Raw genomic sequence first — 57671 nt, 5'->3', positions numbered from 1 at the left:
CTACAAGAATTTAGCGGTGAACTGACTGGCGTGAAGGATGCGACAGAGCATCAGGCTGGGGAACACTCTTACTACTAACTTCGTTAGTCAGGGGCGGGGACGCTACGCTGCGAGGTTCGGGTAAGCTGCGCTTCGAGGGGTGCACGCTGTTAGCTCGATAGAAGCATAAGCAAATGCACTCGCTTCCCGTATTAAGAAAAGCACACTATTTACTAGAGTCGAGCAAAGCTCGACTCTTTTGCTTTTGGCTTTTACTCGCTCCTCGTAGGACGAAGTCCGCACCCGAACCCCGCCCCTGATCATTCCCTGACCTAAAGTTTTCACCTATAGTAGACCTATCCACCGCAATAACAGCGCCCACCGCGCGTGAAAAAAGGGGTTTCTTTTGAAAAAACGCACCCAACCTAAGATTCTTGACACTCGAGTGGCTGCTCAGTCGCGCCTGTTTACGATTGAGGCGCAGGATTTGGAGTTCAGTAATGGCACTCGACGCACCTATGAGCGCATGAAGCCGAGCGGGCGCAATGCGGTAATGATGGTGCCGGTGACCGACAGTGGTGATCTTTTATTGGTGCGAGAGTATGCGGCGGGGACTGAGCGTTATGAGCTCGGGTTTCCTAAGGGATTGATCGATGTGGGGGAAACCCCGGCGCAGGCGGCAAACCGTGAGCTGAAGGAAGAAATTGGTCTTGGTGCGCATCAAATGGTAGCACTCAAAGAGGTGGTACTTGCACCATCGTACTTCTCTAGTAAGATGACCTTGTTTGTCGTCAAAGACTTATACCCAGAAACACTCGAGGGTGACGAGCCAGAGCCGCTAGAGATTGTTCGCTGGCCACTGGCGCAAGCAGAAGAGTTGCTCACCCATCTCGATTTTTGTGAGGCGCGCAGTATTACCGCATTGTTATTAGCGCTGCGTTATCTACACGCCCAATAACCCATACCTACTTATGGATAGGCTAGGTAAGACTGATAGGATTTTGCATGACCACGCCCAGTGATTTGTCTCCTCTGATCCCCAATGTTATCGAGATTGCCCGCTCGGCCGGTCAATTGATCTTGGATATCTACCAAAAAAAGCAGTACGAGGAGTACACCAAATCGGATGAGACCCCAGTAACCAGCGCAGATATCGCGGCCCATAAGCTGATCACCAAACACCTCTCCGAGCTGACACCGGATATCCCAGTGCTCTCAGAAGAGGCCGCCGACATTAGCTTAGAGCAGCGTTCACAATGGAGTCGTTACTGGTTGGTTGACCCCCTTGATGGCACCCAAGAGTTTATCGCTCGCAGCGGTGATTTTGCCACCATCATTGCCCTAGTGGATAATCATCGCCCGGTAATGGGTGTGGTGTACGCGCCAGTGTCTGGCGTGACCTATTATGCCTACCACGGCAAGGGCGCTTGGAAGATCCCTGAGATGGATGAGAGCGTGCGGATCAAATCGCACCTTCACCCGGGCCCAAGCCAGTCAATCGCCATCGCCATCAGTCGCCGCCAAGACATCAACAGCATCACCAACCGCCTTAGCTCGGCCTGGAACTATGAGCTTGTCCCACTAGGCTCAGCCGCACTCAAGGCCTGTCTCGTCGCCGAGGGTGCCGTCGATTGCTACCTACGCCTTGGCCCAACCGGCGAATGGGACACCGCCGCCACCCAATGCATCGTCGAAGAAGCCGGCGGCCGCATCCTCAACACCCACCTAGAGCCCCTATCCTACAACCAACGCGAAACGCTAGAGAACCCGAACTTTATTGTGCTGGGGGACGAATCGTTGGACTGGGAAAGTATTATTATCCACAAGGGATAATAGAGGCGAGAATCGAGAGGCGAGAGGCGAGAAAGTTCTTCGCTCGCTTCTAGACACTGGAAAACTTCATTTCTGGCACGTGTTGGAAAGATGTGCTTTGAGTACACAGATACAAATAACCCTATCATTCAAGATAGGGTTATCTTCCAAAGGCTAAACCGCTAGCCAATATAAACGGAAAAGTCACAACAACCTCCCCCTCGAGCGCAGCGTACTCGCAGTGAAACGATCTCGCCTCTCGATTCTCGGCTCCTTAGAGCCGCCCGCTTTGTCTCAACTGATACCGCCCTTGCCCATCCGGCTGGCCCAAAAAGCTCAGCTGATTAGCCAGAATCGATGGGAATTCCTCTTCTGGTTTGAACCAGGCTTCTGACTGGTATTGATTGTTTGCTTGCAGTTGGGCGCTGAACTCGCCGCTGACTTGGGCACTTTGCAGTGTGCCTTGGACTTGCCATTGGCTGTCTTGGCAGCTGATGTCAGCAATCACAGGGCCAAGCACTAGCGGACCAATTGGGGTGCTTAGCTCGCCCGTCGACCAAGCCAGCGTGCCCTCGGCTGCGGCGCAATAGGGCTGATCGAACTGATAATCGCGCATGGTCAGCTCAACTTGACCGAGCGCGTTAATCGGCACTGGGGTTGGCATCTGACTCATCACAAAATCGGCTGGGATTGAGGCGACGAACTGCTCGGCGTAAGGGCCTGAGAGGCCAACACCCACTGTGCCACGACCACGCAAGTCAATCGGGCTACCGCGACCAAAGCGGATATCGGCTTCAATTCGAGCGGTGAACATCGACCATGGCTTTACCTGCCACTGCAGCTCACCTAACTGCTGGCCCTGCGCGCTAACGCGCTGCACTTGACCATTCCAGATAGTGCCCGATACGCCCTCAACCTGCGCGATCTGATTCGGCAGATAGTTAAGCGCGAAGCTGGCTGGGAGATGCGCGATCACACTGACGACAAACACACTCAGACACAGCAGTGAAATCAGAATAACTCGACGCATTAATTGGCTCCCTTTTGAAATTGCAGGCGCTTGACATCGACAAGCCCCGCGCGCTCGGTGCGGTCTACATCAAGGAATGCCACCTCAACACCTTGTTGCTCTTTTAAATAAGTGATCCAGTTGAGTAACTGAGTAAAGGCAATCGGCTGAATCCAAACCTGCATCATGTCATCACGCGGGGTCATACGAATGATCTCCACACTGTAGCGACTGGCAGAAGAGTAGATCAGTTGGTTAAGCGGCTGATCGCTTAAGACAATCCCGCCCTGCGCGCGCAGCTCAACCAGCTCATCGGCCTTGCTCGATACCCAGCCAAGTAGCTGTCTCTCTGAGTCGATGCGCGTGCGCGCGGCCTCTGCGCGCGACTGCAGCGGCTTGATAAGCCCAAGATACAGCAGACTTATCGCCAGCAAGACACCGCACACGGATACCAAGCGCTGCTCACGTACCGACAGGCTGTACCACCAGCTTTTTACGTTGGTCAATAGCTCCATGATACTCCCCTATTGCGCCTTAATGGTGAACGTGCCAGACACCACTTCATTGTTACGGTTGAGTGGCCCCTGTTCGACCTCAAATCGCTCAGAGAGTGCCAGACGTGCCTGCTCGAAGACCTGGAAATCACTCCCCTCAGCCACTAGACGCAGCTCTTGACGGTTCCCATCAAAGCGCACGCTTTGCAGCTGGATTGCAGGCGATGGGCCGAGTGAATTGGAGAGCTCAACGAACCAGTTAAGCAATGAGCTGTCACCAGCACCACCAGACAGACGAGTGATCTCACTGTCAAGCTCACGCCTTAGATAGCCTGTGGTAGGAATACGACTTTTGCCGGTAATATCACGGAAGATACGCTCACTTTCAGCGCGATACACCGAGGCCTGCGCCTCAAAACGATAGGTTTCCAGTGCATACTGACCCATCATCACGGTCAAAAGTACCCCTGCAGCAATCGCCACTTTTTGCCACACACGCCAGTACTTACTGATCGGTGAGCTCTGCTTAAACGCGCCCGTTAGCAAGGTTATCTTGCCAACAATCGCCTCTTTGGTCAGTAACTGCATCGCAAGCTCTGCTGGCATAGACTGCCAGTCTTGCTCTTCGGCAAGCTCAAGCTCTGGCAACGGGCTGTAGGCCTTCAGTGGTAAGTAGTTCTCTTGCTCTTGTACCCAAGGCGATTGCGCCGTCATACCCAGCCAAGCATCCGGCACCACCGCGCCCTGATACTCGCCTTTTTTCAGTAGCCACTCCGAGCCGAGTTGAACCGCACTCAGTCCCTCTTCGTTGGTCGGTAGGGCAAGTGCGTCAGGCACCACCTTTTTCACCTCAAAGCCGAGCGCTTTGCATTGCTCGAGGCACTGCTCCAGCCAAGAGCGATCAACAGCTGCTACCAGCGCCTGATCACCTTTCTTCTTCAAGATGGTAAAGTGCAGGTCATCGACGTCTTGCGCCAGCTCATCTTCAAGCAAAAACGGCAGCATCGACTCAAACTGACGACTGGCCCCTGCTGGGATCGTCACCTCACTTAGCACCACATCACTGGCAGACAGCAGCAGGATCACACCGCGATGATCGGCATAATCTTGCAAAGTCTCCAGCTCAGCGCTGCTTGCCAACTCACCGCTGGCAATAATTTCATTGTCTTGTGTAGACCACACCAACCAAGGCACCGCGGCCTCAGGTTGACTAGTTAGTCGAACGGTCAGAAACTCGCTCACTGATCCCTCCAAAACGTCGGCGTACGACCGACGCTGTTTCTCTATTGTCACTGTACAATAGACTTCTAATTCTTACTCTAGACTGCTCAACCCAAACTTGAGCGTCTAGCTCGAAATATTGACTATCGACACCGATAAACGGCTTCGCTTCGTCACGAACGGCGGCCTCAACCCCGCCCATCTCTGACTCAGCCAGAAAGTCATCAACTGAGTCCCAGCCGTCATAAGGGCGGCTCTCAATCAAATTCTTGGCGTCACTCTGTGATAGGTGTGGATAGAACATCGCTTCTAAGAGCGGAGCTTGCTCCGGCTCAATCGTGTTGACATTCAAGATCCACTCATCGGTCGGCAGTGCGCACACCATAGGGTCAATCTTTTGCATCACCTCACCGGTCACGCCATTGATCGCGCGCAGCTCGCTGCTGTCTGCCAACCATCCGTTGGCCGCCAAATACGCAGGCTGAACACTCTCATAATAACTGTCACCCACCCCATTGGAGGTCTGGGTGCTAAATTCCGGGTTAATAAACTCATACGTCGAGTCACTGATGGTCTCCGCCGCATAACTATCGACCTCGGTGGCTTCAAGCAGTTGCTGCCATACGCGCATCACATACGGCCTTTGATTGGAGTTGCTTGAGATCACGGCTGAGCCAATCGCATTGAGGTTCAGACATGCCTGGCGATCACGAATCCGCCCCTGCGCCGTACCATAGTCAAGCGGGTAGACTTGCTCTTCGAGCGCCCACGCCTGCGAGGTGTTGATCGTATCGCTGTCTTTATAGCTCTGCTCGATGCCGACGATAGCCAGAGCCTCAACCCCAAGGCTGTACCAATACGCCTGCTGATAGTTTATCTGGTTATTGGCGCGCTTAAATTGAGTAAACAGGCGACCTGACATGCTGGCCGCCAATGCCGCCATCACCGCAAGTACCATGAGTACGACGATAATTGCCACGCCGCGCTGACGTGATGGAGACTTACTCATCATTGCCCCCTGCTAAATCATTGAGCTGACCACCAGAGGTGAGGTAAATACGCTCAATCTCGCCGTAATCTTCCAGCTCTAAACGCACCGACACCGCCTCTGGCAGTTGCCCGTTGGTCGACCATTCAGTGACCCACTCCGAGCCGTTGTAAAACCGAATATCAAAACTCTCTACCTGAGTCAGCAGTGGTGCGCTGATCGGCTCTTGGCCAACCGGCGTATCTGGATAGCGCCACCAAACCCGCTCCAGCACTTGCTCTTGGGTGCGGTAGCCAACCTTGGTCACCTCACCGCGCGGAAATTGCTGCTCTGGGTTATGCCACCCAAGGCGGGTAAACACCAGCCCTTTGGTGTCCGAGTCGAGCAGGTAGTCCTGCCAGTAGAGCAGTTGCCCAGCTGGCGCCTCACCATTGGTGCGCATACGGCGCGTTGCCATCTGGCGAAAGTCATTATCCATCAACACCATTGCGCGCTGGATCTCTTTCAAGCGCTCACTTTTTTGCAGCGATTGGGCATTGCTCTCTTGCACTTGAAACAGCACTTGGTAAGCGCCAACACTCAAGCTGGCAAAGATGGCCATCGCCACCAACACCTCAATTAGGGTAAAGCCCTTGTGGGCTTTAATCTTCGGGACTGATCGCTTCGATAATGGGCGCTTAAGGTACATAGCTTCTTACCGTTACAAGAGTTGAACCACCTTCCTCGGCAGACACGCTCACATCAAAGGCGCGCAAGAGGTTGTCGGAAGTGCTGACTGGCGTCACCTGCCAATACCAGGTTCGCCCTGCCAACTCCTCGGTGCCTTTTTTCGCGCTCAGTTTACTCGGGTCAAGCATCACCGCCGCCATTTGATTGTCCACCACCATCGCGGCGAAGGTCTTCTCTTCAAGGTAGCTCAAGGTATTGATGTGTTGACTTACCGAGCGGATCACCGCGATGGCCGCGGTAGAGAAAATCGCCAGCGCCACCAGCACCTCAATCAGGGTCATGCCGGCTGATTTAGACTTACTCTTCATACTCATCCCCCGGCTCAAGGCGATGGATGACGCCATTTTCGCCGACAATCACCCGCCAGTTATCATCGTTGACCTGATCGTTGTTGCCGAGAATATGCAGCGTAAAGGGAGTGATTTCACCACTCGATAGGATAAAAATCTGTGGTGGCTGAGGGGGAGCGTCTGACTCAACCTCGGCAAACATCTCCTCGTCGAACAGCGAGCCTGGCAGAAACAAGCTGTCGTTGTTCTTCCAGATATCACCGCCTAAGGTCATGCTCATCATCAGATCTTCCGGCAGGGTGATCTCATTTGCCATGCCGTCAATATCCATTGGCTCCCAGCCATCTTCACCCAGGGCCATCAAAAGAATACGATTCTGTTTTTCATCTATGCGCAATCCATAGTTCTGACCACTCAACAGCGCTTCGTCGTTGAGCAGTTGCAACTGCAGAAACACACGCTGGGTCTCATCCTTGGCCTGATCTTGGGTCGAACTGACGACCGTCGAGATCGCCGCTACCGCACCGACGGCGATCACCACTAATACCAGCAAAAGTTCGAGTAGGGTAAAGCCACGTGAAGAGGGAATGGAACGCGATGTAGAAGTAAAAAACACAAGCATACTCTCAATTGGGGTAAGTCTTCACTTACCCCAATTTCATTGATTTATTGGAAATCGGTTAGATTCCAGTTACCGATATCGGCATTAACGCCCTCACCGCCTTCTTGGCCGTCAGCACCAAGGGTAAAGATATCAATGGTGCCGTTGTCGCCTGGGCTTAGGTATTGGTATTCATTACCCCATGGGTCGTTTGGCAGACGACGAATGTAGCCACCCTCGCGGTAGTTGCGCGGCTCTGGGTTGTTTGGCTTAGTCACCAATGCCTCAAGGCCTTGGTCTGTGGTTGGATAAACACTGTTATCTAAGCGGTACATATCCAATGCGTTCTCTAGCGCAACAATATCACTTACCGCTTTTTTCTGGTTCGCCGTATCTTGGCTACCCACCAGGTTAGGAACCACAACCGCAGCGAGCACACCCAAGATGACCACTACTACCATAATCTCTAACAGGGTAAAACCAGCCTGTTTGCTACGTCTGTTTTTCATTACAATCTCCAAAAACAATTGTTCTCGTGCCAACTTCGGTCGAGAAATTCAATACTATCAATTAATTGACAATAAATATCAGTCACTTGATTAACCAATTAGGTTGTTCATCTCAAGAATCGGCATCATGGTCGCCATCACGATAAACAGCACCATGCCTGCCATCAGTGCAATCAGCACCGGGGTAAAGATGCCCAGCGCAATATTCACCGTCGATTCAAAGTTCGCGTCCTGGTTGTCTGCTGCGCGTGTCAGCATCGACTCAAGCTCACCACTCTGCTCACCACTGGCAATCATGTGCAGCATCATTGGCGGGAACAACTGGGTTTGATCGAGTGCCTTGCGCAGGCTCGCGCCCTCACGCACATTATCCGCGGCCATATTCACCTGCTGCTTGATGAACTTATTGGTCATCACATCCACTGCGACCTTCATCCCTTCCAAGATAGGGATCGCACTGGAGGTACAGATAGACAGGGTGCGCGCAAAGCGGGCGGTGTTCAAACCGCGGCTGATCTTACCCAGCATTGGCATACGCACAATACGGCGATCCCAGTTAAGGCGAATCGAGGGCTTGGATAAAGCAAAGCGTGCTAGGTACACCAGCACCACAAACACCCCAAGCAAGATCAATCCCCACTCTTGAATAAAATCACTCATTGCGAGCAAGATTTCGGTCTGCCAAGGCAAGTCTTGCCCCATGGTCAAAAACTGGCCAACAATCTCCGGCACCACTGCCGCAAGCAAGAAGGCCACGATACCGATGGCAAACACCACCAGCACCACCGGATAAATCAACGCCTGCTGCAGCTTAGAGCGCATCTTCTGCCGATTCTCAGCGTAATCCGCCAAGCGCTCGAGCACCGCATCCAAATGACCTGACTTTTCACCCGCCGCCACCATTGAGCGGAACAACTCATCAAAGATGTGCGGGTAATCCGCTAGGCTATCTGCGAGGGTGTAACCCTCGGTGACCTTTGAGCGCACCGCGGCCAGCATGGTGCGGATACGTGGCTTCTCCGACTGCTCAGAGACAGCCTTAAGACACTCCTCCAGCGGCATCCCCGATTGCACCAAGGTCGACAACTGACGAGTGATCAACGCCAAATCTGGCGTGCTGATCCCGCGCTGAAACGCGGGCTTTTTAGCCGATGATGACTTGCGCGCCTTGGCGCGCGTCTCGGTGATCTCAACTGGGATTAATCCCTGCTCTTTTAACCGTGATCGGACCTGGCGGGCATTATCGCCCTCGATCACACCCTTTTTCTGCTTACCCTTGGCATCCAGTGCCTTATATTCAAACGCCGCCATTAGCCATCCCCACCCCGTTAACCATCTTTAGTAACGCGCAGGACTTCTTCCAGCGTAGTGACGCCCGCAAGCACCTTATTCAAGCCATCTTGACGAATACTTGGTGTGCGCTCACGCACGCAGCGCTCAATCGCCTGCTCACCCGCTTCACTGTGGATCAGCTCTTGCACCTGATCGTCGACCAACAGCAGCTCGTGAATACCGGTACGACCGCGATAACCCTTCTGATTACACTGCTCACAACCACTTGGGCGATACAAGGTCAGTTCATCGGCTGGCGTCAAGCCAAACCATTTCTTCTGCTCGTTATCCGCCTGATACGGCGTTTTACAGTCGTTACACAAGGTGCGCACCAATCGCTGAGCCAGAACCCCAAGCAGCGATGACGAGATCAAGAAGGGCTCGATACCCATATCGCGCAGACGAGTAATCGCGCCGACAGCGGTGTTGGTGTGCAAGGTTGACATCACTAAGTGACCGGTTAATGACGCTTGGACACCAATTTGCGCTGTTTCTAGGTCACGGATCTCACCCACCATCACCACATCTGGGTCTTGACGCAAAATCGCGCGCAGACCGCGAGCAAAGGTCATGTCGACTTTTGGGTTCACCTGAGTCTGACCGATGCCATCGATATCAAATTCAATCGGATCTTCAACCGTGAGGATATTACTCTCACTGCTATCGAGCTCTTGCAGACCGGCGTACAAGGTGGTGGATTTACCCGAACCGGTTGGGCCGGTCACCAGAATAATGCCGTGCGGACGGGCGATAATATGACGGAAGTTATCATGGGTTGATGGCGTCATGCCCAGGCTATGCAGATCAAGACGAGTGGCGTTCTTGTCCAGAAGACGCATTACCACGCGCTCGCCGTGCGACGATGGCATGGTTGAAACACGCACATCCACGGCGCGACCACCGATACGCAGCGAGATACGACCATCTTGCGGCACACGCTTCTCGGCGATATCCAGCTTGGCCATAACCTTAACACGCGAGACCAACAAAGGCGCAAGCTTGCGGCTTGGCGCCAGCACATCACGCAGCACACCATCGACACGGAAACGGATCGACAGCGACTTTTCAAACGTCTCGATATGGATATCCGAGGCGCCCTCTTTGATCGCCTCACCGAGCATGGCGTTGATCAGCTTGATGATGGGTGCATCGTCTTCCGACTCAAGCAAGTCCTCATCCTGCGGCAGCTCTTCTGCCAATGAGAAGAAGTCATCGCTATCAGCGCCAATGTCTTCCATCAGCTGACGCGCTTCACTTGAGTCGCGCTGATACGCCTCGGTCAACTTAGCATCAAACGCCTCGCTGCTGAGCGCCTGTAAGGTAAACACGCGCGGTGACACGCGCTGCACTTCCAGCAGCGCGCTCATGGTCATCGGCTCTTGATAATAAAGGACACTGCCTTGCTCTTCATGCTCCAGCACCATCTTAAAGCGATTGGCGAAGCTGAATGGCAGACGATGATGAATAGCCTCGGCTTGCATTACTTCGCTTCCATTTGTTCAATCAAGACCTGCAGCTCAGGCGCAAACTCAACCGACTTCCCGTACTCTGGTAGTACAGGAACGTTTTCGTCATCCATTAGCTTCAGGCCTTGCTCTGCCTTCAATAGCTGCTCTGCACGAATATAGTTGTACTTACGCTGGGTGATACCGTCCGCAGACATACCATCACGGATAATGGTTGGCTTGATGAATACCATCAAGTTGCGTTTTTCGGTTTGGGTGCTGGTTGACTTAAACAGCTGACCCAAGAACGGGATATCACCAAGGAGCGGTACTTTAGACTCACTCTCAAGCGCACGCTCATCAATCAGGCCGCCCAATACAATCATTTGGCCGTCTTCCACCATCACAGAAGTGTTTAGCTGACGCTTGGCAAAACGTACGTCTACTGCGCCGTTGGCACCCAATACATTCGATACCTCTTGCTCGATATTCATTTGTACCGAGTTACCTTCGTTGATCTGAGGTACAACCTTAAGCTTGATACCGACCTCTTTACGATCAACCGTTTGGAATGGGTTATCGTTGTTAGAGCCAGCCGTTGAACCAGTAATAACCGGCACCTCTTCACCCACAATAAAGGTCGCTTCGCCGTTATCCATCACGGTAATACTCGGCGAAGACAGGATGTTGGAGTTGGAGTCCGAGGACACCGCGCTGATCAATGCCGTCCAGTCGCCCATGACCAGGCTCATTGCCGCACCATTTACGCCAGATAGGGCTGCTGCGAGTGTTGAGTAGTCTCCTGACTCAGTCACCTCGAAAGGAACTCGGTTTCCATCACTATTGGTGAAATACTCCGTACGAGTCTGATCTTTAGCCTCTTCCAGACCGACCATGACACTACCAATCGACGTACCCGTGTTGTTATATTGAATGACCGCACCTGTCTCAAGGTTACCCCACTGAACGCCGAGGTTGATACCATCATTCTCAGACATCTCAACAATCAGTGCTTCAATCAGAACCTGTGCACGACGGATATCCAGTTGAGTCACGATATCTTGTAGGGCATTCATGATATCTGGCGGCGCGGTCATTACCAAAGCGTTGGTGTGCGCGTGCGCTGCGATAGTGACCTCACCACGTGCGCTTGGCGCTGTAGCGCTGCCACTTTGACCAGCCGCTTTTTCTGCCTGTAGGTTGTCAGACACACCACGCAGTACATCGACTAGGTCTTCCGCTTTTGCGTACTTGAGGTAAACCACCTGGTTGTTACCCTTGCTTGCCATCTCGATATCCAACTGTTTAATCAAGCGCTTAAGCTGAGCACGAACTTTAGGGTCACCTGAGAGAAGAATCGAGTTTGTACGATCGTCGGCGACCAGCGTTGGTTGCAAATTCGGCGGGGTATTCTTAGCATCGGTGGTCTTATTTAGCGCTTCAACGATACGCACCATTTCTGCCGCCGAGGCGTTTTTCAGGTCGACGACTTCAATTTCTTTATCACCCGCTTGGTCAACACGCTTGATGATCTCAGCCAAGCGGTTAACGACTGCCGCGCGGCCTGTGATCAAGATGATGTTCGCCGGGTCGTAGTGCACAACGTTACCTGCACCTGCGTTATCATTGAGCTGACGTAGCAATGGTGACAGCTCACGCACTGAGACGTTACGCACCGCCACCACGCGGGTTACTACGCTATCACCTGTCGCGCCATCATCACCGACAACGGGGATCGCTGAGGTTTTGGCGTCTTTGGCCTTAATCACCTTAAGGATGCCGTTATCCATCTCAACCACGGCAAATCCGTACACTTCCAATACGTTGAGGAAGAAGCTGTAGTACTGCTCCTCTGTCAGCGTATCGTAGCTGCGCACGTCCACCTTGCCTCGAACAGTGGGATCAACAATGATGGTTTTCTCGAGGTTACGGCCAACAATATTGATGAACTCTTGTATGTCTGTGCCTTTAAAACTTGCACTAAAATCGTTAGCTAGCACAGGTGCTGTAGTTAATAAGCTTCCTGCCAATAACCAAGCACTTTTCTTGAACCAATGCTTCACGCGGTACTCCTAAAGCTGAGTTTCGTTGTTACTCAGGGTGTTAAAACTGGATGTAGACATCATACGGCTGACCGTCACGCTCGACGGTAAGGCTCAGCTCGGTAAGGTTGCTGATGTCTTGAAAAATTTGACCCATTGCCGCTGGATCCGTTAGGTCTTGTCCATTGAGTTGAGTCGCAATATCGCCATTTTGCAGGCCGATCGACTCAAATAATTCTCTATCGCGCCCCGGACTTAAGCGGTATCCCACCACGTCACCATCACGTTTCACCTGTGACATACGCACATACTGGAAAAGCTTTTGTGGATCTGAGGAGATTTCCTCTTGGATCGCTGCTAGGCGGTCAGTGTCTGGACTGGCCGTTGCAGGCTCTGAGCGAGACGGCGCCGTGCTCTGGGTTGGCGTTTGTGAGCGCTGGTTGTAGTCGATACCATCGAGCATCAGGGTCTCGTCACGGCCCGCGTTTTCGATGATCACGCGATCCACTAATACCGCTTTCAACTTCGCACGCGTGCCTTCAACGGTTTCGTCGATGCCATAGGTCGCCTGCTGGCCACGATTGGCAATCACGGCTAAGCTCTTGCGAACATTGTCACTCGACACCACGCCAACTAGAGTCAGATTTAGACGAGTCTTAGGCGCATCCTGAACTACAGGCTGCTTGCGCTCGACCGGCTGTGCATCCTCTTGGAAGCGGCCAAACCAGTGCCCATCATGCACCTTAGACAGATCAATTGTCGAAGAGTTCGCGTTGGCATTGCCTGATGTCTGTGTGGCGCGCCACGGGGTAACCTCGGTTTCAGGCTCCACCAGCATCCAGACCATCTTACCCAACATCCAAGCGGACGCTGCGAGCAACACGATCACCAGCACGCCGCTGATACGCTGCTGGTGCTGCTTAAAGAAATTGATCAGTGCCTGTCCGTCAAAGCGGGCCATATTAAAGGCGGTAGTTGCCAAACCTATGTCCTTACTGAAATAAATTGGTGCGTTAGTATAGATGAGAAATATTTCACTATATCATACGCGGTTTAAGCAAATGGTTTTTTGTGCTTTACACACCCTTACACCTTGAAAAAGTGCGATCGCGCTACCATTGTGAGGTTGATTCAATATTAATGGTAGGAGATATAGCGCACAAATGGGTTCCAACAAATCACACAATGACCAAAACGAACAAGCCGTTCGTCTCGATAAATGGCTGTGGGCCGCACGTTTTTATAAAACCCGTTCCATCGCACGCAACATGATCGATGGCGGCAAAGTGCATTATAATGGCCAGCGCAGCAAACCGAGTAAGGTTGTTGAAGTCGGAGCCACGGTTGCACTACGCCAGGGCCACGAAGAGAAAACCGTGGTCATCGAGCGGATCTCTGATCAACGTCGCGGCGCGCCAGAGGCGCAAACGCTCTACCGCGAAACCTCGGAAAGTGTTGAAAAACGCGAAAGTAACGCCATGCAGCGCAAGTTGCACGCACACAACCCGAGCCCGGACCGACGCCCCGATAAAAAGCAGCGTCGTGACATCATTAAGTTCAAACATCAATAAGCTGGAGCTTCCTTCTATGGCAAACAATGTTTTAAATCGCTACCTTTTTGAAGATTTATCTGTACGTGGCGAGTTGGTACAACTGGATGACGCATACCAACAGATTATTACCAGCAAGGAATACCCAGCGGCGCTGCAAAAGCTTTTGGGTGAGCTACTCGTCTCCACCACACTGCTAACCGCCACCCTAAAGTTTGAAGGCTCGATCACCATCCAGCTTCAAGGTGACGGCCCAGTATCACTAGCAGTGATCAACGGCGACCATGACCAAAAAGTGCGCGGCGTGGCACGCTGGGAAGGCGATATCGCCCCAGACGCAACGCTGCACGAGATGATGGGTAAAGGCTACCTAGTGATCACGATTGACCCGAAACAGGGTGAGCGCTACCAGGGCGTGGTTGGCCTTGAGGGTGACAACCTGACGCAAGTGATCGAGAACTACTTCGCCAACTCAGAGCAGCTGAAAACTCGCCTGTGGATCCGCACCGGTGAGATGGACGGCAAGCCACACGCAGCGGGTATGCTGATCCAGGTCATGCCAGATGGCACCGGCACACCGGATGACTTCGAGCACCTAGAGCAGCTGACCGACACCATCAAAGACGAAGAGCTGTTCTCGCTTGAAGCGCAAGAGCTGCTATACCGCCTTTACAACCAAGAGCAAGTACGCCTATTTGAACCACAACCGGTTGAGTTCTTCTGCGGCTGCTCACGCGAGCGCAGCGGCGCAGCTATCGTGACCCTAGACCGCGCAGAAGTCGACGACATCCTAGCCACCGAAGGCAGCATCGCCCTACACTGCGACTACTGCGGCACAAACTACGCGTTTGACTCTGCCCAGGTGGCAGAACTGTTTGCTCAAGCATCGGCACCTGCTTCGGGTAGCGACACAATCCACTAAATAAAAGGTGCGAGGTGCGGGTTTCACTTCGTTCCGAGGCGCGAGGAGTTATCAACGTGTGTTGAGCTCCTCGCTCTCATTTTTAAGATATAAATAAAATGTCGAGTGTACCAATCTCCTCGAACCCCGGAGGGCGCTAGCCCGAAACCCGCTCTTCGCCCCCCTTTATCTAAAAGCGAATTACTTATCACGCGCACCAAACTCCCCGCTCCTCGGAGGGCACCAGCCCGAAACCCGCACCTCGCCCCTAGTTTAATTTCCTAAACTTTCGACTACGCTTACATTCACCCCAACCCACTAATGACAAAAGGATTGTTCTGTGTGGGTTAGCGCTTACCAAATAATATTTCAAACTAGCTTGTGATATAGGCAGATAATGTACGAAAAAAATGCGGATATTTTTTGAACTACCTCCCTGTTTTAAGTCATTTGCGTTGTTAGCATGGAGGCAGACTCAAAAAATTATTACAACAGGATTACTTTATTTAAAAAATTTCAAATCCCTACATTTCTTATAAAGGAGCACCTATGACTGTTATGGAACATACAAAGGCTGCAACACTTGATCTTTCTCAATACGGTATTGTTGGCGTAAGGGAGATTGTACGCAATCCGAGCTACGAGCAACTATTCGAAGAAGAAACACGTCCTGAATTAGAAGGTTATGAAAAAGGAACTGTGACTGAGCTAGGAGCGATCGCCGTTGATACCGGCATCTTTACTGGCCGCTCGCCGAAAGATAAGTACATCGTAAAAGATGACTCGACGCGAGACACCATGTGGTGGTCAGATCAAGGTAAGAATGACAACAAACCCATCTCGACCGAGGTGTGGCGCGATCTTAAGCAACTAGTAACCGAAGAGTTATCCGCTAAGCGCCTATTCGTGATTGATGGTTTCTGTGGTGCCAACCCCGACACTCGCCTGAGTGTACGAATCATCACAGAAGTCGCGTGGCAAGCGCACTTCGTTAAAAACATGTTCATCCGTCCAACTGCGGCTGAGCTGGAAACCTTCAAACCTGATTTTGTCGTAATGAACGGGGCGAAAACCAGCAACCCGAAATGGCAAGAACACGGTCTTAACTCCGAGAACTTTATCGCCTTTAACCTCACTGAGCGGATGCAGATCATCGGCGGTACTTGGTATGGCGGTGAGATGAAAAAGGGTATGTTCGCGATGATGAACTACCTACTGCCACTAAAGGGCATCGCCTCTATGCACTGCTCGGCCAACGTCGGCGAAGAAGGCGATGTGGCGGTGTTCTTCGGTCTATCCGGCACAGGTAAAACCACGCTATCGACTGACCCTAAACGTCAATTAATTGGTGATGACGAGCACGGCTGGGATGACGACGGCATCTTTAATTTCGAGGGTGGCTGCTACGCCAAGACTATCCGTCTGTCGAAAGAAGCTGAGCCAGACATCTACAACGCGATTCGCCGCGATGCGCTGCTTGAGAACGTCACCGTGCGCAACGATGGCTCGATCAACTTCGATGATGGCTCCAAAACCGAGAACACACGCGTCTCTTACCCAATCCATCACATTGATAACATTGTGAAACCTGTGTCTAAAGCTGGTCATGCGCAGAAAGTGATCTTCTTGACAGCCGATGCGTTCGGCGTGTTACCACCCGTGGCGAAGTTGACGCCTGAGCAAACCAAGTACCACTTCCTGTCTGGCTTTACCGCGAAATTGGCCGGTACTGAGCGCGGCATTACTGAGCCAACGCCGACCTTCTCGGCTGCCTTTGGCGCTGCGTTCCTGACTCTGCACCCAACTCAGTATGCCGAAGTCTTGGTGAAACGCATGCAAGCGGCTGGCGCAGAGGCTTACTTGGTCAACACTGGCTGGAATGGCACAGGCAAGCGGATCTCGATTCAAGATACGCGCGGCATCATCGATGCGATCTTAGATGGCTCTTTTGATAATGCCGAAACCAAGCAGTTGCCGGTGTTCAATCTAGAGGTGCCGCTTGACTTGCCAGGCGTGGATAAAGAGATCCTCGACCCACGTGAAACCTACGTCGACCCACTACAGTGGGAAAGTAAAGCCGAAGACTTGGCTGAGCGCTTTATCAAGAACTTTGCCCAATATACTGATAATGATGAAGGTAAGGCACTGGTTGCTGCAGGGCCACAGCTGGACTAGAAAATTGATAACCTGATTACAAGCCCTTCTTTTGAAGGGCTTTTTTTGTTGCCGTGCGCTCAAATCTGTTCCAATCTATACAGCATAGGAACCCAATAAGAACCCACACAAGGATGCGCTGGAAATGAAGAAATGGCTTGTCATCGTTGTGATTGCCCTGGTTGTGCTGATTAGCGCGGCGGTCACAACCTTGTGGCTGTTACCGGTCAAGCACAAAACCACCTTGGTCAATCACCTGCTTGAGCCCTACCAACTGAGTGTTGAGCGCGTCGATTATACCCCGCCGTATCAGCTTCAGGTTGAGGGGCTGCGTAGCATTGAATACGACTTGTATCTGCCCTCTGCCACGGTATGGCTCAACCCTTCGTTGGTGCATAACCGACAGATCATCATCGATAGCGTGCTGATTGAGGGCATTCAGCTCAATGATCGCCAGCAGCTGCGCTCACTGCCGGTGTTTAACCCAAAATTCCTTGAGCAGGTCAAGTTTCATCAACTGGCTCTTAAGCACGTCGATATCGATTTTGCCGGTTGGATCTTACGCGATGCCAGTCTGCAGATCGCCCAGCCAACCTGGCAAAATCAACACCAGTGGCTGCCTTATGGTGATATCCAGTTTCAGGCCGATCAGGTCTACGTCGAGGGTGAAGCCTTAAATAACGCCCTACTGCATGTCGTCCATCAACCCGAGAAAAGCACTATTTACGGCGCGTCGTTTGAGTGGAATAAGGCCAGGTTCAGCGGTCAGGCAGAGCGACTTGACGGTCAGTGGTCCCTGGCCAATGTCACCATCAATCAGCTTAACCTCAACCTCAGCGAAGAGGCTACGATGTCGCGCTTTTCCCAGTTGATTGATGGTTTAGACATCAACTATATCAATAGTTTAGATCTAATTAATAGCCAAATAACCACTAAGATCGCCCAAGCGGAAAACCTTAACCTTTCGATCGAATCGATCCAATTGGATCAACCCCTCACCAATCAGCAGCAAGGCTATTTATCCTTTGATGCCGATCTGTTGGTGATTGACGATTTGAGCTTTATCAGCCCGCGCAGCCGGGTTAATTTTTCCCCGCAACGGGTAGAGATTGAAGAGTGGGACAGCGATCTCTGGCAAGGGCGTGTACAGGTCTCGGGGCTTTGGTCACCGGTAGACCTAAAGCTCAATAAGCTGCACATCTCGGGAATTAAACTGTTAGAGCAAACCGAGCAAACGGCAAGTGATCTAATTGGCAAGCTCAATAAAGTCAGTGACTTAAGCGTAAAAGATCTCGCTATTTCCCGCTCACAGCTGGTCCAAGTCGAGCAAGCACCGTTCTGGCAATTATCTGGACTTAACATCAGAGGCAGCGATATGGTGCTCAAGCAAGATGGCGCTTGGGGGCTGTGGCAAGGACAAACGGAGCTGTCGGTCAATAGCGCCAGCTTTGACACGATTATTGCCACCCAAGGCATTGTCGAGCTGGCGACCATCGACCAACAAATGGAGCTCAAGCGGCTGTTTATTCCACTCGAGCAAGGCTATCTCGATGCCTCGGGCACGCGTCACCTCACCAAGCGCAATCAGCCTTGGCAGCTTGATTTCACCATCGATGGCTTGCCCTTTTCTGCCCTAGCGCCCTTTACCAAGCTGCCGTTCGACGTTGAAGGACTGCTGGATATTCAGGGTGACCTTAAGGGACTTAGTAGTGATTGGGAGCTGCTGCGCTACTCGATTGATGGACATATAGATGCTGGATTGCGCGGCGGACGTTTTCAGCATCACACGTCTATCGATGGGCAAAATAAAACGCTTGAGCAAGACTTCGAGCTCGACGGGTTTTATGCCAACTTTAATCGTGGCCGAATGAGTTTTGATACCAAGCAACTGAGCGGGCCAAATATGTCAGGGCAATTGCGTGGCTTGTATGACTGGGTAGAGCCCAAGGCTACGCCAGTGCTGCTTGAGCTGACAACCGAGTGCGAGCAGTGGCAGATTGATTTGTTAAGTGGTAATACTCAAGTTGAACAGAGCTGCCGTGAGGCAAATTAGTTGCTCACGACAGATAATTCACACCTGGTAATTCGGCAGCAGCATGTAAGTGCCTACAAACTCGACAGACGGCGTATCACCGCTGTAGATAGTCACGCTGATAACGATGCGAGCCTTACGCCCCGTGGCCAATCGGTCCAAGTCACCCGAGATCCCATCAAGTGACGTTTGCGCCACTGGGCTCTGTGTCACTGGGTGGCGATAGCGGATCTGGCTATCCGCCAGCACAATATCCGCCATCAGGTTGCGCTCTTTCATCAATAGCCAGGTCATGCCCCAGCCGGTCAAGGTCGCCAGGGTGAATGCCGAGCCTGCAAACATGGCGTTGTGTGGGTTAAGGTTAGGGTTGAGCTGGGCGCAGCACTCAAACTGATAACCGGTATACTGATTAATCTTGATGCCCATCTTGTCACTGATTGGGATCTGCTGCTCCCAGCGCTGTTGCAACTCGTGGCACCACTCGGGCTTGCGCAGCACATTGGCCATCAAGTCCAGTGGCTTAACCATCTGTTGGTGACGCACTGGGCCGCGCTCATCGCTAAGCTCACCGCGACGCTCAAAGCCATTCTTCTGATAAAAGGCAATCGCGTCCTCGCGCGCATTACACACTAGACGTTTCACTCCCTCCTGGCGCGCCAGCGATTCAAGCGCGACTAAGATCAGTGAGCCCATGCCTTTATTGCGCCGATTGGGTTTCACCGCCATAAAGCGGATTTGTCCCTCGTTATCGGGCGTGATGTACAAGCGTCCAATCGCCATTGGTCGCCCGCGGCTGTCGGTGATCATGCGATGAAAGCTCATCGAGTCGTATTCATCACGCTCCGAGCCGAGCGGCATCCGCCATGGCTCACGCAGTACTTGCCAGCGAAACTGAAAGTATTTGTTGAGCTGATTATCGGTTTTGGGCGTGATCAGTTTAAACATACTCTTCCTTTAGATGTTGTCCTAGGCCAGTTGTTTTCCTAAGGCAATAGCTTTCAGAAACCAACCGTTGTCTTAAGCCAATAGTTTGGTTACACCTGTAACCAGAAAGTCACCGGGCCATCATTGACCAAGCCGACCTTCATGTCCGCGGCAAAACGGCCGCGCTGTGTCGGTAATACTAACTCACATTGGTCAGCAAAGTAGTCGTACAAGCGCTCGGCATCCGCTGGTGCTGCGCCGCGGGAGAAGCCCGCACGAGTGCCTTTTTTAGTATCAGCCGGCAGGGTAAACTGCGATACCACCAACACCTCGCCCTCAACCTGCTTGACGTTGAGGTTCATCTTGCCCTCGTCATCCTCAAACACGCGATAGGTCGTGACTCGCTCCATTAAACGCTTGGCCTTGGCCTCATCATCGCCTTTTTCGACCCCCAGCAGGACCAATAGCCCTTGGTTGATCTCACCTACTACCTCACCCTCGACGCGGACGCTGGCCTCACTCACCCTCTGAATCAAAGCGATCACGGTTTACCTCTTGTTTGTCATACTCTTGTTTATTAGAACTTTGCTTATCAAAACACTGTTTATCATGTTCGTGCTGCATCGAGTGTACCATGCTTGGCGTTGCACTCCAGTATGCTCGCTCACCGAGCGCCGCCGTGATTTCGGCGCCGAACAAGACAATCAACCAACACAGATAAACCCACACAAACAAGATGGGGATCGCCGCAATCGCGCCGTAGATCAGCTGATACGAGGGGAACATGGTGATATAGGTGGCAAATCCTTTTTTGCTTAGCTCAAACAGCAGTGCCGCCACCAGCGCGCCAACCAGGGCGTGATGAAAACGCACTTTTTTGTTTGGCACCACAAGATAGAGCACGACAAACGCTGCGGTGGATAAAATCAAGGGTAAGCGACGCAGCAGGATATCGTAGGCGCCAGAGGCCACTTCATTGTTGAGTATCGCCAGTGAGGTAACGTAAGAGGTGGCTGCAAGGCTTGCCCCCATCAAAATCGGCCCTAGGGTTAGGATCATCCAGTACATGGAAAACGAGATGATCGCCCGGCGCTTTTTCTTGACCCGCCAAATGTAATTTAGATTTTTGTCGATGTTTGAGATCAGCATCATCGCCGCGACAAACAGCGCTGCGCCGCCCACCGCTGTCATCTTGCCGGTATTGGCGATAAACTCAGACAGCGCCGCACGCACCGCTTGCCCGGCTGCGGGCACAAAGTGGGTGATGACAAAGTCTTGAATCGCCTCTCCGGCATCGGAGAATATCGCGAACGTCGATAGCACCGACAACAGCACGGTGGCCAGCGGCACCACCGACAGCAGAGTAATATAGGCAAGATAACCTGCATTAACATTGACGCGATCGTGGTGCATACGCCGCCCTAGGTAGCGCACGAAGTGGTAATACGGCACAAGCCGATTCTCAATACTGGGGCTTAACTTGTTTCTCATCCACCTCATCCATCTTTCCCTATCACACTCACGAACGACAAATAAGTGCGCCGTTATGCGGCCTGATCTCAGTATGGCGTGACTGCCTCGTTTTTGCATCGACAGGACTTTCACCGTCACAACGCGTTACGCTCAACTATACTTGTTCAGTCTAACTCATTCTAATCGAAAGGAAATCGATATGCGTGCCATCTCTGCCTTGCTGTTTCTATCCCTGATGCTTACCGGCTGCTCCTCCACCTACTATGCCGCCATGGAGCAGGTCGGCTATCACAAGCGTGACATCATGGTCGACCGAGTCGAAGACGCTAAAACTGCCCAGCAAGACGCGCAGCAAGAGTTCACCAGTGCGCTTGAGGCACTCTCCGCTTTGACCAATTTCGATGGCGGTGAGCTTGAGAGCGTCTATAACGACATCAACAGTCGCTATGAGGCCAGTGAAGCCGCCGCCGAAGACGTGCGCGACCGCATCAAGGGCATCGAGGATGTCTCCGATGCCCTATTCGCCGAATGGCGTGAAGAACTTGAACTCTACACCAACGACAACCTGCGCCGCTCGAGCGAGCAGCAACTGCGCGCCACCCAGTCCTCCTACCAAACCATGCTCAGCGCCATGAAACGCGCCGAACAAAAAATGACCCCCGTCCTCAACACCCTAAGAGACAACACCCTCTACCTAAAACACAACCTCAACGCCTCAGCCATCGGCTCGCTACAGGGCGAGTTTATGAGCTTGGAAAATGATATTGAACTCGCGATCCAGCAGATGAACGCAGCGATTGCCGAATCAGATAAGTTTATCGCCCAACTTAAAAAATAGAAGCGAGAAGCGAGAAGCGAGAAGCGAGAAGCGAGAAGCGAGAAGCGAGAAGCGAGAAGCGAGAAGCGAGAAGCGAGAAGCGAGAAGCGAGAAGCGAGAAGCGAGAAGCGAGAAGCGAGAAAATTTTTCAATCTCTGTCACTGCTGTCAAGTGTTACACCACCTCGAGCGCAGCGTACTCGCAGGGCAAAGCCCGATCTCGATTCTCGACTCTAAAAAAAGAGCCCTAGGCACTAAACCCAGGGCTCAATTCTAAAAGCGATCAATCAACCGTTTTTATTTCGCCGCACGAGAAGCGCGCTTACGGTCGCTTTCCGTTAGGAACTTCTTACGGATGCGGATGCTTTCTGGGGTTACTTCTACTAGCTCATCTTCATCAATGAACTCTAGTGCTTGCTCTAGAGTGTGCTTGATTGGCGGAGTAAGAACCTGAGCGTCATCTGTACCTGATGCACGAACGTTGGTTAGCTGCTTACCTTTCAGCGCGTTAACCGTTAGGTCGTTGTCGCGGCTGTGGATACCGATAACCATGCCTTCGTAAACCTCAACACCGTGACCGATGAATAGGCGGCCACGCTCTTGTAGGTTAAACAGTGCGTTAGTTAGGGCTTTACCCGCAGCGTTAGCGATCAGTACGCCGTTGATGCGCTGACCGATGTTACCGCCTTTGTGTGGACCGTAGCTGTCGTAAGTATGGTAAAGAAGACCAGAGCCTGAAGTCAGGGTCATGAACTCAGTTTGGAAACCGATCAGACCACGAGATGGCATGATGAAGTCCATGCGCACACGGCCTTTACCGTCTGGTGCCATGTCTTTCAGCTCACCCTTACGCAGACCGATGTTCTCCATGATGCCGCCTTGGTGCTCTTCAAGAACATCAATCGTTACCGTCTCAAACGGTTCCATTAGCTGGCCATCAACTTCTTTGATGATTACTTCTGGACGAGATACTGCAAGCTCGAAGCCTTCACGACGCATGTTTTCGATCAGGATAGATAAGTGAAGCTCACCACGGCCTGATACGCGGAATTTGTCTGGATCGTCTGTTTGCTCAACACGTAGTGCAACGTTGTGTACCAGTTCTTTCTCAAGACGCTCAAGGATGTTACGTGACGTTACGAACTTACCTTCTTTACCCGCAAACGGAGAGGTGTTTACCTGGAAAGTCATGGTTACGGTTGGCTCATCCACTGATAGTGGTGGCAGCGCTTCAACATCGCCTTGTGCACACACAGTGTCAGAGATCTTCAGCTCACCAAGACCTGTGATCGCGATGATGTCGCCCGCAGCTGCTTGGTCAACATCGTGACGCTCAAGGCCAAGGTAGCCTTGTACCGTACCCACTTTACCGTTGCGCGTGTTACCGTCAGCACCGACAACAGTTACTTGTTGGTTTGGCTTGATAGTACCACGTGTTACACGGCCAACACCGATAACACCTAGGTATGAGCTGTAGTCAAGCTGAGAGATTTGCATCTGTAGTGGACCGTCTAGGTCAACTTGCGGTGCAGCTACTTCTTCAACGATAGTTTCGAATAGCGGCTCCATGTTCTCGCCAGTTTCGCCTTCTTCTTTGGTTGCCCAACCGTTTAGTGCTGATGCGTAAACCACTTGGAAGTCTAGCTGCTCGTCAGTAGCACCTAGGTTGTCGAATAGGTCGAATACTTGGTCCATAACCCAATCAGGGCGAGCACCTGGGCGGTCAATCTTGTTGATAACCACGATTGGCTTCAGGCCGTGAGCGAATGCTTTCTGGGTTACGAAACGAGTCTGAGGCATTGGACCATCAACCGCGTCTACGATCAGTAGTACACAATCAACCATCGACATAATACGCTCTACTTCACCACCGAAGTCCGCGTGTCCTGGAGTATCTACGATGTTGATACGGTAGTCGTTCCAGTTAATGGCAGTGTTTTTCGCCAGAATGGTAATACCACGCTCTTTCTCGATGTCGTTCGAGTCCATTACGCGCTCTTCTTGTTCGCCGCGTGACTCAAGCGTACCAGACTGCTGAAGCAGCTTATCTACTAGGGTCGTTTTACCGTGGTCAACGTGCGCGATAATCGCGATGTTTCTCAATTTATCAATCTGTGGAGTTGCCATGAATTTGCTTCACTCAGGTGGAGTCGCCGCTCAGTTATCACTCAATTTCCCTATCTATTTCAGCGGGAGTGGATAGCTGGCCACGAGTTTGATTAAAAAAACGGCCGTTAATGTACCAGATTTTGCTAAGAATCACACGAATATGTGATCTATAACCCGTTGCTTTGATGAGCATAGAAGACGGCGGAAGTTTTCGCCGTGAATATTGTGGGTTTGGATTGACATCTTTCGCCATAGAGTGCTGAATAGTTGCACTAGATTGGTACAAAACAGTGCAAGCATCACTCGATTGCACCAATTTAGTGCGCTAGTTTTCAATAATGGTGCAAACGTTTGCTTCACGATGAGGCGCAAAATCACAAGTTATTGAAATTTAAGGAATTGAAAAGTTGGCACGCTTTTGGCATTAAGAAAACCAGCATCGAGTAGACCATATTTAGACACTATTCAATGCTGGATTCCAAGAATCGAGTCATACACGCTTTAAATACACTGGAGGTTATCCAAGATGTCAGTTGAAAACGTTCTATCGCTGATCCAAGAAAACGAAGTTAAATTTGTTGACCTACGCTTTACTGATACTAAAGGTAAAGAGCAACACGTTTCTATCCCTGCACACCAAGTTGACGCAGACTTCTTTGAAGAAGGTAAAATGTTCGACGGTTCTTCAGTAGCAGGCTGGAAAGGTATCAATGAGTCAGACATGGTAATGATGCCAGATGCGGCTTCTGCTGTTCTTGACCCATTCACTGAAGAAGCAACTCTTAACATTCGTTGTGACATCCTAGAACCTGACACAATGCAAGGTTACGACCGTGACCCACGCTCTATCGCTCACCGCGCTGAAGACTACATGCGTGCAACTGGTATCGCAGACACAGTTCTGATCGGTCCTGAGCCAGAGTTCTTCCTATTCGACGACGTTAAGTTCAACACTGACATGTCTGGTTCTTTCTTCAAGATCGACGACATCGAAGCGGCTTGGAACACAGGTACTGACTTCGAAGAAGGTAACAAAGGTCACCGTCCAGGCGTTAAAGGTGGTTACTTCCCAGTAGCTCCAGTTGACTCTTCACAAGACATCCGCTCTGCAATGTGTCTAATCATGGAAGAGATGGGTCTAGTTGTTGAAGCGCACCACCACGAAGTGGCGACTGCGGGTCAGAACGAAATCGCAACTCGCTTCAACACGCTAACAACGAAAGCTGACGAAATCCAAATCTACAAGTACGTTGTACACAACGTTGCTCACGCATTTGGTAAGACTGCGACATTCATGCCTAAGCCACTAGTTGGTGACAACGGCAGCGGTATGCACGTACACCAATCTCTAGCGAAAGACGGTGTTAACCTATTCGCTGGCGACAAGTACGGCGGTCTATCTGAAACTGCACTTTACTACATCGGCGGTGTGATCAAGCACGCTAAAGCAATCAACGCTTTCGCGAACGCTTCTACTAACTCATACAAGCGTCTAGTTCCAGGCTTCGAAGCGCCAGTTATGCTAGCTTACTCAGCACGTAACCGTTCTGCTTCTATCCGTATCCCAGTGGTACCAAGCCCGAAAGCACGTCGTATCGAGCTACGCTTCGGTGATCCATCAGCGAACCCATACCTATGTTTCGCAGCAATGCTTATGGCTGGTCTTGACGGTATCAAGAACAAGATCCACCCAGGCGAAGCGATGGACAAAGACCTTTACGACCTACCTGCAGAAGAAGCAGCAGAAATCCCAACAGTGGCTTACTCACTAAAAGAAGCTCTAGACGAACTAGACGCTGACCGTGAGTTCCTAACTGCTGGCGGCGTATTCTCTGACGACTTCATCGATTCATACATCGAGCTTAAGTCACAAGACGTTGAGCAAGTAAACATGACAACTCACCCACTTGAGTTCGAACTTTACTACTCTGTATAAGATCGCTTGATGTAAGCCTGTTAGGTTTATGTTATTCAAAGGCTCGCCGTTTGGCGGGCCTTTTTTAGTTTTTAGAGGCGAGAGTCGAGAATCGAGAGGCGAGGAGGTGGAGCACGCAGCGCCTGCCCGACTTCTTGTATATCACCTCTCGCTTCAAGCCCGAGTCTCTTTAAAAACTCATCTGCAAGAATGACAACCCATCCACACCCACAAATCCCCCTCGCTTCTCGCCTCTCGTTTCTCGTCTCTGCTCTTCCGCCTCTCGCCTCTCGATTCTCGCTTCTGCCTTTACGGCAAGCTATTTGCATTGATAACCCCATACAGGTGCATCTAGATCAAATCAGCGTAAAGTCGCTGTCTTAGATAAGCGATTTTGCTTTCTCTCACCATAATGATGCGCCATACTTGATGCAAGTGCACCAAAACAGTGCAGGAGTCATTAGCTCACCCTCTCAAGTACAAGGAAGCAGTAGTGAATAGCGAACTCAGTCAGGCGATTCTTAATAATGTTGTTACCGCGACCATGATGCTCGATGAGCATCTTGTGGTGCGCCATGCCAATCCGGCTGCTGAGCAGTTGTTTGGTCAGAGCGCTAAGCGCCTTTTAGAGCAGCCGCTTTCTAAACTGATCCAGCATGCCTCGCTTGACCTTGCCCTACTCACTCAACCTCTGCAGACCGGGCAAAGCATGACCGATAGCGACGTGACGTTTGTGGTGGACGGTCGACCGCTGATGCTTGAGGTGACCGCGAGCCCGGTTTCATGGCAGCGTGAGTTGATGTTGCTAATTGAGATGCGCAAGATTGACCAGCAGCGCCGACTCACCCAAGAGCTCAATCAACATGCCCAGCAGCAGGCAGCCAAGCTTCTAGTGCGTGGCCTTGCCCATGAGATTAAAAACCCGTTGGGCGGCCTGCGCGGCGCGGCGCAGCTGCTTGAGCGCGCCCTGCCAGAGGAAGATCTCAAAGAATACACCCAGATTATTATCGAGCAGGCAGACCGCCTGCGCGCCTTGGTGGATCGCCTGCTTGGCCCACAAAAGCCCGGTAAAAAACAGCAAGAGAATGTCCATTTGATCCTTGAGAAAGTGCGTCAATTGGTCGAGCTTGAAGTCGGCTCAGAAGTGGTGATTGAGCGTGATTACGACCCAAGCTTGCCAGACATTTTGATGAACGCGGATCAGGTCGAGCAAGCCCTGCTTAATATCGTCAGTAACGCCGGACAGATACTCAAGAAGCAGGAGCATGGCCTGATCACCATTCGCACCAGAACGGTGCATCAAGCCAATATTCACGGTAAACGCCATAAATTGGCCGCACGAATCGAGGTGATTGATAACGGGCCAGGGATAGCATCAGAGCTGCAAGATACCCTGTTTTATCCCATGGTCAGTGGCCGCGAGGGCGGTACGGGACTGGGGCTGTCTATCGCCCAAAACCTGATCGACCAGCACCAGGGCAAGATCGACGTTGAGAGCTGGCCAGGAAGAACCATTTTTACTATTTATTTGCCGATTTAAAGCTATCGGCAGATATAACGTAACCTGCCGATATAACGGCCCGGCAGCAGGCACAAAAGAATTCAATTAAAAATTATCACAATGTCAGTGAGCAAGTTTGAGGACGAGAATTATGAGTAAAGGATATGTGTGGGTTGTCGATGATGACAGCTCTATCCGCTGGGTGATGGAGAAGACCCTCTCCTCCGCCAACATCCGCTGCGAAACCTTCGCCGACGGTGAGAGTGTCCTGCTCGCGCTTGAGCGCGAGACCCCTGATGTACTGGTCTCGGACATCCGTATGCCGGGGATCGATGGTATCGAGCTTCTGCAACAGATCCATTCGCAAAGCCCAGAGCTGCCCGTCATCATTATGACCGCGCACTCGGATCTCGATGCGGCCGTCAACGCCTATCAAAAAGGTGCGTTTGAGTACCTGCCTAAGCCGTTTGATGTCGATGAGACCTTGAACCTGGTTGAGCGTGCCCTCGCCCATCGCCAAGAGCAGCGCCAAGAGTCGATGAAAGACGAGCTTGATACCAGTACGCCAGAGATCATTGGTGAAGCGCCGGCGATGCAAGAGGTCTTTCGCGCGATTGGCCGCCTATCACGCTCATCGATCTCGGTGTTGATTAACGGTGAATCGGGTACCGGTAAAGAGCTGGTTGCTCATGCCCTACATCGCCATAGCCCACGCGCACAAAAACCCTTTATCGCCCTCAACATGGCGGCAATCCCGAAAGATTTGATTGAGTCAGAGCTGTTTGGTCATGAGAAAGGCGCATTTACCGGCGCCAATAGCGTGCGCCAAGGTCGCTTTGAGCAGGCCAACGGCGGTACTTTATTCTTGGATGAGATTGGTGACATGCCGCTCGATATCCAGACGCGATTGCTTCGCGTCCTTGCCGATGGCCAGTTCTACCGCGTGGGTGGCCACTCGGCAATCAAGGTTGATGTGCGCATTGTCGCCGCGACCCACCAGAACCTTGAGAAGCTGGTGCACAAGGGTGACTTCCGTGAAGACTTGTTCCACCGCCTCAATGTCATCCGCGTGCAGATCCCGGCTCTGCGTGAGCGCAAACAAGACATCGAGCAACTGACGCTGCACTTCCTCAAGCGCGCCGCCGATGAGCTTGGTGTGGACAGCAAGACCCTTCACCCCTCAACGATTGAAGTGCTCAACCGCCTCGATTGGCCAGGTAACGTTCGCCAGCTAGAGAACGTGTGTCGTTGGCTGACCGTCATGGCCAGCGGCAGCGAAATCCTGCCCAATGACCTACCCAGCGAGCTGATCGAGGAGAAACCCACCCTCAGCGCCCCAGGTTCAGGCTCATGGCAAACCCAATTAGCCAGCTGGGCAAAAAGCTCCATCGCCCAAGGCGACTCCGACATCCTCTCGGTTGCCCTGCCCGAGTTTGAGCGCATTCTCTTAGAAGCTGCCCTAGAACACACCAACGGCCACAAGCAAGAAGCGGCAAAAGTGCTCGGTTGGGGACGGAATACGTTGACGCGCAAACTTAAAGAACTCTATTAAAATCAGAGGCGAGAGGCGAGAGGCGAGAGGCGAGAGGCGAGAGGCGAGAGGCGAGAGGCGAGAGGCGAGAAAGTTTTCCAACACCGCCCCCCCCTGTCAAGTGTTTCACCCTCTCGAGCGAAGCGTTCTCGCAGTGAAACGATCTCGACTCTCGCCTCTGATCCCGTTGCGCAAACGTTTACCTCTACACGCACAGCGAATAACACTATCCCGTAAACCATGAATCTGTTATATCCCTCTATCTTCAAGGTAAATAGGGCCTAAACGCGCTATACCTTAGATAAGTTCGACTTTATTTAGCTGCAGGGATACTTCCAATGATCAATAAACGCCTTCCTCTTACCGATCTCCATCGTCATCTTGATGGGAATATTCGTACTCAGACCATTTTAGAGCTGGGTCAACAGTTTGGTATCGACTTGCCGGGGCATGATGTAGCGAGCCTGACCCCGCATGTGCAGATTGTTGAGGCGGAGCCGTCTTTGGTGGCTTTTTTGAGCAAGCTTGATTGGGGTGTGGCCGTGCTGGGCGACCTAGATGCGTGTCGCCGCGTGGCGTATGAGAATGTTCAAGATGCACTGAATGCGCAGATTGACTATGCCGAGCTGCGCTTTTCGCCTTACTACATGGCGATGAAGCACCAACTGCCAATCGCAGGCGTGGTAGAAGCGGTGGTTGATGGGGTTCAAGCTGGGGTGCGTGATTTTGGCGTGCAAGCCAACCTGATTGGTATCATGAGCCGCACCTTTGGCACCGAGGCCTGTCAGCAAGAGCTTGATGGCCTGCTCACTCAACGCGACCACTTGGTGGCTATTGACCTTGCTGGTGATGAACTTGGTCAGCCCGGAGAGCAGTTTGTTTCTCACTTTAAGCAAGTGCGCGATGCCGGTCTTGCCGTCACCGTTCATGCCGGTGAAGCCGCTGGCCCTGAGAGCATGTGGCAAGCCATCGAGCAACTTGGTGCGACTCGCATCGGCCATGGCGTCAAAGCGATTCAAGACCCTAAACTGATGGACTACCTCGCCAAGCACCGCATCGGCATCGAGTCGTGCCTAACTTCGAACATTCAAACCAGCACGGTCGAGTCCCTCGCCACCCACCCACTCAAGACCTTTCTTGAGCACGGCGTGATGGCGTGTATCAACACCGACGACCCAGCCGTCGAAGGCATCGAGCTGCCCCACGAATATCAAGTGGCTGCACCAAAGGCCGGATTATCCGCCGCACAAATCGAGCAGGCGCAGATTAATGGGTTGGAACTGGCGTATTTGTCTCACGATGAGAAGCGCTCACTGCGTGAGAGAATCGAGAAGCGAGAAGCGAGAGGCGAGGAAAGATAAAAGCCTTCTCACTGCGTGAGAAAAGCGAGCGAGAAGCGAGAAGCGAGAAGCGAGAAGCGAGAAGCGAGAAGCGAGAAGCGAGAAGCGAGAAGCGAGAAGCGAGAAGCGAGAAGCGAGAAGCGAGAAGCGAGAAGCGAGAAGCGAGAAATTTTCTAACCTTCGTCACTGCTGTCAAGTGTTACACCACCTCGAGCGCAGCGTACTCGCAGGGCAAAGCCCGATCTCGCCTCTCGACTCTGGAAATCAATAGATTTCCATAGGTTGATTATAAGCCGCAGCAGTCCGCGCCTCCTCCAACGCCGACCCTGGTTCATTACCGTGGCCGAACAGGGCGTTGAGCATTTGTTCGCTCTCGGCGGTGAGGACTAGGATCTCAATCCGGCGGTTGACTGGACTGGTTGGGTTGTCAGCGTCGAGCAACATTGTGTCGGACATCGCGGTGATTTTGGAGACTCGCTCGGTTGGCATGCCGCCATACTCGAGTACCTCACGGGCGCGTTGTGCGCGCTCACCGGATAGAACCCAGTTGTTGCCAGATGAGCGGCGATCAAATGCGGTTGAGTCGGCGTGACCGGAGATCATCAGTGAGTTTTCAACCGTGGTAAATACCGGCGCTAAGGCGAGCAACAGATCCTCAAAGAAGTGGGTAAACTGAGCGCCGCCGCGGCGGAACATCGGTTTCTCATCACCATCGTTAATAAGGACCCGCAATCCCTGTGGCACAATGTCGACGTGGACGTGTTCGCTAACATGCAGGTTGGCGCTGTATTGATCGATAAACTCGCCCAATATCGTCATCTGAGCCTGGTTGTCATAACGTCCCGGGATCAACGCTAAGCTTTCTGTGCCTATACCACCGAAGTTGTCGCCATCGCCATCTTTGACTTGAATGGTTAGGCTGTTACCGAGGTTTTCTGGGTTGCTTGGCACAGCGCTAAGCTGATCGGGCAGCGCGCTGCCACCAAAGTCGATCGCCAGTGGGCTGTTGTTGTTAAAGCTTTCATCAACCGCAACTAGGTCTGGGTTGCCGGCAAGCTTGCCGACAATCCGCTGCTTCTCATCCTCAGTGGTGACCTGGAGTACCCACATCACCATAAAGAACGCCATCATTGCGAGGGTAAAGTCGGCAAAGGCAACTTTCCACGCTCCACCATGCGAGCTCTCGGCCCCTTTGCGGCGGGGTCGCCGCACAATGATATCTTGGGAAGGACTACGCATTATTGGAACACTCGCTGAGTTACCCAACTCTCCATCTCAGAGAAGGTCGGTTTGACATCCAGCAAGATCAACTTACGACCTGCATCCACAGACACCAGCGAAGATTTACCCGTCGCGTACGCGACTAAGATGGCGCGCACACACTCATAGGCTGAAATCTCACGCTTGATCTTCTTCGCCATCGCGGCACTAATTGGATCGAACACGCAGTAACAGAAGAAGATACCCAAGAAGGTACCCACCAATGCCGCTGCGACACTAATACCGATCTGCGCCATATCGGCATCGATATTGGTCATGGTGATCACAATCCCCATTACCGCAGCAAGAATACCAAAGCCCGGCATGGCTTCCGCTAGGCGGTGCATACTGCGCGATGGGCTAAGCATGTCATCTTCAATCGCCAGAATTTCTTGCTCAAGCATGCCTTCTAGTTCGTGACCTGAGATCTTACCCATGGCTAGCAAACGGAAGTTATCACAGATAAACACCACCAAACCCGGGTGCTCCATGATCTCAGGGTAAGCCAGGAACAGGCTGCTCTGATCCGGCTCTTCGATATGCTCATCCAGCGCTCGCATACCGCCCACACGCACTTGCTCTAATAGGTGGTGCATCAAAGACAGGAGCTCTTGATACAGGCGACGCTCATCTCTTTTCACCCCGATTGAGGTGCCTTGACGCCACATCTCGATGATCACATGACGTGGGTTACCCAAGATAACCGCGCCAATACCTGCGCCCAAAATGATTGCTAGCTCTGCTGGTTGCCACATGGTATTGAGGTAGCCGCCGGCAGCGACGTAGCCACCGAACACGCCAAATACAATGACCAGTATCCCAATAATTTGTTGCATGATTTTTCCTCTATAATTGTTGCTTGATCATCGTTTGCAGATTGTTCAGTGCTGCTTTATGTAACTGACAGACGCGAGCCTCGGTCAGACCCACCACCATGGCGATCTCTTTCAGGCTCAGCTCTTTTAGGTAATACAAACTTAAAATGATTTGTTCTCGTTCTGGCAATTTGCCCAGTGCATAGCGGATCAGATCCTGGTCTATTAACTGACGCGTGCCATCCTCGATGCTCTCAGGGTGATACCCTTCCCCATTCTGCTCAATCAAGCTGTCTAGGCTTTGCAGCTCCTCCGCTTGGCTGACTGACAGCAGGTGATGGTACTCTTTGCTGGTTAAATCGAGCTCGGCTAAGATCTCTTGCTCGCTCGGCTCACGAGATAGCTTCTTGGTTAGGACTTTGATCTTGTTCATCAGATCATGGGCTTGCTGACGCAGTTGGCGTGGTCGCCAATCACGTCGACGCAGCTCATCCAAGATCGCCCCGCGAATGCGCCTGGAGGCAAACAGCCCAAAATTTTCATCGGGCTCGCCATAGCGGCGCAGCGCTTCTAACAGCCCCATCAAGCCCAACTGCTCCATATCATCGGCACCCACTGCCGCACTGCAGTGCGGCCTGAGTTGATTGACGATGCGCTTGACCAGCGGCAGATAATCCCTTAGCACCTCGCTTTCGCTGCGGGCTGCGGGCTTGGGCTGAATATCGATATATTCCTCGGGTAAACTACACTGAGCATCCAGCATGATTCGCTCCTACTTACTGCAGAACCAACTTAGTAAACAGCACATCGGTGATGCCATGCTGATAGCCATTTTGTGCCAGCGTGCTGGTCAGGCGAGCCTTAACCTTGCGCTGCAACTCTTCAATATCATCCATCTCACGCATCTCTTCGTAAGAGGTCTGGCTGAACATCTTCAGCAGTACGTTGTTGACGATTGGTCGATAGTCGTGCAGCTCCTCATGCGCACGTGAGCTCATGGTTTTAATGTCCAGCTCAAGCAGCAGATAGTGCATACGCTCATCACCATTGAGCGAGATAACAAACTTATCGAGTGGCATAAAATGCGCACGACGCTCATCATTTTTCGAGCCAAATATGCCCTGACCGCTGTTGATGCGGTTATCCATCATCGAGTAGGTCCCCACGGCGGTAACCGCCACCAAAGCGGCGGCAACAAGACCGGCCAGAAGCACTTTGGCCGTCGGGTGATTAAAGTTGATCATGGTGTCATCCTTAGATAATTCGTGTAATTCGATGGTCCTCAGGACCGGAAGTGAGCAAGGTGGAGTCTTCCCAGTTCGACTCTGCGATCACATGCTCGCTAGCAAATAGAGTCTCATCCTGCTCTTGGGGTTGATCACTGACATCAACATCGACGCTGGCTCCAGCCAGCTGCTTGGTTTCTAGGTCTGTACGCAGGCGCTCCGCCTGAGAGGAGATCGCCTCTCTTAGCGTCGGGTCGCTGGCAAACAGCTGCACATGAACCTTGTGGTTTTCGACCTTAACCGAGAGCTCCAGGGTCCCTAGGTGCGGCGGGTCGAGACGAATGCGCGCCTGTGAGATGTCTTGATTCATCTGCATCTGCACTCGGTCTTTAAGTACCGAGAGCATCTGCTGCCCCCATGCTTGCTTGTTCTCATCGACCTTAATCGGTGCCCACTCCGCTTGCGTGCTCTGCACCTCACCACTGGTTTGGGCGGTGCTCGCAAAGTTGCCCGTTTGCGCCATCAGCATCGAGAGCGAGGTCTGATTATTGGCCGGCTGCAAAAGCTCTGGGTTATTAAACTCAGGTCGAACTGGCACCATGGCGTTGGCCATCATCCGCTCAACCGCTTGCGAGAAATTCAGCATATGATGCTCGCCCTGGGTGCTGGACATGGTTTGCTTATGACCGGCTTGGCCCAGCATCACATCGACGCTTTGCAGGCCATCCGCGCGGCGCATCATCTGCACCAATTGCTGCTGTACCTCACCATCAAACTGGCTGGCAATAGAGATAACGCGAAATTGCCCCTCTGGGGTCAACTGCGTCCAAAACGGTTCGTCTTGGTTAAATTGCCAATCCTCTTGCTCAGCTAAGTGTTTGAGCTGATCGTAAAGGTCAAACCAATACTCACCCTCTTGGGTGCTCGGCAGCTCAGTGATACCGAGTAGCTCGGCAAAACTCATCTCAGAGTGCCCAGCTGAACTCACCTGACCACTGACACCAGATGGCAACGCCGAACTAATACCTGCGGCACTGACCGTGCTCATAGCCCACTCCTCTCAACTTGATCGTAGCCCTGTAGGCCTTCGCGTTGATTGTGTAAGCGCGCCAGGGTTTCCCCGATGCGCTGCTTCTCTTCATCGCAGCGTTCAATCGCCTGACTGTGCTGGGTGCGCAGTTGAGCAATATCGCGCTGCAGCCTTTCGGCCATCTGCGGGTGCAGCTTGAGGTGCTCGAGTACCTGACGGATCTTGAGATCTAAGCTACGCAGCTTCTGCCACTCTTTTTTCTCGCAGCAGTGACCGATGTGCAGCGCTAACTTGCGCAGGTCAGTGCTAGTTATTTCCATGTGTCGCTCCAAAGTTTTGCCATCCTTCCTGGATGTTGGTCATCACGGTGCGCACCTCTGACAGCTTAGTCGGGTCGTTTTGCGTGCTGGCCTCGAAGAGACGTAGGCTGCAGAAGTCGTATAGGCGATTCATCTGTGCCGCCATTTCACCGCCGCGCTCCATGTCTAGCGCACTGTTGAGGCCACCGATAATATCCAGACAACGGGCGATCGACTCCCCCTTCTCTCTAACGCGCTTGGCATCCATGTGCGCTTCCGCGCGAGTTAGGGTATCGAGGAAGCCCTCAATCATCATAAGGACTAGTTGATAAGGACTGGCTGCTGCCGCCTGTGCCTCTACGTCTACTTGCTGATAGGCCTCAAAGCCTGTCTCTTCACTAAACATAATGGTTCCTTTAATACATAAACATTGAGCCAGTGGACTGCATCTGTGACATCACCTGTGCCATCGCGGTGTACTCACGTAGGTAACGGTCGTAGGCTTTTTCCATGCGATAGTCGAGACGCTCTTTTTTGTCATCAACGCGATCGATATTGCCCTGAAGCGTGTCTTGGCGGGTCTTGAGCATATTGTCATTGCTGTTGCTGCCGGTGTAAGGCTCGATTACGCGCTCTAAGTTGTTGAGTAGGCCTGTCTCACCGAAAAAAATCGCATCGATCTTTTCAGGCTCTTCCGTCAACGCTTTTTCTAAGCGGTCACTGTCGATTTTTAATGTGCCGTCACGATTGGCCTCGATACCGATGCTGTATAGCGTGCCTTCGTCGTACATACCGCGCATCACGCTGTTAAGATTGTTCTTGATGCTGCGTGCGGTGGAGTCACTGGCTAGAACGCCTGCTTCGGTGACCTTAAATGAATCATCATCGTCATCGTCGTCGTCACCGTCATCATTCTCGATTTGAAATTCAGTCTGGGTGTGCTTGAGCAGCACTTTCATTAGGTCGTTATAGGCATCAACAAACTCTTCAACCGCTTCTTTTGAGGCTTCTTGGTCGGTACCCACCACCAAGGTGATTGGCTCTTCGGCCGGCTGGTGCGCCTTAGTTACCTCGAAAGACACACCGTAAATCACGTCATCAAAGGTATTGTTGCTGTTTGAGACGACCAAGCCGCCCTCACCACCAATGTGAACGATGGCATCAAGCGCTTCGCTAAGTTGGGTGTGGTTATGTGCCACGCCAGTCACGTTAACCTCAAAACCGTTTTCAACCCCGGTTTCATCCGAGCTCAGTAGCAGATTCAGCTCTCCCTCAGAGCGCACCACACTGGCGTTGATCCCGGCATCGAGCTCGTTGATGTGATCAGCTAAGTCGTGGATATCTTCAAAGTCGGCGAAATTCAGCTCAACCGTTTCACCGGATGAAAGCGTCAGCGACATTGAGCCCTGCTCAGGTAACTCATCACCGCCAAACCCAATCGCATCTTGCTGAGCTTTGGCTAGCTGTTGAACGAACACATCGTAAGAGCCTTCGCGCGCATAACGGCCCGCCGTTGCATTGATATAGCCATCTTCACTGGTGGTGACCGAGTTCTTTACAAAGCTGTTGTCTGGGGTATTAATGCCATCCAAAGCGCTCTTAAAGCTCGAGAAGGCTGAATCGATCTCCTTCCAGGCATTAAGCTGGTTTTCGTACATCTTCTGTTGATTAGCGTATTGAATATCAAATGGCTGACGCTGAATCATTACCATCTGCATTGCCATCTGTGCTGCATCAATCATGTCACTATTCCTATTCTGTATGCCGTTTCAGGCTGAGTCATATCATCAGGTCTGTGCTGTCGGCCAATACCCTGTTAGAGCAAGATGCGTTCCAACCTATAACCTGAGAAAATATTAATTTTTACGCCCACTTTTCCCGCAAATTTGCGCTTTTTCGCCGACTTTAGCCACCTAGGGACTTTTTAGCGGAAGGGAAACTTCCGCTGCGCGGAAAAGCGGCTATCCGCCTTATTCCGCATACAAGTGAGGGAATAAATTCGCTAGTGGGTCGCAGTTTTTATTAGGCGTTAATGACTATCAACGACCATTCACTAAGCGGAATTAATCACGTTCAAATGGCTTAATTTGATCTCGATTCCAATACGCGCGAAAGCGCAGGGGGCGGGGTTCGAGGACGTTTCACTACGAGGAGCGAGGAACAAGCCACGCGCTGAATGCACTCGCCTCTCGCAACGCAGTGATCTCGCTTCTCGCCTCTGAATTTCAGGCATAAAAAAACCGCAGCCCGAGGGATGCGGTTTTCTGCCTGAAATTCAATCCTAATGGATTAGATTAGGCTCATTACCATGCCAGACATGCCGTTTGCTTGAGAAAGCATAGACATAGACATTTGCGTTAGCATCTGATTCTTCATCATGTTTGAAGACTCAACAGCGTAGTCAGTATCCATGATACGACCTTTCGCCATTTCAGTGTTCTCACGCATGTTGCCAAGGTTAACAACAGTGTGGTCTAGACGGTTGATTGTTGCACCTAGCTCACCACGGATAGCGCCAAGGCCATCGCTTACTACGTCATCGCCAGTACCTTCCCACGTACCGCCGTTAAGGAATACATCAACCATGTCCATTGCATCGTGAGCACCACTTTGGTTGTCTTCGTCACCAGCAGTAGCTAGGTTTGCTGTTTTCAGTTCAGCAATCATGTCACGAACGCCTGCGATGCCGCCTTCGCCATCTTCACCACCAGAGATGTCGATAGTTAGAGTTTCAGAAGTAGTAGCACCGATTTGGAAAGTCATTGGACCGTCGAATAGACCGCCAGTGTTGAACAGGTTAGTACCTGAACCAAACTGAGTGTTTTCTACGATGCTGTCTAGCTCATCTACTAGTTGATCCCACTCAGCTTGCATTGCTGCGTGCTCGTCAGCAGAGTTAGTGCCGTTTGCCGCTTGTGTTGCTAGGTCTTTCATGCGGTGAGCGATGTTAGTCATCTCATCGAATGCGCCTTCCGCTGTTTGTAGCATAGAGATCGCGTCTTGAGAGTTACGCGCTGCAGTTGATAGACCGTTAACCTGAGACTGTAGACGAGTCGCGATTTGTAGGCCAGCTGCGTCATCTGATGCAGAGTTGATACGGAAGCCAGTTGAGATGCGTTGCATCGCTTGGTCCATTGCACCAGAAGTTTTGTTTAGGTTGTTTTGCGTCAGTAGTGACGTGTAGTTAGTGTGGATCGAAAGCATGAGTAAAATCCTCTATTGTATGTACTGTACCGCTTACACAACTTGAAAACGTCACTTGATTCTCAGCGCTTAAATAAAAAATTAGCGATATTTTTTCGACGACAAGAAAAAAATTTAATTAAACCTAAAACGCTGATTTTTATTGGCTCGAGATCACTAATTGACCACCACAATAATCCGCTGTAAATCCTCAGACTTAGCTTTGCCAAGCAAAAAACACCACACCAATAACGACTAACAATGCCGCTAAACGCTTAAACCAAACTTGTTGATAGAAAGGAATGCTAGCTGACGAACTTGGCTGGCCGGCCCCTGCTGGAAGCCAAAGCAGTTGGAGCGGATCCACCATATCAGTGCCATTGGCCACCACACGCCAGGTACCATTAAGCGAAGGGAGCAATTTAAGCAGTGGCTCATGTGCCAAGTTGGCGCCGAGCAAAGTCGCCTCACCTGGGGTTATCTGCCAGCGCAGCTGGTGCACCTGACCGTCAAGCTCAAACTTGGCCATCAATACGCCGCGCTCACTTGGAAACTGCAGTGAGGGGCTCGATTGTGGCGGAGTTTGATAGGCGGATTCACGTGGGTTTGTGGTGACTGAATGAGGCGCATAAAGCATACGCACCACCTGCCACTGGGCAAGTGGCATCATCAGCCCGGGCAATTGCTGCTGCCCAGGACGTGCCTGGACATGACTGGCCTGCTGCGCAGGTTGGGAGAGCTGACGCTCACTTTTGAGTTGCTGTGGCTCGACACGAACCAGTTTTTCGATACCGGGAGGAAGTTGGGATTGCATCTGGGTCTCGCTAATGGGCAATAGTTGACTATTGCCCGCAGGGAGGGTCGGCCCCTCCACCAGACGCTAGGCGAACAGTCAGTGGATGACAGTTCGCAGCCAAGCCTTATTTAGATAACAGGGCCACCACAGTATGGCGATGGACGTTGGCTTGGATACGGATATTTTGATACACCTGAGTAAAGCTCAGCTCAGCCGGCAGTATCGCCTCTAGGTCACGCTGAGCCGTATCCAAAGAGAGCTCGGCCAGCTGCGCATTGCGGCTGCTGATATCCGACATCTTATTACTGATCACGCGGCGATAGTCGCGCAGCTCTTGGATGCTGGCTTTAACCTGCTGAAGCAACTGCTTAGTTTCGGCCTGACTCTCTGCCAGTGACGGCTTATCCGCTTTGAGCTTGGTTGGCTCAAAACGCAACTGAGTCGTATCGAGCTTGGCGCGATTGGCGCGTCCAGCCGGAAAGCGCTCACCTTGACCGGTGACTTTCAGGCTCTGCTGCAAACGCTGCCAGTCGCCCTCATTGGCACTGAACACCAGTTGGCGCTGCTTATCCAGCCCGACACCAATGCCGTGCTCGTTGAAGGCTTGGCGAAACTGCTGGGCCATTTTTTCTGGCGTGGCATTGGCCGGCAACTTAACCGGAACAGCACTGGCGCCACCTTTACCAAGGTTAAACACCAGCATCTCATCGCGCGGCACGGCGCGCTGAGTTTCCAGGCCTTTGACCTTAAACGTTGTCTGCCCCTCACCATGATAAATCGGCTTAAGCTGGCGACTCAGGACGGGCTGATCTTGATACTGTGCCGATTGAAACTCACGCTCCATATTGGCGGTGAGCTGCTCGACGTGCGACTGAACTTGATGCGACGAATGTGAGCTGCGCGTGGCGCTACTCAGGCGTTTGTTGAGCTCAGTTAGGCTTTTGCCCAATTCCATCAGGGTTTGCTCGGCAACCTGCGCTGAGGCCAGCTGATGCTGAGCGCGCTGCAGCAGGCTTTGTGAGCGAGTATGCTCTGGCGTGAGCGTGCGTGACAGACGAATGGGATCACGCTGGCGACTCTCAGCAACCGCACCGCTCTGTTCTGCTCGCTTAGCAATGACTTGGGGCTGATTGTGATTGCCGGAAGCGGCGGCTCTAAGATCGCTGATTTGGGAAACCATAGTGATATAAACCTAACTGTATGCAAAAGGTAGAAACAAAGGCGGCTAGTGTAGTCATAACTGCGCCGCCTTGGCTATTACATCATAGTGAACAACGACATGTTAGCCGTTTTCATATAAGTCGCTTGGGTTGCTTGCAGCGCCAGCAAGTAGTTGTTGAACTCGATCATCGCATCGGCGTAATCCAGGTCCTCAAGCTGACCAATCAATTGATTATTGAACAGCTCAATCTCACCGTGACCGTCGGACATGGTCATCAGGGTATTCTGGCGTACACCAAGGTCAGTAATCGAAGCGGTTACCGAGTTGAGCGCTTCATCGAGCACCTTCACACTGGCATCGATAATATCGCTGCTACCCGCGGTAAAGTCTGGGTCGCGCAGCTCTTCCACTAGGGCATCAAGTTGACTAAATAGATTCGTATCGCCAGAGAAGAACATATCACCCGCATTGACGTTCACTTTGACGGTCACGCCATCACCAATCACGACTTCACGCACACCACTGTCACCGTTGTATACCCAGTTACCGTCGGCGTCTTTATCCAGAGGTTTGGTATTAACCTCGTTACCGGCGAAGATGTATTTACCGTTCTCGTCCTTGGCGTTAATCAGCGAAACAAGCGTGTCTTGCAGTTGCTCTAGCTCGCTGGCGATCGCCTCACGCTCATCGGCACTGTTGGTATCGTTACCTGCCCACAGCATCAAATCACGCATCTGTAGCATGACATCGACACCGTTTGATAGGTGGGTCTCTTGGTTTTTCAGTAGGATATCCGCCGAGTCAATATTGCTTTGATATTGACCCAGTGAGGCTTGCTGACTTTGCAAACTCATCACACGAGTCGCTGCCATTGGGTCATCCGATGGCAGCAGCAAGCGCTTGCCTGTCGCCATCTGTTGCATCAGTTTGTTCAGGCCAAGCGAGTTATTGTTCAAGCTCGACGACATCATCTGGCTGTATTGATTGGTACTTACGCGCATGGGAAATCCTTAGTAGAACAGCTGCATCACAGCGGAAAAGGTTTGATTCGCGGTGCTGATCACCTGCAAGTTTGCTTGATAGGCCTGCTGGTACTTCATCAAGTTAACCGCTTCTTCGTCCATATTGACGCCACTGGTGCCCGACTTCTCTACCGTTGCTTGAACATAGATGTTGCCTGCTGCTTGAGCATCTGACTTGGCTTGACGTGATTTGACCGCCACATCACCGACCAATGAAGAGTACGCGCCGCCTAAGGTTTGGGTGCCTAGGTGACCAATCTCAAACTCTTGGTCTTGGATCTCAATCAATTTCAGCAAGTTACCGTTATCGCCAGGGGTGCCGTCAGAGGATAAGGCCAAGTCTTCAGGCTTGAAGTCTGGGTCGATAGATAACGTCGAGGCTGGGTTATCAGGATCATAGATAAACAAAGGCTTACCCGCATTACCTTCGAGATCGAAGCCTTCCGATAGTTGGTTGTTAAATGCAGTGGCAAACTCAAGTGCGATATCATTGATCACATCTATCGCAGGCTTGAGCACTTCATGCTCATAGTCATCCAGTGCGCCCAGCTTGCCACCAATGTCTGAGCCAACTGGGAAGTCCTGGCCATTAAAGCCCAAGGTCAACATCTTGCTCTGTGGATTGTCTGGGTCGGTGATCAGGCCAAACTGAGCGGTTTGGTTGCCACTGATTAGAGGCTGTCCGTTTGGCAACGCTAGATCGAGCGTGCCATCACCTGCGTCGGTCACGCGCACATCGACAATCTCAGACAGCTCGGTGATCAACACATCGCGCTCATCTTGCAGCGTTGAGGTATTCACGCCGCTTGCCTCACCCTTACGGATCTCTTCATTGAGCTTGCTGATGTTGTTCAGTAGGCTGTTCGCCTGCGCCACTGACGACTCACGCTGCTGGTTAAGGTCAGCATACTGGCCATCGAGTGAGCCGCTCAGTTGATTAAAGCGACTCGCGAGCGCATCCGCCTCACTGATGATTTGCATGCGATGAGCAGAGCCATAGGGTGAAACACTTGAGCCGTTCAGTGCAGAGAAGAAACTGTTAAAGCCCTGATCGATATCCATCGAGTCGGCTGACAATAGGTTCTCTAATCGCTCTAGCTGCTGCGCTGACGTCGATGCCGCGCCCAGCATTGAGCTGGCGCGAAACAGTTGGTTAGTCTGATACTGGTCGGTGATACGGCGGATGCTGTTGACGCTCACGCCATTACCCGCATCGCCCATGCTGTTGGGGCCGACCGCGCCAAACATCACCTGTTGGCGGCTGTAGCCTGGGGTATTGATATTGGCCACGTTCTGCGCCGTGACATTCATCCCAATCTGACTGGCGGTGACGCCAGAAAGACCAATGTTCATCAAACTCATAATTCAGTCTCCTTGTCGTTCACCAGCAGTAGTGGCTGCTGAAATGCGCGTGAACTGTGTGCAGGGGCAACCGTCGGTTGCTGTTGAGAATATAAAGCGACCGAATCGTTGGTTTCCTTAAATGGATCTGGCGTCAAATTCGCCACTTGCTCGCTGTCTTCACGCGAGAGCTGTGCAACAATAGACTCTGCAAGGCCAATACTGCCTTTGGCCATCTCCATCGATAGCTGGCCGTCAAAAAACTCTTGATAGGTTTTTAGCTCGCGACTGTTAAACAGTGGGTTATTTTCGTTGTCATTCAGTGCCTCATTGGCCTGGCGCATCTGTTTGAGCACCATCTGCAGAAACATCGACTCGAACTGTTCGGCCACGCCTTCTAGCGCTTGCTGCTCATCGGCAAGCTTAAGCTGGTTAAGGTTGCGACTGTCGAAAGCATTAACGCCACTCATTGCAGAGTTACTGCTGATGGCTGAAGAGCGCCCTGGCATGGCTTGAATGGTCATCGGGTTAATTGGCATCACGGTAATACTCATCCTTAGCTCCTAGATCACCACCAGCTCGGCATTGAGAGCCCCAGCGGTGTTGAGCGCTTGAAGAATGGCCATCACATCATCTGGTGACGCGCCTAAGCTGTTAACTGCATTAACGATAGTTTCCAGCTCCACCCCTTCAGGCCAGATAAACATCGGGTTACGCTCTTGGGCAATATCGATATCGGTTTCCGGGACCACCACGGTGTTTCCGCCAGCAAAGGCATTCGGCTGGCTGACGTTAAACGACTCACCAATAGTCACGGTTAGGTTGCCATGGCTGACCGCGGCTCGGCCAATTTGCACGCCTTGCCCCACCACCACGGTGCCGGTGCGAGTATTGAAGACCACGCGGGCACGCTGGCGACCGATATCAACGGTCATCTCTTCCAGCATCGACATAAATACTACGCGTTGTTCTAGGTCCTCTGGCGCTTGCAACTCGATACGTGCATGGCTCACCGCCATTGCGGTATCTGGGCCAAACGTCTCATCAATGGTACGTGAGATATTACGCGCGGTAGTAAAGTTGGGTTGCAGCAGGTTTAGCGTCACCAATGGCTTAGAGACAAAATCAGATGGGATCTCACGCTCGATAATCGCGCCTGAAGGGATGCGGCCACTGGTTGGTACGTTAACCGTGATGCTTGAGCCGGTGCGCCCTTCAGCCTTGATGCCGCCCACCACAAGGTTGCCTTGCGCCACAGCATAAACTTGACCATCAATCGCGCGCAGTGGCGTCATCAATAGTGAGCCGCCGCGCAAGCTCTTGGCATCACCAATCGATGATACGGTGACATCGATGGTTTGGCCTTTGCCGCCCATAGGAGGAATAGAGGCATGAACACTCACCGCCGCGACGTTACGCAGCTTCGGGTCAATATTGTCGTCCAATTGCAGACCAAACTGGCGCAACATGTTGGTCACCGACTGGCTGGTGAATTTCACTTGGTTACGGTCACCCGTGCCATCCAGACCCACCACCAGGCCATAACCCACCAACTGGTTATCACGCAGACCTTGAATATCCACAAGGTCAATCAAGTGACGCTCACTGGCAGAAAAAGAAGGATTGCCTGCCGCCTCGGTCGGCATCGCGAAGGCAATCGAGACCATCAGCAGGCCTACCAGCACAAAAAGTTTGTCCGTCATAGTGACCTCTTAGAATGGGAACAGTGGGTTAACAAACAGCTTGGTCAGCCAACCAGCTTCGTTGGCATCCGCCAACACACCGCTTTGTGAGTAGGTGATCCGCGCATCACCAACGCGCTGAGAGGAGATCTCATTGCCGTTGTTGATGTCATCAACCCGCACTAGACCGTTGAGGCGAATAAACTCATCGCCCTGGTTTAGGCGCAGCCACTTCTCACCCTTGATGCGCAGCACGCCATTGGGCAACACCTCATGCACCATCACAGTGATTGAACCACTAAGGGAGTTACGCTGAGAGCTGGCCGAACCGCCATTGAAATCACGGTCACCACTCAGGCTACCTGAGGCACCACCAGAGCTGCTTCCGTTATCGTAGCTACCCGACATGCCAACCGATGAACTCTTACCAAAATTGGTATTGGCCTGTTTGCTCGAGCGCGTGTCCTCATCAAGCGACACGGTCAGGATATCGCCAACGCGATACGCGCGGCGATCTTGGAACAGGGTCCAAATGTAGTCATCGCGATACACCGAGCCTGCCACTGCATCTGGAAGTGAATAATCCAGAGCTGGCGGCGCGTAGACATCGTCATCGGGTGACGGGCGATCCTCAATTAATGGAGGGGTGCTTGAGGCGCAACCCATCAGGGTTGCGACGCTACATAGCAAGGCTAGCCATCTCAGCATACGTACTGCCCTTCCTACTGCTTATAGAACTTGGTTAACGTACTGCAGCATCTCATCCGAAGACGACAATGCTTTCGCGTTCATCTCGTAGCCGCGCTGAGTGGTGATCATATCCACCATCTCTTCAACCACCTGAACATTCGAGCCCTCAAGGACACCCTGCTTCAGCTGACCAAATGCGCCCTCACCAGCAATACCATCAATCGCATCACCGCTCGATGCGGTTTGGCGGTACATGTTGCCACCAAGCGCCTCAAGACCGGCTGGATTGATGAAGTTCGCTAGGGTGATCTGACCGATATCCTGAGGGAAATCACTGTTAGCCACTTTCGCCGATACCGTGCCATCGCTACCGATGGTGATGGTTTCCGCATCGTCAGGGACTTGGATACCTTGCGCTAGAGGCAGACCCTGTGCGTTAACCAGCATGCCCTCTGAGTTGAGGTGGAATTGACCGTTACGGGTGTAAGCGAGATCGCCGTCAGCCGTTTCCAGCTCGAAGAAGCCCTGACCGTCGATCGCCACATCCAGACTCTGGTTGGTGGTTTGGTACATGCCCTCAGTGAAGACTTTTTGTGTCCCCACCACGCGCACACCTGAGCCAAGCTGAATACCGCTTGGCAGCTCGTTCACTTCGTCGACCATTGCGCCCGGCTGGCGCTGAATTTGATAGAACAAGTCTTCAAACGCGACGCGGTCGCGCTTATAACCAACGGTGTTCACGTTGGCGAGGTTGTTCGAAATTGTCGCCATCTTGGCGTCTTGTGCCGCGAGGCCGGTTTTACTGATCCATAGTGCTGCGTTCATGATTAATTCCTCTACCCGCGGATAATTCGGTTGCCTGCTTCCGCTGTTTTTTCAGCGGTTTGCATCATTTTTAATTGCATTTCAAAGTTACGGCTCAGCTGCATTGAGGCGACCATCTCCTCAACCGCGACCACGTTGCTCTGCTCAAGAAAACCAGAGACCATGGTCACTTCGCCTTCTGCGGCATTGGCAAACGGCTCTTCGCTGCCAAATAGGCCGGTCTCAAGCTTTTGCAGTTCACCTGTGTCTGGGTTAACCAGTTTGACCTGACCAACCTCAATCGCGATGGCTTCGCCCTCAGGGACAATGTTAATCGTACCGTTGGTGCCAAACTCAATTGAGCTATACAGAGGTACATTTAGCACCTCACCGCCCTCACCAAGCAGTGGCAGGTTGTTGACCGACAGATCGCCTTCGGCGTTACGCTCAACATTACCCGCGCGGGTATAAACCTCGTCACCCGCTGGTGTTTGCACGGCAAAGAAGCCATTGCCGCGAATCGCCAAATCAAGGTCACGGGCGGTTTGCTGTAGCTCAGCAGCATCGAAGCGCGTGCCGCTGGTTTGTGGCTGCACTAGCGCACGGGTGTCGTACGCCGCGCCTTTTACCGCGTAAGAGTGCGCGCGCTCCATATCAGCGCGAAAGCCGTGGGTATTGATATTGGCCAGGTTGTTGCTAGCCACTTGCTGCGCGGTGAAGGTGCGCGCAGCGCCGCTTGCGGCGGTGTAAATCATCTTATCCATGACGAATCACTTATAGGTTGAACAGCACTTGAGTAAGCTGCTGCTGAGTAGACAGTGATTGAGCGTTAGCTTGGTAGTTGCGCTGCGCCGTCATTAGGCCAACCAGCTCCCCCGTCAAATCAACGTTCGACTCTTCTAGGTAACCGGCTTTGAGTGAGCCCAGCGTGCCAGTACCCGGCGCACCAACCAGTGGCTGACCAGAGGCTTGGGTTGCACTCCAAGCGGTGTTGCCTACCTGCATCAGGCCACCGCTGTTAGGGAAGTCTGCCAATACGACTTGGCCTTGGATCATCTGCTCGCCGTTGCTGTAATTGGCAAATAGAAAGCCATCGTCATCGATAGTGATGCCAGTAAGCTCACCTGCAGTGTGACCGTCTGAACGGTTAGTCGATACCGCAAAGTCACTACCAAATTGGGTAGTCCCTGTCATTGAGATATCAAACTGCATCGCTGACGCACCGTTATCTGGGTTGTAGTTAATAGTCACGCCGCCCGTTGGTGCGGTCAGGTTACCTTCAGTATCGAAGGTCATGGTAGTGGTCTCGTCTAGCTCCTCACCGTTCATGGTGTAGTGCACTTCCCACTCGTTTTCATCTGTCTTAACAAAGTACTGAGTCATGGTGTGCTCATTGCCAAGCGAATCGTAAACCGTCGTGGTGTAAGACGAGTTGTAGCTGTCACTGTCTTCTGGATCGAATGGGAAGTCATCGGTATCAATCACGGATGCGCCAGCATCTAGGTTCGCGGCAAAATCAACACTGCCTGTCGCTTGTGCTGGTACTGAGCCTGTTTTGACTTGCAGATCAGTCACTGAGCCCGTCATGATGTTACCATTGCTATCAACGTTGTAGCCCTGCAGGCGGTTGCCTGAGTTGTCGACGATAAAGTTATCTTTGTCCTGATGGAACATGCCAGAGCGGGTGTAGGTGGTGCTGCCGTCAGGGCCTTCCATAACGAAGAAGCCACCACCGTGGATCGCAAGGTCAGTCGAGCGACCTGTCATCACCATGTTGGCGCCATTAAAGCTTTGCGACACTGCTGACATCTCAACACCGCCGCCCATGCCGCCGTTCATTACCGCAGCAAACTCGGCACGTGAAGACTTGAAGCCAACGGTTGAGACGTTAGCAATGTTGTTACTGATGGTATTTAGTTCTTGTGAAGTGGAGTTCAAGCCACTCATTGCAATATTAAAGCTCATTTGAATTGGTCCTAAATTGGGTTAATTAGCATTACAACTAGCTGCTGGGTTGAACTACCGGCGAGCAAAACGATTCATAAATGGCGAGACACTTGGCGTGTCATCGCTTGGGTCCATGTCACCGTACTGGGTCACCTGGAAGAACGGCACGTAGCCAAGGCCAGAGATCAAGAACTCTGGTGAGCCACCGCCTGGTGGAATACGCATCTTATCGATCACACCCTCAATCATGATGGCTGGGGTGTAGTCGTCATCACTGGTCACTGCCGAGATCTCATAGTGGCCGTCAGCCAGTCCCATGGCTTTCGGGTCAAGGACAAACGCCACCTCACCCTCTTTATGATTGCCAAGTTCAATCGTCTCGACCACTTGACCCGCCTCATCGCGGATCTCGATTTTCAGGTCGTCAACGGCGCTGGTAAGGTCAATCACGCCATTGTGTTTCGAGCCATCAAATTCAATCTCGTCCGTCTCAACGCGTACCTCTTGACCGACCATACCTGCGGTGGTCAGCACCTGGATGTTATCCAAGAGCACCATCTGGTTGGTCACGGTTGAGTTCATGTACTGCATGGTCTCAACCTGAGTCATTTGCGCCAACTGCGTCATGAACTGCGTGGTATCAAGTGGGTCTAGTGGGGTTTGGTTCTGGATCTGGGCGATCATCAGGGTCAGGAAGGTATTATCCTGGCCGCCGTTACCCGCGATCTGACCATCGTTGCTACCCGAGTTGGTATTTGAGCTGTCTGACATTGCTGCAAGCATAGCGATTCCTTACTGACCGAGTTTCAGCAGCCCTTGCTGCATACTGCGCGTGCGACTGAGAACATCGACACTGGTTTCAAAACTGCGTGAGGCAGACATCATGTCCGCCATCTCATGCACCACGTCCACGTGTGGGTAGTAGACATAGCCATCGGCATCCGCGATTGGATTGCCTGGCTCGTAGCGCTTGTCGGCATCCGCATCGGTGCTGACCACATCCAAGACTTGAACGCGCGCGCCCTTATAGGCGTCGTCCTGGCTCATTAGTGAGGTTTGATGCTGCTGATACACAGTGGCAAACACCGGCTTTTTCGCGCGATAGGTCTCGGCTGCACTGCTTGAGGCGGTATTGGCGTTAGCAAGGTTACTGGCAATGGTGTTGAGACGCGTGGTCTGCGCCGTCATCGCTGACCCTGCAATCTGATAAATATCTCCAAATGACATACGATTACTGTCCTGTTATGGCTGTCGACAGCCCTTTAAATTTCATGTTGAGAAAGGTCAAACTGGTTTCAAAGTCCGCCGCATTCTGAGCAAAGGCCGCCTGCTCTACTCCGAGCTCAACGGTGTTGCCGTCAATCGCATTGTTGTATGGGTTGCGATACTGCAGTGGTGTCGCCGCCGCATCGATGCGCTGTCCAGAGCGACTGCGATGCTCGACCTCACTCAGCGCCGTTTGAAAATCAAAATCCCGCGCCTTGTATCCCGGGGTATCGACATTGGCCAAATTGCCCGCGATGATTGTCGAGCGCTCTGCGCGCAGATTTAATGCATGCGGGTGAATGCCAAGTGCACTATCAAAACTGATTGTCATTGAGTATCCTTGCCAACAATTACTGAGTTAGGCACTAGACTTAACAAGATGCGTGCCATTTTTTAAATCATTGTTTTTATTGAATTAAATAACTTTAGACTCAGTAAAGGGAAGCGTTACTTCCGCCCAATGGGAAGTACAATCGGAAGAGGAAACAGGCACCGAATAAGGTGTTTGGACAGGAACTAGCAACATGAATTTCAAACTTGTGCTCATGGCTGTTGGGCTAATGTTGAGCCAGAACTTGCCCTTGGCACTGGCCCAAACCAAGGTCGATACCACCGAAAACGCTGCGATTGCCCGAGCGATCAACAGCGATATCCAACAGGCACTGACCGAGGCCGACCAAACCTATGGCTGGCGCTTAAGTGAGCCAAAAATTGAGATAAGCCTGCCTCCAGGGAGTCATCGCCTTGCCTGCGGCGCGCCCTTAGTACTCGAGCGCCGAGACAAGCGCCTCCATCCCGCAGGTCGGCTGCGCTATCGCGTCACCTGCCCCGAGCCAGGCAGTTGGTCAATTCAAGCGCAGGCTCAAGCCGATGCCCTAGTCAATGTCACCTATGCCCAGCGTACTATTGCTAAAGACGCCTTGGTGCAACGAGATGACCTTGAGCTACGCCGCGAGCCGCTCGCCAGCCACAATCGCGATTTTGTCGCTCGTCCTGAGCAGATGGTGGGACTGCGCGCGCAGCGTCAGATCCGCCAAGGTCAGGTGATCACTCGAGCGCGGATCAGTGAGCCGTTCGTGATTGCCCGTGGTGAGCAGGTAGTGATTCATGCTGGCAGCGATCGCTTCTCCGCCAGTATGGCGGGCACCGCGCTTGAGAATGGCTATCTAGACCAACAAATTCGGGTTCGAAACAGCAGTTCTGGGCGTGTGATCCAGGCCGTGGTGATGGAAAGCGGAAAAGTTCGCAGTCTTTTTTAGCTTTTGCTAAAGAAAACCTCCGCCTCGGTCGTTTGTTTTCAGTGAGCCTATTCAACCAGAGACAGAGCAGATGATTAATATTAGTTCTAATAGCAACCCGGCGCTGATCACGACCCGCAGCGCTAGCCAGGATGCACCACAAGCAAAAGAGGCCGATAGCGTGGCATCGAGTCAAGTAACTAAGCTGGCAACGGTCAGCAAACAAGCGCGAGAGCTTGAGTCTCTGCAGCAAGAATTGCGTAGCCTGCCTGAGGTGGATCTGGAGCGCGTGAATCAAGTGCGTGCTGAGCTACAGCAAGGGCAATTCTCGGTTGATTTGGATGAGTTGGCCGCAGCAATCTTCACTACCCACCAAGGTGAGTAAATGAGTAAGACGGCCATCATTAAAGCCTTTATCCAGGGCGTGCAAGCCGATGTGCAAGACTACCAAACCCTGCTCAAGGTGATGCGCAGCCAGCATGAATGGATGACAAAGCGTGAGTCGCAGCGCCTAGAAGCCGCCGCGGGCAAGCAGCAAAAGTTCCTTGCCAAGCTCACCGGCCGCGCCGAGGAGCGCAGCAAGATGCTAGAGCAAATCGGTGTCTCTGCCGATGCAACGGGCGTGAAGCGACTGATCGCCGCCCTGCCGAGCCATGTTGCCGAGCCACTGCAAGCCAGCTGGAACAAGCTGCACCACCTCGTCAATGAGTGCCAAGTACAAAACGAGCGCAACGGCAAACTGCTCACCATGCAACAAAGCATCCTCACGGAACTGACGCAGCCTGCTTCGGTCCAAACCTACGCGCCTGAATAATTTCTGTTCATAGAATAGCTCTCGGCGCACAGGCGCGAGGACGTTTCACTACGGGTTACACTTCGTTCCGAGGTGCGAGTAGCGAGGAATTCATCACACGTGATAAACCCCTCGCTCCCCGTAGGGCGAAGCCCGTACTCGCACCTCGCACCCTTATCTCTCGCACCTTTATTTCCGATGGAAATAACGCTGCGCACCGATTTCGTCATTCAACTTCTGTTCAGCCTTCGACACCCGTAGTTGGGCGGCTTTTTTGCGTTTGTCGAGTACGGTGTCTAGGCTTTTGACCTTGACGTTTTGTTGCATGAGGGTGTGCTGTAGGCGGCGCTGTTCGGCTTCGGCTAGGGCTAGGTGTTGCTGTTGGAGTTTCTCTAGGTGTTGCAGATTGCCGCGCAGTTGGTGGCGGTTGTGCCAGGCGAAGGCGCTCTCACCGCCACTGACTTGGCATTCGTCATAGATGGTTTGCAGCTGCTGAGCATTGTGGGCGTAGCGCTCGCTTTGGCTGCGCTGCTGCTGAAGTTGTTGGCCTAACTTTTCTAAACGATCTTGGTGGATATCACGAAAGCGCTCCAGTCCTGGTCTAGCTGCCATGGCTTATCTCTCCAATCAGTTGGGTGAGTTGTTCTAGTGAGGGTTCAAACGGCGAGGATTCATCCTGACCTTGCGAAAGGAAGTTCATCAGAGATGGGTAGACGCGCACTGCGGTATCCATCACCTCATCATTGCCTGGCTGATAACCACCCAGTGGGATCAGCTCTTTGACTTCCTGATAGCGGCTGTACAAATGCTTAAACTGCATCACGTCTGCCACCTGAGTTTTGTCCACCACCTGAGGCATGGTGCGAGAAATTGATTGAGCAATATCGATCGCTGGATAATGGCCAGATTCGGCCAGTTGACGACTGAGCACGATATGCCCATCAAGAATGGCACGCGCGCTGTCGGCAATCGGGTCTTGCTGATCATCGCCCTCGGTTAGGACGGTGTAGATGGCACTCATACTGCCTTGTGGGTGATGGCTGTTACCGGCGCGCTCGACCAGTTGAGGTAACATACTGAACACGGAAGGCGGGTAGCCCTTGGTTGCCGGTGGCTCGCCAAGCGCCAAGCCGATCTCACGCTGCGCCATCGCATAGCGCGTGAGTGAGTCCATCAAAAGCAGCACATCTTTACCTTGGTCGCGATAGTGCTCAGCGACGCGGTGACAAAGCTGTGAGGCACGCAGCCGCATCAAGGGAGATTCATCGGCCGGTGAGGCAATCACAATCGCCTTTTTCAACCCTTCAGGCCCGAGCGCATGATCGATGAACTCTTTGACCTCACGGCCACGCTCACCAATCAGCCCAACCACCACCACATCGGCCTGAGTCTGGCGGGTGATCATGCCCAAAAGGACACTCTTACCCACACCACTGCCGGCAAACAGGCCCAAGCGCTGGCCCTTACCCATGGTCAGCATGGTATTGATGGCGCGCACGCCAACATCCAAGGGCTCAGTGATCGGCTTGCGTTGCATCGGGTTGACGCCCTGCCCCTGCAGGCTAATTCGCTCGCCATGACCGAGCTCACCCAAGCCATCGATTGGCTCGCCAAGGCCATTTACCACACGACCAAACCAGTTATTGCTGATCGTTAGCAAGCACTCACCCTCGACTGGCCACACTCGTGCACCGGAAAATAACCCCGTTGCCGCTCGGATTGGCATCAGATAGGCGACATCATGGTTAAAGCCAACGGTTTGCGCCTCAATGCGCTCACCACTGCCGGTTTCAACCCAGCAGCGCTGGCCGGTCAGCAAGCGACAGCCGACGGCTTCCAGCATCAGCCCCGTCACCTTAACCAAACGACCGGTGACCTTAGCCACCGGTATGGTATGGATCGAGTCCATCGCCTCTTGTAGGCGCTGGTCTATCGCGTTGCTCATAGGCTTGGCTCTAGGACAGGCTCTTCAAGTAAGTGCTTTTGCACCGCCTGCATACAGGTCTCAAGTCGCTGTTCACAGCCAGCGTCTGCCTCGGCGGTCTTGGTGATGATACGGCAATCGCCTTGACGCAAATCTGGGTCACAGACGATATTCCACTGCTTGATCTTCTCACCAGCGACTTGTTGGATCTGAGCAAACTCCTCTTGTGCCATCATCACCTTGATGCCCTCAGGCTCACTTGGCAGCGTCTCTAGCGTCTCTTCCACTAGCGCCAAGATTTGCTGCGGCTGAAGGGCCAACTCACAGCGGATCACCTGCTGCGCGACCTTTTGTACCAGCTCGCACACCTGCTCACGCTGGCGGCGCTCTTGCTCAACAAATAGCTGCTCAAGCTTTTGTGTCATGGATTCAAAAGGGGTCGCGGCCTTGAGGAAGGCCTTCTTACCCTCCGCCATGCCCTGCTCTATCCCTTGCTGCTGACCGGCAGTTAGTCCCTGCTCGAATCCTTGCGCTTGGCCTTTTTCAACGCCCTCTTTTACGCCCTCGTCATAACCTTTGGTCATGCCAAGCTGAAAGCCTTGGCTATATTGCTGCTGAATATCCTCAGCCGCCTGCTCGTCGACGCTTGGCTCTGGTGAGGGCTCAAGCATTGGCTCATCGGCAAATGAAGCCACCGAATTAAACTCATCAAAACCAAACTCTCCCAGGCCAAACTCATCTTCCACCGGTGCCGGTGGCACCGCGGATTGAGCGAGTTGGGATGGGTCAACAATCGGTGGAAAACGAAAGCTACGATACTGATGCGGCGCAAGGCGCATAATAGTGTTGCGTCTAAACATGGCTACTCCACCGTCTTGTCTTGGTACAGCAACAGATCAATCTCACCTGTCTCATTAAGCTCACGGACATACTCCATGATCTCATCACGCGCACGCTTGACCTGATTGAGGGAAACCTTACCCATTGAAGCCATCTCCGTCTCAAACGACTGACGCATTCGCTTAGGCAAGATGGATAGAATCGACTTACGTGTCAGGCTATCTGCACCCTTAAGCGCCAGCGCCAAGGTTTCAACAGGGATAGCTTCAACGATACGCGTACGCACCGCTTCTGTTTGACGAGTAAGAATACTGAACTCGTACATCTTGCTCTTCAGGCGCTCAGCCAGCTCTTGGTCTTGCTCTTGCAACGCACTCATCAGGGTTGCTGGGTCGCCTTGGTAGCGGTTAATGATGTCCGCCGCCTGCTGCTCACCCTCAACAATCGAGTTCGCGTTATCCGCCAAGTACTCGATGCAGCGCTCAACCAGCTCTTGCAGCTCATCGGCCACATCGCGCGTCACCTCACTGAGGTTAGCGATACGATACAAAAGATCGTGCTGGGTCTGCTCGTCATACTCTTCCATCACCTCCGAAGCGATATTCGGTGGCAAGAACGCGATAAACAGCGCGCGCATCTGAATGTGCTCATGGCTGAGGAACTGCGCCAACTGGCTTGGTTGTACCCACTGCAGGCGCTGCATCACGGTGCGCACCTCATCACCATAAATACTGTCAAGTAGATTGCGCGCCAGACGGCCGCCAAGTGCCTTGTCTAACGTGCGCTGCAAGAAGGTACGTGATGCGCCGCTGATGCCAGACTGGGCACGAAACTCATCAAAAAAGCCTTGCAGAACGAACTGCGCTTCGATGCTGCGGATCGCCGGTTGGAGAGCCATCGCATGGCTCACCTTCAGCAATTCATCACGGGACATATGCGCCATTACCTTGGCAGCAGAGTCCTCACCCATCGACAACAATAAAATCGCTGCCTGTTCAATCGGATCAAGAAACACATCATCCGGCAAAGAGAGATTACTAAGACTCATTAGAATTCACCCACTTCTTCACAACATCCGCAACGCGCTCTGATTCCGCGTCAGTTAGTTTTTGTAAATGCTCAACCTGAACCTCAAGGTTGGAGCCAATTGGTGGCAGGTCGTAGATATCCGTGCCATCGCTTGATGAGCCGTCATCGCCAAGGCCACCGCCCGCTTGGATTGAATCAATCAAGGCATCGGCGAGATCTTGACCGCCGTCGATTGGCGATGAGCTGATATTACTACTCTCTGAAGCCGCCACCGGCGCGGCGCGGTGGACAATCACCTCACGCTCAACCGGCACAGAGGGTTGCGTCAGCGCCTTAATCAGCGGACGCAAGACAAAGAAATAGAAACTCAACACTAACAAGGCGTATAGGCCATATTGGATCAAGGTTAGGTTTTGTTGTTGATGCCACCAAGGCACGGAGACTGTTGCCACCTCTGGGCTCCTTGCAAAATTAAACGCGTGGAGGCTGAATTGATCGCCACGCTCATCGATATAGCCAACAGAGTCCTTCACCATCTGAGCGATCTGCTCTAGTTCAGCCTGCTGCCAGCCTTGTTCATTGACGGCATCGTTGATAAGCACCGATACCGATAGATGCTCAACACCACCTTGCGCGATGCGGGTATGACGCACCTTGCGGCCAAAGTCGTATTGGCGTGAGCTCTCCGCACGCTCGTTGCGCGACTCATTAGCCTGCCCTTCTGCATCCGCCATTGGAGCTTGATTGCTCAGCGCGCCAGGGATGCCAAGCGCAAGCTGGCCTTGAGAGTTGTCTTGCTTACTAAACTCAGAGCGCAGGACTGGGTCACCCTCGATCGACTCTTCGGTTTCTTCAACTTGGTCAAAATTGAGTGTGGCCGAAACCTGAACACGGAAGTTACCCTCGCCAAGTAGCGGCGCCAGCATATCGGTGGCACGGTGGACGATGTCGCGCTCTGTGCGCTGCTGCAACTCATGGTATTGGACGCTCAAGCGTGAGTTAGAACCATTGCCAATGTCAGCGCTGAGTAGATTACCGTGCTGATCGACCACAGACACGCCCTCGATAGGCATCCCGGTGATGCTACCGCTAACCAGGTTAACGATCGCTTCGACTTGCTGCTGCTCTAATGAGCGCCCAGGAAGCAGTTCAACCATCACCGCGGCCGATGGCTTCTCGTCATTGATACCCACAAACAAGGTACGGTTTGGGATCGCGAGGTGGACACGCGCATTGTTGACCGCGTTGATCGCCAGAATGGTACGCGCCAACTCACCCTCTAGGCCTTGGCGGTAGCGGGCGTTTTCGATAAATTGGCTGGTGCCAAGCCCGGTGGCCTTGTCCAAGATCTCAAGACCGGCTGGCAGTTGAGCCTTAACGCCGTGGGCCGCGAGAGTAATACGCGCATCGGCGAGCTTATTCTCAGGGACTAAGACTTGGCCAGTCTGATTGTCAATCTGGTGCGCAATCTTGGCTTGGGTCAATACCTCTAAGATCTCCGCGCTATCGTATCGCTCCGACTCGCCATACAAGGCCCGATACGGGCTTGACTGAGTCCAGAGCAAGACCACGAGAAAGAGGGTGATCAAGGCCGCGATCGCGGTAATGATCGCCGCCTTATTTTTCTCTTTAATCGCAGTCATTGCCTTTTCCTGCCACTGCTTCCAGCGCGCAGGCTCGCTGCTGCTAGACTGGCTCTCTATTGCTGTTGTGCTCATTTAACCCTCACTAAAGTGGCATTCTCAGTACATCGTCGTAGGCCGACAGTACTTTGTTTCTTACTTGGGTAAGGGCTTGAAATGATATGCTCGCCTTCTGGCTTGCTACCATTGCCCCCACCAAATCATCCGAACGACCCGCGTCCACATCGGCCGTCATTTGGCTGGCATGTTGCTGATGGTGATCGACTCGACGCACGGCTTGTTGAATCGCGGTCTGGAAGTTATCTTGCTGTGCGGTATGCGCATTGGCCTGGATCTCGACCCCTCGCTGCGCTCGTTCACGCATCGCGTCCATGGTATTGATCATGCTGTTGTGCATCGTGGAGTGTTGCATTGACATCAATTTACTCTCTTAGTTAAGCCGCGCTATGGGCATACTGGCGGACGGCATCTACATCAATTCCCTGCTCTCGCATCGCCGCGAGCTTGTATCTCAGCGCGCGCGTGGTGATACCAAGCGCTTCAGCAGTCAGGTTTCTGCGTCCATCAAACTTGGCCAAGGTATCGAGTATGTATTGGTTTTCTGCTTGCTTTTTCGTTGACTTAAGTCGCTCTTGGGCCGCCATCGGTGGTGCTTGGGTCACGGCGGCTTGAGGCTGACTGCTGGCTAGATTTGGTAGCATCAGATCCTGTGGGGTGATCCACGTGCTGTGGCGCATGACCAAGGCACGTTGAATGGTGTTTTCAAGCTCACGAATATTACCTACCCAGTCATAGCCGAGCAGTGCCTGCTGCGCTTCTGCAGTCAGGCGGCAGGTTTCTGTACAACCGCGGTTGTACTTGGCGATAAAGTGCTCCGCCAGTGGCAAAATATCTTCTTTGCGCTCGCGCAGTGGTGGCCACTGTAGTGGCAGCACATCGAGGCGATAGTAGAGATCTTGGCGGAACTGACGTTCACTCACCGCG

Annotated in this window: 60 protein-coding genes (2 of these 60 running past the window's edge); 15 read left to right on the top strand and 45 right to left on the bottom strand. The window is 52.5% G+C overall.

Features of this window, described 5'->3' with window-relative positions:
• The 3 genes from nfuA to cysQ all read left to right on the top strand — a co-directional run.
• A protein-coding gene (gene nfuA, locus ACSTTG_RS15260) for a Fe-S biogenesis protein NfuA (RefSeq protein ID WP_438475416.1) crosses the window boundary here: on the top strand, positions 1-78 show its 3' portion. It extends 510 nt beyond the left edge of the window; only the last 78 of its 588 coding nucleotides appear in the window; its start codon lies off the left edge, out of view; it ends in the stop codon at positions 76-78.
• A gap of 307 nt (positions 79-385) precedes the next feature.
• A complete protein-coding gene (gene nudE, locus ACSTTG_RS15255) occupies positions 386-937 on the top strand; it encodes an ADP compounds hydrolase NudE (protein WP_438459790.1) in 552 nt (183 codons plus the stop codon).
• Positions 938-984: 47 nt separating this feature from the next.
• Positions 985-1812: a 3'(2'),5'-bisphosphate nucleotidase CysQ gene (gene cysQ / locus ACSTTG_RS15250; RefSeq protein ID WP_438459789.1), complete on the top strand. Its 828-nt coding sequence runs from the start codon at positions 985-987 to the stop codon at positions 1810-1812.
• A gap of 253 nt (positions 1813-2065) precedes the next feature.
• Here cysQ and ACSTTG_RS15245 read toward each other — a convergent pair whose 3' ends face one another.
• From ACSTTG_RS15245 to gspC, 12 genes are all read right to left on the bottom strand, one after another.
• Positions 2066-2821: a type II secretion system protein N gene (locus tag ACSTTG_RS15245; RefSeq protein WP_438475415.1), complete on the bottom strand. Its 756-nt coding sequence runs from the start codon at positions 2819-2821 to the stop codon at positions 2066-2068.
• Positions 2821-3318 carry a type II secretion system protein M gene (locus ACSTTG_RS15240; protein WP_438475520.1) on the bottom strand — a complete coding sequence of 166 codons (498 nt, stop codon included), beginning with the start codon at positions 3316-3318 and terminating at the stop codon, positions 2821-2823. The genes ACSTTG_RS15245 and ACSTTG_RS15240 overlap by 1 nt, the downstream gene beginning before the upstream one ends.
• A 6-nt stretch (positions 3319-3324) precedes the next feature.
• Positions 3325-4536, bottom strand: coding sequence for a type II secretion system protein GspL (gene gspL / locus ACSTTG_RS15235; RefSeq protein WP_438475414.1), 1212 nt, complete (start codon positions 4534-4536; stop codon positions 3325-3327).
• Positions 4505-5527, bottom strand: a complete 1023-nt coding sequence (gene gspK, locus ACSTTG_RS15230; RefSeq protein WP_438459786.1) for a type II secretion system minor pseudopilin GspK — start codon at positions 5525-5527, stop codon at positions 4505-4507. The genes gspL and gspK overlap by 32 nt, the downstream gene beginning before the upstream one ends.
• A complete protein-coding gene (gene gspJ / locus ACSTTG_RS15225) occupies positions 5517-6191 on the bottom strand; it encodes a type II secretion system minor pseudopilin GspJ (protein ID WP_438459785.1) in 675 nt (224 codons plus the stop codon). Before gspJ ends, gspK begins: the two co-directional genes overlap by 11 nt.
• Positions 6181-6540 carry a type II secretion system minor pseudopilin GspI gene (gspI, locus tag ACSTTG_RS15220; RefSeq protein WP_438459784.1) on the bottom strand — a complete coding sequence of 120 codons (360 nt, stop codon included), beginning with the start codon at positions 6538-6540 and terminating at the stop codon, positions 6181-6183. Before gspI ends, gspJ begins: the two co-directional genes overlap by 11 nt.
• Positions 6530-7138: a type II secretion system minor pseudopilin GspH gene (gene gspH / locus ACSTTG_RS15215; protein WP_438475413.1), complete on the bottom strand. Its 609-nt coding sequence runs from the start codon at positions 7136-7138 to the stop codon at positions 6530-6532. The genes gspI and gspH overlap by 11 nt, the downstream gene beginning before the upstream one ends.
• A gap of 50 nt (positions 7139-7188) precedes the next feature.
• Positions 7189-7632 carry a type II secretion system major pseudopilin GspG gene (gspG, locus tag ACSTTG_RS15210; protein ID WP_438459782.1) on the bottom strand — a complete coding sequence of 148 codons (444 nt, stop codon included), beginning with the start codon at positions 7630-7632 and terminating at the stop codon, positions 7189-7191.
• Between the two features lie 90 nt (positions 7633-7722).
• Positions 7723-8943 carry a type II secretion system inner membrane protein GspF gene (gene gspF, locus ACSTTG_RS15205; protein WP_438475412.1) on the bottom strand — a complete coding sequence of 407 codons (1221 nt, stop codon included), beginning with the start codon at positions 8941-8943 and terminating at the stop codon, positions 7723-7725.
• Positions 8944-8960: 17 nt separating this feature from the next.
• Entirely contained in the window at positions 8961-10445 is a 1485-nt protein-coding gene (gene gspE / locus ACSTTG_RS15200; RefSeq protein WP_438475411.1) for a type II secretion system ATPase GspE, read from the bottom strand.
• On the bottom strand, positions 10445-12472 hold the full coding sequence (gspD, locus tag ACSTTG_RS15195; protein WP_438475410.1) for a type II secretion system secretin GspD: 2028 nt from the start codon (positions 12470-12472) through the stop codon (positions 10445-10447). The genes gspE and gspD overlap by 1 nt, the downstream gene beginning before the upstream one ends.
• 40 nt (positions 12473-12512) lie before the next feature.
• Positions 12513-13412, bottom strand: coding sequence for a type II secretion system protein GspC (gspC, locus tag ACSTTG_RS15190; protein ID WP_438459921.1), 900 nt, complete (start codon positions 13410-13412; stop codon positions 12513-12515).
• 202 nt (positions 13413-13614) lie between these two features.
• Between gspC and hslR the strand changes: the two genes are divergently transcribed.
• The 4 genes from hslR to ACSTTG_RS15170 all read left to right on the top strand — a co-directional run bounded on the left by hslR (position 13615) and on the right by ACSTTG_RS15170 (position 19109).
• Positions 13615-14022 (top strand): ribosome-associated heat shock protein Hsp15, encoded by a 408-nt coding sequence (hslR, locus tag ACSTTG_RS15185; protein WP_438459778.1) that lies wholly within the window; start codon positions 13615-13617, stop codon positions 14020-14022.
• Positions 14023-14038: 16 nt separating this feature from the next.
• Positions 14039-14923, top strand: a complete 885-nt coding sequence (hslO, locus tag ACSTTG_RS15180; protein ID WP_438475409.1) for an Hsp33 family molecular chaperone HslO — start codon at positions 14039-14041, stop codon at positions 14921-14923.
• Between the two features lie 528 nt (positions 14924-15451).
• The gene (gene pckA / locus ACSTTG_RS15175; RefSeq protein WP_438459776.1) at positions 15452-17077 is read left to right on the top strand and encodes a phosphoenolpyruvate carboxykinase (ATP); all 1626 of its coding nucleotides are present in this window, start codon (positions 15452-15454) and stop codon (positions 17075-17077) included.
• A gap of 124 nt (positions 17078-17201) precedes the next feature.
• Positions 17202-19109, top strand: a complete 1908-nt coding sequence (locus tag ACSTTG_RS15170) for an AsmA family protein (RefSeq protein ID WP_438475408.1) — start codon at positions 17202-17204, stop codon at positions 19107-19109.
• Between the two features lie 18 nt (positions 19110-19127).
• Here the strand turns inward: ACSTTG_RS15170 and ACSTTG_RS15165 are convergent, their stop codons facing one another.
• From ACSTTG_RS15165 to ACSTTG_RS15155, 3 genes are all read right to left on the bottom strand, one after another.
• On the bottom strand, positions 19128-20033 hold the full coding sequence (locus ACSTTG_RS15165) for a bifunctional GNAT family N-acetyltransferase/hotdog fold thioesterase (RefSeq protein ID WP_438475407.1): 906 nt from the start codon (positions 20031-20033) through the stop codon (positions 19128-19130).
• Between the two features lie 89 nt (positions 20034-20122).
• Positions 20123-20557, bottom strand: a complete 435-nt coding sequence (gene dtd, locus ACSTTG_RS15160) for a D-aminoacyl-tRNA deacylase (protein WP_438459773.1) — start codon at positions 20555-20557, stop codon at positions 20123-20125.
• Positions 20529-21503 (bottom strand): virulence factor BrkB family protein, encoded by a 975-nt coding sequence (locus tag ACSTTG_RS15155; protein ID WP_438475406.1) that lies wholly within the window; start codon positions 21501-21503, stop codon positions 20529-20531. Before ACSTTG_RS15155 ends, dtd begins: the two co-directional genes overlap by 29 nt.
• A gap of 253 nt (positions 21504-21756) precedes the next feature.
• Between ACSTTG_RS15155 and ACSTTG_RS15150 the strand changes: the two genes are divergently transcribed.
• Positions 21757-22323, top strand: coding sequence for a DUF2959 domain-containing protein (locus ACSTTG_RS15150; protein ID WP_438459920.1), 567 nt, complete (start codon positions 21757-21759; stop codon positions 22321-22323).
• Between the two features lie 275 nt (positions 22324-22598).
• Here the strand turns inward: ACSTTG_RS15150 and typA are convergent, their stop codons facing one another.
• Positions 22599-24428, bottom strand: coding sequence for a translational GTPase TypA (gene typA / locus ACSTTG_RS15145; RefSeq protein ID WP_438459771.1), 1830 nt, complete (start codon positions 24426-24428; stop codon positions 22599-22601).
• A gap of 508 nt (positions 24429-24936) precedes the next feature.
• Here typA and glnA point away from each other — a divergent pair.
• The 4 genes from glnA (at position 24937) to add (ending at position 30718) form a co-directional block, all read left to right on the top strand.
• Complete coding sequence (gene glnA / locus ACSTTG_RS15140; RefSeq protein ID WP_438459770.1) at positions 24937-26346, top strand: glutamate--ammonia ligase; 1410 nt, start codon at positions 24937-24939, stop codon at positions 26344-26346.
• 472 nt (positions 26347-26818) lie between these two features.
• A complete protein-coding gene (gene glnL, locus ACSTTG_RS15135) occupies positions 26819-27865 on the top strand; it encodes a nitrogen regulation protein NR(II) (protein WP_438459769.1) in 1047 nt (348 codons plus the stop codon).
• Positions 27866-27977: 112 nt separating this feature from the next.
• Positions 27978-29378, top strand: a complete 1401-nt coding sequence (gene glnG, locus ACSTTG_RS15130; RefSeq protein WP_438459768.1) for a nitrogen regulation protein NR(I) — start codon at positions 27978-27980, stop codon at positions 29376-29378.
• Positions 29379-29695: 317 nt separating this feature from the next.
• Positions 29696-30718, top strand: a complete 1023-nt coding sequence (gene add / locus ACSTTG_RS15125) for an adenosine deaminase (protein ID WP_438475405.1) — start codon at positions 29696-29698, stop codon at positions 30716-30718.
• Between the two features lie 243 nt (positions 30719-30961).
• Here add and ACSTTG_RS15120 read toward each other — a convergent pair whose 3' ends face one another.
• From ACSTTG_RS15120 to flgB, 22 genes are all read right to left on the bottom strand, one after another.
• The gene (locus ACSTTG_RS15120; protein ID WP_438475404.1) at positions 30962-31936 is read right to left on the bottom strand and encodes a flagellar motor protein MotB; all 975 of its coding nucleotides are present in this window, start codon (positions 31934-31936) and stop codon (positions 30962-30964) included.
• Positions 31936-32793 (bottom strand): flagellar motor stator protein MotA, encoded by an 858-nt coding sequence (motA, locus tag ACSTTG_RS15115; protein WP_438459765.1) that lies wholly within the window; start codon positions 32791-32793, stop codon positions 31936-31938. The genes ACSTTG_RS15120 and motA overlap by 1 nt, the downstream gene beginning before the upstream one ends.
• Positions 32794-32803: 10 nt before the next feature.
• Entirely contained in the window at positions 32804-33535 is a 732-nt protein-coding gene (gene fliA, locus ACSTTG_RS15110; RefSeq protein ID WP_438459764.1) for an RNA polymerase sigma factor FliA, read from the bottom strand.
• Between the two features lie 13 nt (positions 33536-33548).
• On the bottom strand, positions 33549-34016 hold the full coding sequence (locus tag ACSTTG_RS15105; RefSeq protein WP_438475403.1) for a flagellar basal body-associated FliL family protein: 468 nt from the start codon (positions 34014-34016) through the stop codon (positions 33549-33551).
• 10 nt (positions 34017-34026) lie between these two features.
• A complete protein-coding gene (locus ACSTTG_RS15100) occupies positions 34027-35046 on the bottom strand; it encodes a flagellar hook-length control protein FliK (RefSeq protein WP_438475402.1) in 1020 nt (339 codons plus the stop codon).
• Positions 35043-35348, bottom strand: a complete 306-nt coding sequence (locus ACSTTG_RS15095; protein ID WP_438475401.1) for a hypothetical protein — start codon at positions 35346-35348, stop codon at positions 35043-35045. The genes ACSTTG_RS15100 and ACSTTG_RS15095 overlap by 4 nt, the downstream gene beginning before the upstream one ends.
• Positions 35335-35733, bottom strand: coding sequence for a flagellar export chaperone FliS (gene fliS, locus ACSTTG_RS15090; protein WP_438475400.1), 399 nt, complete (start codon positions 35731-35733; stop codon positions 35335-35337). The genes ACSTTG_RS15095 and fliS overlap by 14 nt, the downstream gene beginning before the upstream one ends.
• A gap of 10 nt (positions 35734-35743) precedes the next feature.
• Entirely contained in the window at positions 35744-37069 is a 1326-nt protein-coding gene (gene fliD, locus ACSTTG_RS15085) for a flagellar filament capping protein FliD (protein ID WP_438475399.1), read from the bottom strand.
• 547 nt (positions 37070-37616) lie between these two features.
• Positions 37617-38531, bottom strand: a complete 915-nt coding sequence (locus ACSTTG_RS15080; RefSeq protein WP_438475398.1) for a flagellin N-terminal helical domain-containing protein — start codon at positions 38529-38531, stop codon at positions 37617-37619.
• Between the two features lie 196 nt (positions 38532-38727).
• Positions 38728-39324 carry a hypothetical protein gene (locus ACSTTG_RS15075; protein ID WP_438475397.1) on the bottom strand — a complete coding sequence of 199 codons (597 nt, stop codon included), beginning with the start codon at positions 39322-39324 and terminating at the stop codon, positions 38728-38730.
• Between the two features lie 106 nt (positions 39325-39430).
• Positions 39431-40486 carry a hypothetical protein gene (locus tag ACSTTG_RS15070; protein WP_438475396.1) on the bottom strand — a complete coding sequence of 352 codons (1056 nt, stop codon included), beginning with the start codon at positions 40484-40486 and terminating at the stop codon, positions 39431-39433.
• 77 nt (positions 40487-40563) lie between these two features.
• Complete coding sequence (flgL, locus tag ACSTTG_RS15065) at positions 40564-41469, bottom strand: flagellar hook-associated protein FlgL (protein ID WP_438459755.1); 906 nt, start codon at positions 41467-41469, stop codon at positions 40564-40566.
• A gap of 9 nt (positions 41470-41478) precedes the next feature.
• A complete protein-coding gene (gene flgK / locus ACSTTG_RS15060; protein ID WP_438475395.1) occupies positions 41479-42852 on the bottom strand; it encodes a flagellar hook-associated protein FlgK in 1374 nt (457 codons plus the stop codon).
• Positions 42849-43385 carry a rod-binding protein gene (locus ACSTTG_RS15055; protein ID WP_438475394.1) on the bottom strand — a complete coding sequence of 179 codons (537 nt, stop codon included), beginning with the start codon at positions 43383-43385 and terminating at the stop codon, positions 42849-42851. Before ACSTTG_RS15055 ends, flgK begins: the two co-directional genes overlap by 4 nt.
• 9 nt (positions 43386-43394) lie before the next feature.
• Positions 43395-44477, bottom strand: coding sequence for a flagellar basal body P-ring protein FlgI (locus ACSTTG_RS15050; protein WP_438459919.1), 1083 nt, complete (start codon positions 44475-44477; stop codon positions 43395-43397).
• Between the two features lie 66 nt (positions 44478-44543).
• On the bottom strand, positions 44544-45221 hold the full coding sequence (gene flgH / locus ACSTTG_RS15045; RefSeq protein ID WP_438459752.1) for a flagellar basal body L-ring protein FlgH: 678 nt from the start codon (positions 45219-45221) through the stop codon (positions 44544-44546).
• A gap of 21 nt (positions 45222-45242) precedes the next feature.
• Positions 45243-46028 (bottom strand): flagellar basal-body rod protein FlgG, encoded by a 786-nt coding sequence (flgG, locus tag ACSTTG_RS15040; protein WP_438459751.1) that lies wholly within the window; start codon positions 46026-46028, stop codon positions 45243-45245.
• An 11-nt stretch (positions 46029-46039) separates the two neighbouring features.
• The gene (locus ACSTTG_RS15035) at positions 46040-46771 is read right to left on the bottom strand and encodes a flagellar basal body rod protein FlgF (RefSeq protein ID WP_438475393.1); all 732 of its coding nucleotides are present in this window, start codon (positions 46769-46771) and stop codon (positions 46040-46042) included.
• A gap of 10 nt (positions 46772-46781) precedes the next feature.
• A complete protein-coding gene (flgE, locus tag ACSTTG_RS15030) occupies positions 46782-47972 on the bottom strand; it encodes a flagellar hook protein FlgE (protein WP_438459749.1) in 1191 nt (396 codons plus the stop codon).
• A 54-nt stretch (positions 47973-48026) separates the two neighbouring features.
• On the bottom strand, positions 48027-48737 hold the full coding sequence (locus ACSTTG_RS15025) for a flagellar hook capping FlgD N-terminal domain-containing protein (protein WP_438459748.1): 711 nt from the start codon (positions 48735-48737) through the stop codon (positions 48027-48029).
• A 9-nt stretch (positions 48738-48746) separates the two neighbouring features.
• A complete protein-coding gene (gene flgC / locus ACSTTG_RS15020) occupies positions 48747-49181 on the bottom strand; it encodes a flagellar basal body rod protein FlgC (RefSeq protein WP_438475392.1) in 435 nt (144 codons plus the stop codon).
• Positions 49182-49185: 4 nt separating this feature from the next.
• On the bottom strand, positions 49186-49551 hold the full coding sequence (gene flgB, locus ACSTTG_RS15015) for a flagellar basal body rod protein FlgB (RefSeq protein WP_438459746.1): 366 nt from the start codon (positions 49549-49551) through the stop codon (positions 49186-49188).
• A gap of 193 nt (positions 49552-49744) precedes the next feature.
• Between flgB and flgA the strand changes: the two genes are divergently transcribed.
• The 3 genes from flgA (at position 49745) to ACSTTG_RS15000 (ending at position 51272) form a co-directional block, all read left to right on the top strand.
• Entirely contained in the window at positions 49745-50479 is a 735-nt protein-coding gene (gene flgA / locus ACSTTG_RS15010) for a flagellar basal body P-ring formation chaperone FlgA (RefSeq protein WP_438475391.1), read from the top strand.
• Between the two features lie 70 nt (positions 50480-50549).
• On the top strand, positions 50550-50843 hold the full coding sequence (gene flgM / locus ACSTTG_RS15005) for a flagellar biosynthesis anti-sigma factor FlgM (protein ID WP_438459744.1): 294 nt from the start codon (positions 50550-50552) through the stop codon (positions 50841-50843).
• Positions 50844-51272, top strand: coding sequence for a flagellar protein FlgN (locus ACSTTG_RS15000; RefSeq protein ID WP_438459743.1), 429 nt, complete (start codon positions 50844-50846; stop codon positions 51270-51272).
• Between the two features lie 168 nt (positions 51273-51440).
• Here ACSTTG_RS15000 and ACSTTG_RS14995 read toward each other — a convergent pair whose 3' ends face one another.
• The 7 genes in view from ACSTTG_RS14995 to ACSTTG_RS14965 are tightly spaced (at most 16 nt apart) and all read right to left on the bottom strand, a layout consistent with a single transcriptional unit that may run on beyond the window.
• Entirely contained in the window at positions 51441-51863 is a 423-nt protein-coding gene (locus ACSTTG_RS14995; protein ID WP_438475389.1) for a flagellar export protein FliJ, read from the bottom strand.
• Complete coding sequence (fliI, locus tag ACSTTG_RS14990) at positions 51853-53196, bottom strand: flagellar protein export ATPase FliI (protein WP_438475387.1); 1344 nt, start codon at positions 53194-53196, stop codon at positions 51853-51855. The genes ACSTTG_RS14995 and fliI overlap by 11 nt, the downstream gene beginning before the upstream one ends.
• Entirely contained in the window at positions 53193-54035 is an 843-nt protein-coding gene (fliH, locus tag ACSTTG_RS14985; protein ID WP_438475386.1) for a flagellar assembly protein FliH, read from the bottom strand. Before fliH ends, fliI begins: the two co-directional genes overlap by 4 nt.
• 2 nt (positions 54036-54037) lie before the next feature.
• Positions 54038-55063: a FliG C-terminal domain-containing protein gene (locus ACSTTG_RS14980; protein ID WP_438475384.1), complete on the bottom strand. Its 1026-nt coding sequence runs from the start codon at positions 55061-55063 to the stop codon at positions 54038-54040.
• Positions 55053-56762, bottom strand: a complete 1710-nt coding sequence (gene fliF, locus ACSTTG_RS14975) for a flagellar basal-body MS-ring/collar protein FliF (protein ID WP_438475383.1) — start codon at positions 56760-56762, stop codon at positions 55053-55055. Before fliF ends, ACSTTG_RS14980 begins: the two co-directional genes overlap by 11 nt.
• 10 nt (positions 56763-56772) lie before the next feature.
• Positions 56773-57105 (bottom strand): flagellar hook-basal body complex protein FliE, encoded by a 333-nt coding sequence (gene fliE, locus ACSTTG_RS14970; protein WP_438459737.1) that lies wholly within the window; start codon positions 57103-57105, stop codon positions 56773-56775.
• Between the two features lie 16 nt (positions 57106-57121).
• Positions 57122-57671 carry the 3' end of a sigma-54-dependent transcriptional regulator gene (locus ACSTTG_RS14965; protein ID WP_438459918.1) on the bottom strand. 806 nt of this gene lie beyond the right edge of the window, so the window shows 550 of its 1356 coding nt (coding positions 807-1356); the start codon falls outside the window, past its right edge; the stop codon is at positions 57122-57124.

It is taken from the genome of Vibrio glycogenivorans (assembly GCF_051660965.1).
Taxonomy (GTDB): domain Bacteria; phylum Pseudomonadota; class Gammaproteobacteria; order Enterobacterales; family Vibrionaceae; genus Vibrio.
This window is presented reverse-complemented; position numbering and strand designations above follow the sequence as displayed.

Coding starts and splice junctions, on each gene's coding strand:
- cysQ (WP_438459789.1), top strand. CDS start 985: ATGACCACGCCCAGTGATTTGTCTCCTCTGATCCCCAATGTTATCGAG.
- glnA (WP_438459770.1), top strand. CDS start 24,937: ATGTCAGTTGAAAACGTTCTATCGCTGATCCAAGAAAACGAAGTTAAA.
- ACSTTG_RS15070 (WP_438475396.1), bottom strand. CDS start 40,486: ATGGTTTCCCAAATCAGCGATCTTAGAGCCGCCGCTTCCGGCAATCAC.
- ACSTTG_RS14980 (WP_438475384.1), bottom strand. CDS start 55,063: ATGAGTCTTAGTAATCTCTCTTTGCCGGATGATGTGTTTCTTGATCCG.
- fliF (WP_438475383.1), bottom strand. CDS start 56,762: ATGAGCACAACAGCAATAGAGAGCCAGTCTAGCAGCAGCGAGCCTGCG.
- fliI (WP_438475387.1), bottom strand. CDS start 53,196: ATGAGCAACGCGATAGACCAGCGCCTACAAGAGGCGATGGACTCGATC.
- flgL (WP_438459755.1), bottom strand. CDS start 41,469: ATGCGCGTAAGTACCAATCAATACAGCCAGATGATGTCGTCGAGCTTG.
- gspJ (WP_438459785.1), bottom strand. CDS start 6,191: ATGTACCTTAAGCGCCCATTATCGAAGCGATCAGTCCCGAAGATTAAA.
- motA (WP_438459765.1), bottom strand. CDS start 32,793: ATGCAACAAATTATTGGGATACTGGTCATTGTATTTGGCGTGTTCGGT.
- flgE (WP_438459749.1), bottom strand. CDS start 47,972: ATGAGCTTTAATATTGCAATGAGTGGCTTGAACTCCACTTCACAAGAA.
- glnG (WP_438459768.1), top strand. CDS start 27,978: ATGAGTAAAGGATATGTGTGGGTTGTCGATGATGACAGCTCTATCCGC.
- gspI (WP_438459784.1), bottom strand. CDS start 6,540: ATGAAGAGTAAGTCTAAATCAGCCGGCATGACCCTGATTGAGGTGCTG.
- flgH (WP_438459752.1), bottom strand. CDS start 45,221: ATGCTGAGATGGCTAGCCTTGCTATGTAGCGTCGCAACCCTGATGGGT.
- ACSTTG_RS15150 (WP_438459920.1), top strand. CDS start 21,757: ATGGAGCAGGTCGGCTATCACAAGCGTGACATCATGGTCGACCGAGTC.
- flgM (WP_438459744.1), top strand. CDS start 50,550: ATGATTAATATTAGTTCTAATAGCAACCCGGCGCTGATCACGACCCGC.
- ACSTTG_RS15245 (WP_438475415.1), bottom strand. CDS start 2,821: ATGCGTCGAGTTATTCTGATTTCACTGCTGTGTCTGAGTGTGTTTGTC.
- flgC (WP_438475392.1), bottom strand. CDS start 49,181: ATGTCATTTGGAGATATTTATCAGATTGCAGGGTCAGCGATGACGGCG.
- ACSTTG_RS15050 (WP_438459919.1), bottom strand. CDS start 44,477: ATGCCGACCGAGGCGGCAGGCAATCCTTCTTTTTCTGCCAGTGAGCGT.
- fliA (WP_438459764.1), bottom strand. CDS start 33,535: ATGCTGGATGCTCAGTGTAGTTTACCCGAGGAATATATCGATATTCAG.
- ACSTTG_RS15170 (WP_438475408.1), top strand. CDS start 17,202: ATGAAGAAATGGCTTGTCATCGTTGTGATTGCCCTGGTTGTGCTGATT.
- gspK (WP_438459786.1), bottom strand. CDS start 5,527: ATGATGAGTAAGTCTCCATCACGTCAGCGCGGCGTGGCAATTATCGTC.
- pckA (WP_438459776.1), top strand. CDS start 15,452: ATGACTGTTATGGAACATACAAAGGCTGCAACACTTGATCTTTCTCAA.
- flgA (WP_438475391.1), top strand. CDS start 49,745: ATGAATTTCAAACTTGTGCTCATGGCTGTTGGGCTAATGTTGAGCCAG.
- ACSTTG_RS15120 (WP_438475404.1), bottom strand. CDS start 31,936: ATGCGTAGTCCTTCCCAAGATATCATTGTGCGGCGACCCCGCCGCAAA.
- hslR (WP_438459778.1), top strand. CDS start 13,615: ATGGGTTCCAACAAATCACACAATGACCAAAACGAACAAGCCGTTCGT.
- flgG (WP_438459751.1), bottom strand. CDS start 46,028: ATGAACGCAGCACTATGGATCAGTAAAACCGGCCTCGCGGCACAAGAC.
- ACSTTG_RS14995 (WP_438475389.1), bottom strand. CDS start 51,863: ATGGCAGCTAGACCAGGACTGGAGCGCTTTCGTGATATCCACCAAGAT.
- fliE (WP_438459737.1), bottom strand. CDS start 57,105: ATGTCAATGCAACACTCCACGATGCACAACAGCATGATCAATACCATG.
- ACSTTG_RS15075 (WP_438475397.1), bottom strand. CDS start 39,324: ATGCAATCCCAACTTCCTCCCGGTATCGAAAAACTGGTTCGTGTCGAG.
- flgK (WP_438475395.1), bottom strand. CDS start 42,852: ATGAGTTTGATGAACATTGGTCTTTCTGGCGTCACCGCCAGTCAGATT.
- ACSTTG_RS15095 (WP_438475401.1), bottom strand. CDS start 35,348: ATGGAAATAACTAGCACTGACCTGCGCAAGTTAGCGCTGCACATCGGT.
- ACSTTG_RS15000 (WP_438459743.1), top strand. CDS start 50,844: ATGAGTAAGACGGCCATCATTAAAGCCTTTATCCAGGGCGTGCAAGCC.
- ACSTTG_RS15165 (WP_438475407.1), bottom strand. CDS start 20,033: ATGTTTAAACTGATCACGCCCAAAACCGATAATCAGCTCAACAAATAC.
- add (WP_438475405.1), top strand. CDS start 29,696: ATGATCAATAAACGCCTTCCTCTTACCGATCTCCATCGTCATCTTGAT.
- typA (WP_438459771.1), bottom strand. CDS start 24,428: ATGGCAACTCCACAGATTGATAAATTGAGAAACATCGCGATTATCGCG.
- ACSTTG_RS15155 (WP_438475406.1), bottom strand. CDS start 21,503: ATGAGAAACAAGTTAAGCCCCAGTATTGAGAATCGGCTTGTGCCGTAT.
- gspG (WP_438459782.1), bottom strand. CDS start 7,632: ATGAAAAACAGACGTAGCAAACAGGCTGGTTTTACCCTGTTAGAGATT.
- gspF (WP_438475412.1), bottom strand. CDS start 8,943: ATGGCGGCGTTTGAATATAAGGCACTGGATGCCAAGGGTAAGCAGAAA.
- ACSTTG_RS15035 (WP_438475393.1), bottom strand. CDS start 46,771: ATGGATAAGATGATTTACACCGCCGCAAGCGGCGCTGCGCGCACCTTC.
- ACSTTG_RS15105 (WP_438475403.1), bottom strand. CDS start 34,016: ATGATCAACTTTAATCACCCGACGGCCAAAGTGCTTCTGGCCGGTCTT.
- gspC (WP_438459921.1), bottom strand. CDS start 13,412: ATGGCCCGCTTTGACGGACAGGCACTGATCAATTTCTTTAAGCAGCAC.
- gspE (WP_438475411.1), bottom strand. CDS start 10,445: ATGCAAGCCGAGGCTATTCATCATCGTCTGCCATTCAGCTTCGCCAAT.
- ACSTTG_RS15080 (WP_438475398.1), bottom strand. CDS start 38,531: ATGCTTTCGATCCACACTAACTACACGTCACTACTGACGCAAAACAAC.
- fliS (WP_438475400.1), bottom strand. CDS start 35,733: ATGTTTAGTGAAGAGACAGGCTTTGAGGCCTATCAGCAAGTAGACGTA.
- fliH (WP_438475386.1), bottom strand. CDS start 54,035: ATGTTTAGACGCAACACTATTATGCGCCTTGCGCCGCATCAGTATCGT.
- hslO (WP_438475409.1), top strand. CDS start 14,039: ATGGCAAACAATGTTTTAAATCGCTACCTTTTTGAAGATTTATCTGTA.
- flgB (WP_438459746.1), bottom strand. CDS start 49,551: ATGACAATCAGTTTTGATAGTGCACTTGGCATTCACCCGCATGCATTA.
- fliD (WP_438475399.1), bottom strand. CDS start 37,069: ATGATTGATGCAGCACAGATGGCAATGCAGATGGTAATGATTCAGCGT.
- ACSTTG_RS15025 (WP_438459748.1), bottom strand. CDS start 48,737: ATGCTTGCAGCAATGTCAGACAGCTCAAATACCAACTCGGGTAGCAAC.
- ACSTTG_RS15055 (WP_438475394.1), bottom strand. CDS start 43,385: ATGAGTATTACCGTGATGCCAATTAACCCGATGACCATTCAAGCCATG.
- ACSTTG_RS15100 (WP_438475402.1), bottom strand. CDS start 35,046: ATGAGCACGGTCAGTGCCGCAGGTATTAGTTCGGCGTTGCCATCTGGT.